Here is a 56,286-nt window from a genome sequence, read left to right as displayed (position 1 = left end):
TGCATCGGCAGACAGGTTGGCAGCGATCTCACGCTCCCACCGGTCGCCATTCGCCAAGAGCTTCTCCTTGGAGAAATAGAGCTCTTCGCGGGTTTCTGTTGCAAACTCAAAGTTCGGGCCTTCCACGATCGCATCGACCGGGCAGGCCTCCTGGCAGAAGCCGCAATAGATGCACTTCACCATGTCGAGGTCGTAGCGAACGGTACGGCGCGTGCCGTCATTCTGGCGCGGGCCTGCTTCGATGGTAATTGCTTGCGCTGGGCATACTGCTTCGCAAAGCTTGCAGGCAATGCAGCGCTCTTCCCCATTGGGATAGCGACGCAAGGCGTGTTCGCCACGGAAGCGCGGGCTCACCTGACCCTTTTCGAAGGGGTAGTTGATGGTCGGCTTGGGCGCGAAAAAATACTTCATGGTCAACCAGAAGGACTTCGCAAATTCACGCATGATCAGCGTGTTGACGAGTTGGGAAGCGCGCATCAGGCGGTTCCTCCGTGCCAGCCCCAGCCCGTAAGCTGGAGAACGAATGCTACAATGATGACGCAGATCAGCGAGATAGGCAGGAATACTTTCCAGCCAATGCGCATGAGCTGGTCATAGCGGTACCGGGGGACAATCGCCTTGGCCATGGCGATCATGAAGAACATCATGCTCAGCTTGAGGAAGAACCAGATGAAGCCCGGTATCCAGGTAAAGGGCGGCAGATCGATAGGCGCTGTCCACCCACCCAGGAACAGGATGGTTGCCATCGCGCACATCAGGAGGATCGAGATATACTCGCCCAGCATGAACAGCATGTACGGGGTCGAGGAATATTCGGTCATGAACCCGGCAACCAGCTCGGATTCGCCTTCCACCAGATCAAAGGGCGGCCGGTTTGTTTCGGCAAGCGACGAAATATAAAACACCACGAACATGGGGAAAAGCGGCAGCCAGAACCAGTTCAGGAATGTCAGCTGCGGAAGACCGATCATATGGGCCAGGCCCATCTCGTACTGCGCACGAATGATGTCGTTGAGGTTCAGCGAACCCACGCACAGCAGGACCGTGATGATCACAAGGCCAATGGAGACCTCGTAGGACACCATCTGCGCGGCTGAACGGAGCGAACCCAGGAACGGGTACTTCGAGTTCGAAGCCCAGCCACCGATGATCACGCCATAAACGCCAAGCGAGGAAAGCCCTAGGATGTAAAGAATACCGACATTGATGTCGGCCATGGCCCAGCCATCATTGACCGGCACCACAGCCCAGCCGCCGAGCGCAAGGGTTGCCGTAATCAACGGTGCCAGGATGAACAACACCTTGTCCGAACCAGCCGGAATAACAGCTTCCTTGAGGGCGAACTTGAGCAGGTCCGCAAAGCTCTGCAGCAGCCCGAATGGGCCCACCACGTTGGGGCCGCGCCGGATTTGCACGGCAGCCCAGATCTTTCGGTCGGCCAGGAGGATGAACGCCGTAAAGATCAGCAGCGCCACAAGCAACAGCAACGCCTTGTAGATGAACCCAACCTGCACGCCCAATCCAAGGATTGGAATGCCCAGCAGGTAATCAAGCGCGGAGTTGATAGAATCCATAGTGCTTTCCTACTCCGCTGCCTGCCTGAGGCCCGCCGCGGTCGCCGCGCACTCGCCCATGACCGCAGAGGCGCGTGCGATTGGATTGGTGAGATAGAAGTCGGAGATCGGCGAGGCGAACTGCCTGCTGACAGCCTTCACCTTGCCCTTCGCGAGCTTGGTAATATCGTCAATCGTGCCAAAAGCAATGCCATCGATGCGCGCCAGGTGTGGATGTTCTGCATAAATCGCTGCGCGCAATTGGCTCAGCGAGTTGAACGGCAGCGGCACGCCGACCACAGCGGACAAGGCACGGATAATGGCCCAGTCTTCCTTAGCGTCGCCTGGCGGGAAAATGGCCCGCGTGGTCACCTGAACCCGACCTTCCGTGTTGACGTAGGTCGCGCTCTTTTCGGTATATGTCGCGGCCGGCAGGATAATGTCGGCGCGATGGGCGCCATTATCGCCATGCGTGCCAATATAAACAACCAGCGTACTGCTCAGCTGCGACAGATCATACTCGTCAGCGCCCAGCAGAAACAAAACGTCCACAGCGCCCGAAAGCATGCCAGCGGTGTCTGCGCCTGTCTCCGCCGGGATGAAGCCGACGTCCAGTGCGCCAACGCGAGCAGCAGCATTGTGCAGCACGGCAAAGCCGTTCCAGCCTTCGGCGAGTTCGGCATTGCTGGTCGCGAGCTTGGCAGCAGCAGCCAGCACGTCAGCCGACGCAGCGCCTTCACCAACGATCACCAAGGGCTTCTTGGCGCGGGCCCAAAGCTCGGCAAAGCTGCCCTTGCCGGCAACAAGATCGGAAAGGCTATCCGTGCCATTGCCCAGGTGCTGCACGGCATATGTCAGGTCCGCGTTTTCGCCAATCAGGCCGATCGGCAGGCCAGTGGCGCGCCACACCTTGCGAATGCGGGCATTGACCAACGACGCTTCGATGCGCGGATTGGTGCCGATTAGCAAAATAGCGTCGGCTTCTTCGATGCCAGCGATCGTTGGATTGAACAGGTACGAAGCGCGGCCGTTCGCAGCCGAAAGCACGGAACCCTCCGGACGCGAGTCCACATTGCCCGAGCCGATTGAAGCCAGGAACTTGTTAAGCGCGAACATCTCTTCGACGCCCGCTAGATCACCTGCAATAGCACCAACACGGTTCCCCGCCTTGGCAATGGCCCGGGCGACCGCCACAAAGGCGTCATCCCAGGTTGTCGCACTCAGCTTTCCGTTGCGGCGAACATAGGGGCGATCAAGACGCTGGTTCTTGAGGCCATCCCATACAAAGCGGGTCTTGTCCGAGATCCACTCTTCGTTGATGGCCTCGTTGATGCGGGGCAGGATGCGCATGACTTCACGCCCACGGCTATCCACCCGAATGGCAGACCCAACCGCATCCATGACGTCGATGGATTCAGTCTTGGTCAGCTCCCAAGGACGGGCAGCAAAGGCGTAAGGCTTGCTGGTCAGAGCACCAACGGGGCAGAGATCGATCACATTGCCCTGCAGCTCGCTGCTCAGCGCCTTTTCCAGATAGGTGGTGATCTCGGCATCCTCGCCGCGACCCAGAAGACCCATCTCGGCAACGCCAGCCACTTCGGTCGTAAAGCGGACGCAACGCGTGCAATGGATGCAGCGGTTCATCGAGGTCTTGACCAATGGGCCAATATACTTGTCCTCGACGGCGCGCTTGTTTTCGGCAAAGCGGTTCTTGTCCACGCCATAAGCCATGGCCTGGTCCTGCAAATCGCATTCGCCGCCCTGATCGCAGATCGGGCAATCAAGCGGATGGTTGATCAGCAGGAATTCCATCACGCCTTCGCGGGCCTTTTTGACCATGGGCGTGTTGGTGAACATTTCGGGCGGCTCGCCATTAGGGCCGGGCCGCAGATCCTTCACCGACATAGCGCAAGAGGCCTGTGGCTTGGGTGGACCGCCTTTGACTTCAACCAGGCACATGCGGCAATTGCCGGCCACAGAGAGGCGCTCATGGTAGCAGAAGCGCGGAATCTCGGCGCCTGCAGCTTCGGCTGCCTGCATCAGAGTGTAGTAGTCCGGAACTTCGACGAGCTGGCCGTCAACCTTGATATTTGCCATCAGCCCTACTCCGCCGCAATCGACGGAACGGCGCCGTCGGATGTGGACGAATATGTATATTGATCGATCCGCGCCTCGATCACGTGGCGGAAATTGCGGATCAGGCCCTGGATGGGCCAGGCGGCAGCGTCACCGAGCGCACAGATCGTGTGCCCTTCGACCTGCTTGGTCACTTCAAAAAGCATGTCGATCTCGCGCTTCTGCGCACGGCCTTCGACCATGCGTTCCATGACGCGCATCATCCAGCCGGTGCCTTCACGGCACGGCGTGCACTGGCCGCAGCTCTCATGTTTGTAGAAAGCCGACAGACGCCAGATCGCCTTGATGATGTCGGTCGACTTGTCCATGACAATGATCGCCGCAGTACCCATGGAAGAACCCACCTCACGCAGCCCATCGAAATCGACGATTGCGTTCTGGATTTTCTCACCCGGAACACAGGGCACAGAGGCGCCACCTGGAATCACGGCCAGCAGATTGTCCCAGCCGCCGCGAACACCACCACAGTGCTTCTCAATGATGTCCTTGAAGCTTTCGCCCATGGCCTCTTCGAACGTGGCGGGATTGTTCACATGGCCCGACACGCACATCAGCTTGGTGCCGGTATTGTTTGCGCGACCAATGGAAGCGAACCAAGCACCCGAGCGGCGCAGGATTTCCGGCACGACGGCGATCGACTCGACGTTGTTCACGGTGGTCGGGTTGCCATAAACGCCCATGCCCGCCGGAAACGGCGGCTTGAGCCGGGGTTGGCCCTTCTTGCCTTCCAGCGATTCCATGAGAGCGGTTTCTTCACCGCACACATAGGCGCCAGCGCCATGATGGACGATGATGTCCAGGTCCCAGCCGTGGATGTTGTCCTTGCCGATCAGCTTGGCTTCATAAGCCTCCTTGACGGCATGCTCGAGGTGCTGGCGTTCACGGATGAACTCGCCCCGCACATAGATAAACGCAAGATGCGCATCCATGGCGCGAGCGGCCAGAAGGCAGCCCTCCACCAGATGATGCGGATCATGCCGCAGGATCTCACGGTCCTTGCACGTACCGGGTTCGGACTCGTCGGCATTGACCAGCAGGTAATGCGGACGACCGTCGCTCACCTTGGGCATAAAGGTCCATTTAAGCGCAGTCGGGAACCCTGCCCCGCCACGGCCCCGCAGGCCTGAAGCCTTGACTTCGTTGGTGATCCAGTCACGGCCCGAGTCAATGAACTCCCTGGTGCCAGCCCAGGCGCCGCGTTGCCGCGCGCCGGCCAGCGTCCAGTCATGACGGCCATAAAGATTGGTGAAAATGCGGTCTTTATCAGCGAGCACTTCTCACACTCCTAACGCGACTTCTTGCCGAAGACGCGGATGTATTCTGCCTCGCCACCACGAGCGAGCACTTCAGCCTGAGCCAGCCAGTTATCACGAGCGACCCGACCCTTGAGATTCAGGGCGTCTTCGACTTTTGCGACGTCCTCGCTTGTCAGAGCCGCCATTTGGCTCCACCGCGTGATGCCGATCTCATTCAGTCGACGCTCGAGTGCAGGGCCGATGCCAGTGATCAGCTTGAGATTGTCAGCTGGCCCCTCTGGAGCCGCAAACACGCTCTGCTCTCCCCCCCTCTCAGCAACCGGATTGACTTCGTTGGGATCGGCCGTTGCAACACCGGACTTGTCTGAAGACTGCGTACCCGCAGGCGCAGCGCCTTCAGCAGCTGGCTTGTCGGTTTCCTTGCCGACAGCGTCACCGCCGTCGAGCTTGCCTGCGGGGGACTCAGAACCCGTTGCACCTTCGCGCATCGCATTGTTGGGAGTGCCGTCAGCCTTCTCGTCAACGCGAGCACTTTCGCGCTCCTGCTCAGCCTTGGCCTGCGAGACCTTTGCCTCAGGCGGAGTGCCCTTGATGGCGGGAGCCGCTTCGGGCGTCATGTCCTTGGGCTTAGCAGCGCTGGTGGCGGGCTGCGGCGGATTGCCTGCAGGAGCAGCAGGAGCGGCTGCTGCTGGAGCAGCTGGAGCTTCCGGCGGCGCTGGCGGCACGAACTTCTCACGATGAGCGCTAGGCGTTTCCAGCAGGGTGGTCGGACCAGATGCCGCTGCGGAAGCGATACGCTCGATCTGCGGACCAGGCTTGACGCTGGCACCGTTCCCAGCCTGGAACGCGTCCAAAATTTCCTCGAAGCGCCTAGGCGTCAGGTCCTCATAGGTGTCGTGGAAGATCGCGACCATGGGTGCGTTAACGCAGGCACCCAGACACTCGACCTCTTCCCAGCTCATGGTCCCGTCGGCATTGAGATGATGGGCATCGTGATGGATCTTCGACTTGCAGACGTTGATCAGGTCCTCAGCGCCACGCAGCATGCACGGCGTCGTACCGCAGACCTGAATATGAGCACGGGTACCCACAGGCTGCAGCTGGAACTGCGTATAGAACGTGGCCACTTCCAGGACGCGGATATAGGCCATGCCCAGCATGTCGGCGATCGTCTCGATCGTGGCACGGCTGATCCAGCCGTCCTGATCCTGCGCGCGCATCAGCAGCGGAATCACAGCAGATTGCTGACGGCCGGCCGGATACAGCCCAATCGTCCACTCTGCCCACTTGGCATTGTCAGCATTAAAAGCGAAACTTGCCGGCTGGACCGACTCATCCGCAAGGCGACGCGCAACCATTAGCGATCAACCTCTCCGAAAACGATATCAAGCGAACCCAGGATGGCCGCAACGTCGGCCAGCATGTGCCCGCGGCACAGGAAGTCCATTGCCGACAGATGAGCGAACCCAGGCGGGCGAATTTTGCAGCGATAGGGACGGTTCGTCCCGTCGCTGACCAGATAGACCCCGAACTCGCCCTTGGGCGCCTCAACAGCCACATAGACTTCGCCAGCGGGCACCTTGAAGCCCTCGGTGTAGAGCTTGAAATGGTGGATCAGCGCCTCCATGGAGCGCTTCATCTCACCCCGCTTGGGCGGCACAACCTTGCCATCCAGCGCCGAAATAGGACCTTTGCCTTCCGGTGCATTCAGCTTTTCAATGCACTGCCGCATGATACGGGTGGACTGCCGCATCTCTTCCATGCGGACGAGGTAGCGATCATAGCAATCGCCATTCTTGCCGATCGGAATATCGAAATCCATCTCGGCGTAACAGTCATAGGGCTGGCTCTTGCGAAGATCCCAGGCTGCGCCGGAACTGCGGACGAGCACGCCGGAAAAGCCCATGTTCCAGGCATCCTCGAGCTTCACCACGCCGATATCGACGTTGCGCTGCTTGAAGATCGGGTTCTCGGTAAGCAGGCTATAGATGTCCTCAAGCGCCTTGGGGAAAGTCGAGCAGAAAGACTCGATGTCATCGATCAAGGCTTGCGGCAGGTCCTGGTGCACGCCACCAGGCCGGAAATAGGCGGCATGCATGCGCGAGCCCGATGCACGCTCATAAAAAATCATGAGCTGTTCGCGCTGTTCAAAGCCCCAGAGCGGCGGCGTAAGGGCGCCGATATCCATGGCCTGCGTGGTCACGTTCATCAGGTGCGCGAGCAAGCGGCTGATTTCGGAGAACAAGACACGGATAAGCTGCGCACGGCGCGGTACTTCAATGCCAAGCAGCTTCTCGATCGCCAATGCCCAGGCATGTTCCTGGTTCATCGGCGCCACATAGTCCAGCCGGTCGAAATATGGCAGGGCCTGCAGATAGGTCTTGGCTTCGATCAGCTTCTCGGTGCCGCGATGCAGCAGCCCGATATGCGGATCCACGCGCTCGACGAGCTCACCGTCCAGCTCCAGGATCAACCGCAGCACGCCGTGCGCAGACGGATGAACGGGACCGAAATTGATGGTGAAGTTGCGGACGTCGGTTTCAGCTACACTCATGACTTGGCCTTCTCGTCACCAGGCAGCACATAATCGGTGCCTTCCCATGGCGACAAATAATCAAACGAGCGCCATTCCTGCGCCAGCTTCACAGGCTCATAAACCACTCGCTTGCGCTCTTCGTCGTAGCGAACTTCCACAAAGCCGGTGAGTGGGAAGTCCTTGCGAAGCGGATGCCCGTCAAATCCATAGTCGGTGAGGATGCGGCGCAAATCTGGATGGCCGGAAAACAGAATCCCATAAAGATCGTAAGCTTCGCGCTCGAACCAATTGGCCCCGGCAAAAACCTCGGTGATGGAGGGAACAGGCGTTTCCTCATCCACAGACAGCTTCACGCGAATACGATGATTCAGGTGTGGGCTCAGGAAGTGATAAACCACCTCGAAACGCTCTTCACGCTCCGGGAAGTCGACCCCGCAAACGTCAAGGAACGCAATAAACCGGCACTGCGGATCATCGCGAAGGAAGGTCACCACGGGCACGATCGAGTCGCGCTGTACGGTGATCGTCAACTGGCCGAAAGCGATCTCGGCGCTGATGATAGCCTCACCCAACGCAGCGCTGATGTGCTCGCTCAAAGTCGCCAGCGGATCAAGCTGGATTACGTCATCCATTCTAGCCAATCCTAGCGTTCAATCGTGCCGGTACGGCGGATCTTCTTTTGCAGCAACAGAATGCCATAAAGAAGCGCCTCGGCTGTCGGAGGGCAGCCCGGAACATAAATGTCCACCGGCAGGATGCGATCACAACCACGCACCACCGAGTAGGAATAATGGTAGTAACCGCCGCCATTGGCGCAGCTGCCCATGGAGATGACATAGCGCGGCTCGGGCATCTGGTCGTAGACCTTGCGCAGAGCCGGCGCCATCTTGTTGGTCAGCGTACCCGCGACGATCAGCACGTCCGACTGGCGCGGGGAAGCGCGCGGCGCCGTCCCAAAGCGCTCGACGTCGTAGCGCGGCATGGACATCTGCATCATCTCAACGGCGCAGCAGGCAAGACCCGTCTGCATCCACATCAACGATCCGGTGCGGGCCCAGGTGATAAGCTGCTCGGCCGTGGAAAGCAGGAAACCCTTGTCTGCAAGCTCATCCGTCACTTCCGTGAAGAACGGATCATCGGCGCCAGCAGGCTTGTTGGTGCGCGGATCAATCAGGCCGCTTGGACGCGGTGCGACCAGCGTGCTGTTTTGTTCACTCAATCCCATTCGAGTGCCCCTTTCCGCCATTCATAGATAAAGCCAACAGTCAAAATGCCGAGGAAGATCATCATCGACCAGAAGCCGAACCAACCTACATCCCGGAACGCAACAGCCCAGGGGAAGAGGAACGCCACTTCAAGGTCGAAGATGATGAACAGAATCGACACCAGATAGAATCGGACGTCGAACTTCATTCGCGCATCATCGAACGCTTCAAAGCCAGCTTCAAAGGCAGACACCTTCTCAGGGTCTGGCCGCTTCACGGCAATAAGGAATGGGGCAACCAGAAGTGCCAGTCCGATAACGGCGGCAAGGCCGATAAATAGGACAATTGGCAGATAGTCGCTGAGCAAATCAGTCATGCGGCAGCCTGTGTTCTATGCCGGTCGGGCGACCGGACCGCGAGAGCAGCGCGAGCAATTGGGGCAAGCGAGCCAACGCGTAAAGTGATGGCTTGGGCTTAGACCTTTGCCTATCGCGTTTCAAGGGAAAGAAAACATGACCCGGAAGATCATGAATGCTGCAAACTGCGGCTGCCGAGCTTTGCTCAGCAGCGGGGGATTTGTGGCACAGAAAACCTTGAAAGCGACCGGTGAGGAAAGCGCCCGGGAGCGTGTAGCCCATATATAGAACGGCGGCTTAGTTTGCCTAGATCGCTCCGGCCACATCCAAATCACAGCTTCGTTGCCAGACATGCTCCTGCGAGGCGCGCCCTAAGCCGGCCTAAAAACCAAAACGGCGAACTGGAGGACCAGTTCGCCGAATTGGGTTTGCAAGTTAGGAGAGTAAGACGGCGAACCGCCCTACCCTTTGCAAAATTTAGAAGTGGTAGAACACACCAACGGTGGCCTGAGCGCCTTCAAAGAAGTCGTCGCCATCGTCAAAGGTGCCGAGACCGAGGATTTCGGCACGAACCGACACGGCGTCGGTAGCAGCGAATTCAACACCACCGCCGAGGGCGTAGATGCTGGCATCATCGTCGTCGTTGAACTGCACGCCAGCACCGGCAGCAGCGTAAACGAGGACCGAGTCGGTCACGACGGCACCAAGACGAGCGAGAGCCAGGAACTGGCCAGCGTCATCAAAGTCGTCGTTTTCGAACAGGTAGTTGCCCTGGATTTCTGCACCGAGCAGGATCGGGTCAGCAACCATGAAGTTCACGCCAACGGCACCGCCGAGCAGGAACTGCGCGTCGACGTCGTCGCCGAACTGGCCACCGAGGTTCACACCGGCATAGAGACCATCCCAGGAGAAACCAGCAGATTCGTAGATCGGCTGTGGGGTGGTCGGGATGATCAGGTCAGCAGCCTGAGCACCACCAACGAGCAGCGCGGCAGCAGCCACACCGAGAGAAAGCGAACGTACAAACATATCTTGCACTCCCATAGAGTTAACCGTAGTCGAAAGCCTAGATGCATCAACCCAACGCGGCTGACAAGGCTGTGGTGCCCTAAATTGGGCGATGCGGCTAACGCGGGGTGAGTAGTGTTGCATCCTTGCCGCGCATTTGGCTCATTTTGATACAAATGCGATGATCGATCACCACGTTTGTGTCTTGATCGCGGCCGCAAATCGGTAGTGCTGAGTCCATTTGCGGGCGAGCCGATCGAATCGTACAGCGCCGACAAGGCGGCGGATTCGCCGCGTTAATACATTGGTAACAAAGCGGAAATCTAGAAGTGGAAGTTCGCGCCGAAGGTGATCTGGTTGGATTCATTGCCCCCTTCAAGCGGAAATCCATGAAGGTATTCCGCCTCAAGCGAAATCTGCTCCGTTACCGCGAACTCAAGGCCACCGCCCACCAGGATCTCGCTCTCGTCCGGCACTCCCAGGTCGATCCCGTAGCCGCTGGCAGCATAGACCAGGACATTGTCATCCACGACCAAACCGGCTCGGGCAAGAATCTGTCCATGGCTCGTGCTGCCGATATCCGACTCGGCTGCTGGCAACCCAAGCACCGCCACTTCAGCGCCAACAAGCATGAAGTCGAACTGAGCGTTCACGCCGGCCTGAAGCCCGATGCCGGCTTGCGAGCCACTGACACTGCCGCTCCGAACGCCGCCGAACACGCCCGCATAAAAGCCACTCCAATCAAAGCTGTGCTCCTCATGAACGGGCACTTCCATGATCCCGCTTGTGGGCACACGGATCAGATCGGCAGCATGAACCCCGCCTGGTGCCAGAACCAGGGCTAACCCGATCAAACCACATGTCAGCGACTGTTTCATGCGCATCTTTCGAAGCCTGCTAGCTTAAGAACGGCGCCTGCCATAGGCCAGTTCCACCGGTAGACCCCAGATGATCGCACTGGAGCGTCAGCTGCAGCTAGAGTTGCCCGACCAAGACCGGCTCAGCGCGGAAATGATCCGGAAAGATTTTCTTGAGGGCTTCGATCTTGGGCAGGTCATGCAAAAAGATATAAGGCCAGGTCGGATTCCGCGTGAGGAAGTCCTGGTGGTACTGCTCGGCAGGATAAAACGCCTCAAAGGGTTCAATCGTCGTGACGATCGGCCCTTCATACAGCCCTGTGGCGTCCAGCTGGTCGATATAAGCCTGGGCAAACTCGGCCTGCTCGTCGTTTATCGCGAAAATGGTTGAGCGGTATTGCGTCCCATGATCCGGACCCTGGTAGTTCAACTGGGTCGGATTGTGGGCCACTGAGAAGTAGATCTGCATCAGCTCGCCATAGCTGACCACCGATGGATCATAGGTCACCTCGACCGTTTCGGCATGGCCCGATGTCCCGGTGCTGGAAAGCTCATAAGTGGCCGTTTCCGCCGAGCCCCCCGAGTACCCGGAAACAGCCATGGTTACGCCCTTGACGCGCTGGAACACGCCCTGCACGCCCCAAAAGCAGCCGCCAGCAAATACGGCCTTTGCACTTGGCCCAGTCTCCACCATCGTAACCGCTGGGGCCGGGATTACCACGGGAGCCTCTTGCGCGGCGCTGGACCGGCTGAACAGCGCAAGTGCCATCGCCGGCAGCAAGAGAAACGATGCGACAACCGGCCGCCAGGAAAATGAGCGAACGTGGACGTCTGCGCGTGACTGAGGCATGGTGCGAACCCTTGTTGAACCGACAGACCGGCGGTTCACTCTATATGATCCTTCCCCGCGGCCGGATCAGCATGCTCACGGCGAAATGACCGCGCTCAGGTGAGCACGACGTGCTGGGTCAATTCCTCGATAGTGGTCTCGGCCTTGGCAACATCGAAAACTTTGGTGCCATGGCTCATGATCACGAAACGGTCACACACCTGATAGGCATGATAAAGATTGTGCGTCACCAGCACACTCGACACACCTTCATCCTTGAGCTTGAGCACCTGCTGCAGCAGCGCCTCGGTTTCACGCACGGAGAGGGCTGATGTTGGCTCATCCAGCAACAACACACGACGCTTGAAAAACACTGCCCGGGCAATCGCCACCGCCTGCTTCTGTCCGCCCGAAAGATCGCCCACCAGCTTGTCCGGAGAATCGATGCCCGAAATGTGGACCGCACTTTCCAGCACCTGCATGGCGATCTCGCGCATGCGCTTGAGATCCAGAAAGCCGAAGCGGTCGGTGAGTTCACGGCCCAGGAATATGTTGCGCGAGATGGAGAGGCAATCCACCAGTGCCGTGTTCTGATAGATCGTCTCGATTCCAGCCTCGGCCGAGTCACGCCGGCAAGTGAAGTCGCAGCGCTTGCCATCCACAGAGATATAGCCTGAACTCGGCCGGTGTATGCCCGAGAGCATGTTGACGGTCGTGGATTTGCCCGCGCCATTGTCGCCAAGCAGGCCCACCACTTCGCTATGGCCGATTTCGAAGCTAAGGTCCGTCAGCGCTTTGAGCGGCCCGAACGTTTTGTTGATGTTGTGCAGCGCAAGCAGGCTCATATCGAGGCTCCCCGGCGGTCGAGGCCATGGTTAAAAATCGATGCAAGAACGATCAGCGTCGCAATGAACATGTCGAGGTAAAACCCTGGCGCACGCATCAGCAGCAGCACATCGGTGATGGTGAAGATCAGCATCACGCCCAAAAACACGCCTAGGATGGAACCGCGTCCGCCGCGTAGGGAAAGGCCGCCGATGACGCAGGCCGCAATGGCCTGCAGCTCCAGCCCAGCGCCCTGCCCCGGCTGCACGCTGCCGACTCGGGTGGTCGCCAGGATGCCAGCGAAGGCGGCCATGAAGCCGGCAATTGCAAAGGCTGCTAGCTTGATCCGGTTGGTGTTGACGCCGATGGCCGTTGCTGCCGAGCGATTGCCGCCCGTGGCGAACACATGGTTGCCAAAGCGATGCCTGTGCAACAAAGCCCAGAACACCAGGCAGAGCAGAATGAACCAAACGAAAGCAGCGTTGATCCCGAGAATCGTTCCGGAGAACATCTCGTTGAAGACTGGGTTGGGATCGAACCGGACCTGCACCGCGCCGTTGAACAACAGCACGGCTCCGCGCCAGAACAACAGGCCACCAAGCGTAACGATGAAGCTGGGCAGGTTGAAGCGTAGCGTCAGCGCTCCATTGAGCAGCCCAATAGCAGCGCCAATCATGAGCCCGATGGGCGCCGCGATGAATGCATCAATGCCATTGCCGACCAGTACGGCCATGACGACGGCCGTGAAGGTGTAGACCGACCCGATGGAAAGGTCGAACTCTCCGGCAATCATCAGGAGACCAGCCCCAAGCGCCAGGCATCCCAGCACAGGAACCGAGCGCATCATGATGCCCATGTTCTGGGGCGACAAATAGCGGAAGTCATCGGGAAACAGTAGGCCTGCGATAATGCAGGCGAGCTGCACGACAACAAAAACAAGAAGGATTGCGCCGGCCGGCATGGAAAGCAGCCCATGCACCAATTGGGCAGCCGAGCGCCTTGGCGCACCACTACGGTGATCCACTATGGCGGTCATGGTCAGATCCACTATTGGAGAAACAATGCCCCGACCTTGCGGCCAGGGCGGCTGTTGCTAGCGATAGGTGCCGATAAAAGGCTTCACCGCGCTGATGCGTGCCTGGTCGAGGAACGCACCCTGCCCTGTGTCCACATCCGTGGGTGTGAGCCCGTAGCGTGCGGCCATCGCGATCTGCGCGATGGGATAATAGCCCTGCAGATAGGGTTGCTGGTCCATGGTAGCGAACATCTTGCCGGTTTCCACCGCGTCGACAATCTCCACTGCAAGGTCAAAGCCGCCAAACGGAACGTCGACACCTGCGTCCGCGATCGCCCCCGCACCGACGGTTGACGTTACAGAACCTGTTCCAAAAACTGCCTTGATGTCTGGATTGGCGATCAGTGCTTGCGCCATGATGTTCTGCGCCTCAGCCGGGTCGAGCCCCGCACGCACCGTTTCTACCTTGATGCCGGCTTCGCTCATCGCCTTCTCGATGCCACCACCACGCGCTACGGCAAAGCTCGCCTCTGGGATTTCCCGGGGATTGAAGACGGTATCGCCTTCCTTGAGGCCGAACTGCTCGATCATCCGTTGGCCCAATTCGTAACCAGAAGCGAACTCATCCATACCGACATAGGAGTGGCGGCAATTGCCTTCGGCGCCTTCCAGATCATCATTGTTGAAGCCGACAACAGTGATCCCTGCTTCAACGGCGGCGCAGATGCTGTCGTCGAACGCATCGGAGCTCGAGATGGACACCGCTATCCCATCCACGCCTGTCGCCACCGCGCTCTCAATCAGATCGTTCTGCCGAACCGGATCATTGTTGGCGTATTGCACATCCAGATCGACATTGAAGGCCGCAGCCGCATCTTGTGCGCCTTTGACCACCGGATTGAAGAACTGCACGCTTGGATCAAGATAGATAATCATGGTCGCAGAGACCTTTTCCTGATCCTGCGCCATGACGGCCCCTGCCGAGACGAACAATGCGCAGCTCGCAAGCAAAGCCGCTTTCGAAATGTACCTATGCATGTAAACTCCTCCCTTTAATTAAAGCGGGCCTCCTCAGGTCCCGCTTTGAAATGTGCTTCCAACCAAAGATCGCCCCGCCGATCTCTGGTCCAGCTCCAGCCCTCCTCAGTGCTGGAACCAGGGCTCCCCCCGGCCAAGGGTCATGTGCAGACCTTTGAACTGGGAATATTCGTCAAAGCCATAGCGGCCCAGCTCACGGCCCGTGCCACTCTTTTTGTAGCCACCGATCGGCATTTCAGGCGTGCCGTCGATCACCGAATTGATCCAGCATCTGCCCGCACGCAGCTTGCGCGTGGTTTGGATGGCGGTCTCGAGGTCCCTGGACCAGACACTGGCCGACAGGCCGAAAGCCGTGCCATTGGCCAGAGCGACCGCCTCCTCGCGCGTATCGAACCCTATCGTGGCGAGCACCGGACCGAAGATTTCCTCCTGCGCAATCCGCATGTCGGGCCGGACCTTGTCGAACACTGTTGGCGCAAAGAAATTGCCCGAGCTTGCCGCCACCATGTCGCCGCCAAGCAGCAGTTCGGCACCTTCCTGCACGCCTGCCGACACATAGCTCGCAACCTTCTCGATATGCGGCCGCGACACCATGGCGCCGAAACGGGTTTGCTGTGCCAGCGGATCACCGAACGGCAGACGGCGGGAGAGCTCAAGCAGGCGCTCCAGCAATGCTGGGCGAATGGAATTCTCAACGATCAGGCGGCTACCTGAAATGCAGCATTGGCCGGCGTTATGATACACTCCGTAAGCAATGCCATCGGCTGCAGCTTCAAGATCGGCATCGGCAAAAACGATCTGGGGACCCTTGCCGCCCAGCTCCAGGCCAACGCGCTTGACGCCACCAGCGGCAATGCTCGCGAGCTGCGTGCCTACGCGGACAGAGCCGGTAAAGGCCAACACGTCGACGCGCGGGTCTTCCGCCAGGGGCTGGCCAGCCTCCGGTCCATAACCGGTTACCACGTTGAAGACACCAGCCGGCAGGCCTGCTTCCAGCGCAAGCTCAGCCAGCCTGATCGTCGTGCCGGACGTAAATTCACTGGGTTTCACAACAACAGTGCAGCCTGCACCTAGCGCCCACGGCACGCGTTCGGACACGATAATGAAGGGGAAGTTCCAGGGCGTGATGATGCCCACCACGCCCGCGGGCTCGCGCAGCACGATCCCCAGCCGATTGGCGCCAATTGCATTATGGGTATCGCCTTCCAAGCCCCGGCACTGGCCGGCGGCATAGGTCCACAAGTCGGCGCAATAGCCGATCTCGCCACGGGCCTGGTGCAGCGGCTTGCCCGTTTCCAGGCATTCAACAAGCGCCAGCTCCTCAACATGCTCCAGGATCTTGGCCGCCACGGCATGAAGAATGGTGGAGCGCTCGGCGCCACTCATCTGCGGCCAGCGGCCATCATCAAACGCGCGCCGTGCGGCGCCGATGGCCAGCGCCGCATCTGCCGTGCTGCCGGCGGGCCACTCGCCGACAATGCTGCCGCGATGCCCCGGGCTTTCCCGCTCGATCAGCTTGCCGGACAATGCATCTGCTGATTTCCCGTCAATAACCATCCGGTATGCGCGTTTACTCGCAAGCCGCGCATCACTAAGGTTCGGGGCAATGAAATTGTTCTGAAAGCTCGCGTGAATGCCCATCGTGTCGGCGGATTAGATCCACCCTCCCCTTAGTAGTGGACCCGTTTAAACGCGTCCGGTATGGAATTGTATGGTACCGTATGGATGGTGCCGATGCCTGTCAATGGCGAAGGCGAGATGTAGTATGACTTTGGACATGCAGGCGACGGACACTGCTGAAAGCGCTGCGGCTTCGATCGAGAAGGATCTGCGACGCGCGATCATCGATCTTGAACTTCTGCCCGGCTCGCGCCTATCCGAACAGGAGATTGCCACCCGCTTGGGGGTATCGCGCCAGCCTGTACGCGAAGCCCTGATCAGGCTGGCCAATTCCCGGCTGATCGAAATTCGCCCGCATCGCGGCACGGTAGTCGCCCGCATCTCGGCAAAGGAAATGACCGAGGCGTTGTTCGTGCGCCAATCTGTCGAGATTGCCGTTGTTGCCCGGGCCGCCCAGTCGTTTGATGCATGGCAGCGCAAGCGCATAGCGAGCCTGCTGGTGAAGCAGGAAGAAGCCGCTTCCCGGCTCGACCATCCCGGCTTTCGTGAGCACGATGAAGCCTTTCACATCGCCATCGCAACTGGCGCTGGCGTTGGCATCGCCTGGATTGCGATTGCCGACATGAAAACGCACATGGACCGTGTCTGCAACATGACACTGCAGAGCGAAGCCGATATGCAGCGTCGTGTTCGCGAGCACAAGGCGATCATGGAGGCGATCGACGCCCATGATGTGGAGGGCGCCAAGCAAGCCATGGCCCACCATCTGGGCAGCATCCTGGATGACCTCCCCGACCTTGAGTCGCAGCACTCCAGCCTCTTTATCTAGACCACGGACGGAGCCTTCCTCATGACGAATACTGCGCGCTACCCGAGCCTTCATGGCGTTCCGGTGGTGATCTCGGGTGGGGCCTCAGGCATTGGCGAATCGCTGGTGCGCCGGTTCGCGGAACAAGGCGCCAAGGTCGGCTTCGTCGACATTCAGGCCGAGCGCGGCGATGCTCTGGCTCAGGAACTGGGTTCGCTTGGCCACACTGTGCAATTTGCCCCCTGCGACATCACAAACATCGAAGCTTATCAAGCCGCCATAAACGAGTTTGCGACGTACCATGGCGACGCCCTGGTGCTGGTCAACAATGCAGCACACGACCAGCGCCATGAATGGAGCGAGGTTACTCCGGCCTATTGGGACGATCGCATGGCGGTCAATCTCAAGCACTCTTTCTTTGCCACCCAGGCGGTCGCCCCGGGCATGATCAAGGCCAAGCGCGGTTCGATCATCAACACTGGCTCCATTAGCTGGATGATCATGTCGCCCAGCATACCCGTCTATGAGACCGCCAAGGCCGCCGCCCATGGCCTCACGCGTGCCATGGCCCGCGAGTTGGGCAAGCACGGCATCCGGGTGAATACGCTTGTGCCGGGCTGGATCATGACCGAACGCCAGCTGACCCATTGGGTGGACAGCAAGGCCGAAGTCTTGATCGATGAGCAGCAGGCTCTCGCCGGCCGCGTCTATCCCGACGATGTTGCGCGCATGGCGCTGTTCCTGGCGGCCGATGACAGCGCCATGATCTCGGCGCAGCAATTCCTCGTCGATGGCGGCTGGGCCAACACCTAGCCGTCGGCCACGCCCATGAAGATCGCGACCTTCAACGTCAACGGCATCAACGGCCGCCTGCCTATCCTCCTGCGCTGGCTCGAAGAAGCCAAGCCTGACGCTGTGTGCCTGCAGGAGCTGAAGGCGCCCGATGAACGCTTTCCCACCGCGGCGATTGAGGACGCTGGCTATGGCGCGATCTGGCACGGGCAGAAAAGCTGGAACGGCGTTGCCATTCTCGCCCGCGGAACAGTGCCGGTTGAAACCCGGCGCGGCTTGCCCGGCGATCCTGCCGATCAGCAAAGCCGCTACCTTGAAGCGGCGGTCAACGGCATCCTGATCGGCTGCCTCTATCTGCCCAACGGGAACCCGGCCCCGGGTCCCAAATTCGACTACAAGCTTCAATGGTTCGAGCGGCTTCAGGCCCATGCAAAAGGCCTTCTGGCCAGCGGCCTGCCAATAGTTCTTGCCGGTGACTACAACGTCATGCCTACGGATCTTGACGTCTACAAGCCCGAGCGCTGGGTTAAAGACGCCCTGTTTCGCCCCGAAGTAAGGCAAGCCTTTGGGCAACTGGTCGCCCAAGGCTGGACCGATGCCCTGCGCCACATGCATCCGGACGAGCGCGTCTATACTTTCTGGGACTATTTCCGGAACGCCTTCGGCCGCGACGCCGGCCTGCGCATCGATCACCTGCTCCTCTCCCCCGACCTCGCCAAGCGCATGGTCGAGGCTGGAGTTGATCGGCATGTCAGGGGCTGGGACAAGGCAAGCGATCATGCACCAACCTGGATCAAGCTCGGCTAGCGCAGTAGGTTCATAGCTCTAGCTCACCCTCCTCGCGCCTTCACTTCGCCAGCCCCCCGCACGGTGTTTCAGCCGGAACCTGGGCGCCGCCTGCGGATTGAATGGCTGACCACGGAGGATCCCATGCCAGCCAAATCCAAAGCGCAGCAGAAGGCGGCCGGCGCTGCCCTTTCCGCCAAGGAAGGCGACACAAAGGTCAGCGATCTGCAGGGTGCATCCAAGTCGATGTACAAATCCATGAGTGAAAAGCAGTTGCACGACCTCGCCGCCACCAAGCGCAAGGGAAGCCTGAACACGCATCCAAATCCTAGCCGCAGACAGCACCTGACAGGCTTATATCCAAGGAGAACCGCAATGGGCGAACAGCGCTCCGATAGCATCCAGAGCTCGAACGACAACCAGATCGAAAGGGATATCGCGTCCCACCCGGCTCCGATGAGACGAAAAGAAGATCAAAGCTCCGAAACGCGTTCCGATTTGCCCGGCGATGCAGTCACGCCCGGCCTGAACGAGGCCACGGACGACCCGAACTGAGCTTCCCGGCTCTGCCGCCATTGATCAAGTCAAGACAACAACAACAAGGAGCGCACCTCCATGCCCCGTCGCACCATCTATAGCCGAACCGAGAATGGCGGCGTGCAGCTCGCGTCCGGCACGGATCGCTGGCACCTGCACGGAGACCATATGGACCTCGCACCCCACCAGAATGCCGGCCAATTATTCCGCTTCCAGGCCGATCTGATGCCCTTTGTGGATGATCTGTCCCGCGGCGCGCTGGTCGTCATCGACATGCAAAACGACTTCTGCACCCCTGGCGGATGGACCGACCGCTCGGGTCTAGATTATCAGCGCTGCCGCAAGGCAATCCCCGAGTGCAGCGTGCCGTCAAGGCAGCACGCAAGCATGGCATGTGGGTCATCTGGGTTTACTGGCACAATCGCCCAGACCTGCGAAACCTCGGCCCGCCTACTCTCTATTCCTTCAAGCACAAGCCAGACCAGACAGGCATTGGCCAGGACCTCGAGAACGGGCCCGTTCTGACAAAAGGCTCCTGGGGCGCAGAGATGGTGGATGAACTCAAGCCCTTGATGGACGAGGAAGATATCCATGTCGAGAAGGTCCGCATGAGCGGCTTCTACGGCACCCATCTCGATCAAGTGCTGCGCACGCAAGGGGTAAGCACCTTGTTCCTTGCCGGCGTAAACATAGACCAATGCGTCACCACCACTATGGAAGACGCTTATTTCCGCGACTACAACGCCGTCCTTCTCGAAGATGCATGCGCCACGTCAAGCCCAGACTATTGCCAGCAAGCTGTCGTATTCAACGCCAAGAACTGCTGGGGCTTTGTCACGGACACGGAATCATTCGCCAATCCCGTGCCGGTCGAGCGCGAGACCAAACGCACCTAGCTCCCCCGCCAACCGGTTTTAGACAATCCGCGGCTAAACAGGCCAGCGTCGAACACGCCCAAACCATGCCACCGGCAGGTTGACATGTAAAACGCCCGCTTTACACTCCTGCGCATGGACAAGCGCGATAGCATCATTGAAGCCGCCAGCAAAATCTTTGAAGCAAACGGGTTCAGAGGCACTGGGGTCGATGCTGTACTGGCACCATCGGGCGTGTCGACGCGCACGCTCTACAAGCATTTCAGCTCGCGTGGCGAACTGGTCCAAGCCGTCCTCGAGAAACGGCACCGCCAGTTCATGCAGCGACTTGAAGATACCGAGCCTGACGACCCTGTCGGCGATATCTTTGACCAGCTGGAACAATGGCTGGACGAGCATGGCGCGCGCGGCTGCATGCTGCTTCGGGCCCGCAGCGAATATGCCGGCGCCAGCCCCGAAATCGTGGCGCTCGTTCGCCGGCAGAAACAGGAGTTCGAGCGCGAGATTGCCCGGCGCATAGCACTCAGTCTCGGGCAAGAGAACCCGTCCCTGACCATGCAGGTTTGGCTCCTCTTTGAAGGCGCCACGGCCGCCGCCAGCGTTTCTGAGAACGCTGTCGTCAGGCAGGCCAAGCAGGCTGCAAAAGCCCTCCTGGCCATGGCAAGGGGGCAAGCCAAATGAATGGCAAGCTCAACCTTGTTGCCGCCGGCTTTGCCCTCACCGCCCTTACCTATGGTTTGGCACGCTTTGCCTATGGGCTGATGCTGTCCGATATCCGCGCCGACCTCGCCATAAGCGCTGCGAGTGCCGGATGGATCGGCGGCAGCGCCTTTGCCGCTTATTGCCTTGGTATTACGGCAACATTGCTCGCCGGCACCAGGTTCAGCCCCCGCCTCCTTACGGTTTTTGCTGGCACCGTTGCCACGGGCGGACTGGCCCTCGCAGCCACGGCAAACTCGGCCTTGAGCCTTGGAGCCGCAATGGCTTTGGCGGGCCTAAGCACTGGGCTGACATCCCCGCCATTGGCAACAGCCGTGGCCCGCTCCCTTGGTGACGCAGCAGCCGCTCGGGCCAATGGCGCAATCAATTCCGGCACGGCCGCAGGCATCATCTTCTCCGGAGCCGCAATCCTCCTTTTCCCTGCAGACTGGCGGGGCCTCTACATCCTCTTCGCTGGCATCGGTGCCATTATTTCCGTGTGGCTCCATTTCGCCATGCCTGCAGGCTCAAGCAACGATGATGGTCCTCGTCTTTCGCCAAGGCATCTAAGCCGCCCCGGCACCGCCGCCCTATGCATCAGCGCCCTTTTGGCAGGAGCCGCCAGCACGGCAAAATGGACCTTTGGCGCAAATATCCTGCGCGAGGAGCTGCAGTTCAGTGACCTTCAGATCGCCATAGCTTGGATGACCTTGGGAGCCGGCGGCATCGCCGGCGCAGCAACGGGAGCGCTCACCGTTCGCTTTGGCACCGCGCGCATTCACCGCCTCGCCATTGGCGGCATGGCGCTCTCGCTGATCGCCCTGGCCTTGGCAAGCCACGCAGCCCCGATCGGCTTTGGGGTCATGGCCATGTTTGGCCTGGCCTATATCGTCTCAAGCGGCGTGCTTCTCCTATGGGGCATAGAGCTCTACCCTGACCAACCTGCTCTTGGCCTGGGACTGCCATTTTTGCTGCTCGCCCTGGGGCAAACAGCAGGCGCTCCGCTCTTTGGCACCCTATGGGATATTGCAGGCATCACCCCAACGCTGGCCAGCTTCGCCGCAATCATGTGCACGGCCTTGATCTGGGCGCCCGACACCCCTGCCCGACATCACCCTCCCTGCCCTTCAGCCGATCCGGACCCTGCCTCGACCCTCTAAAGGGCCTGCGCTCACGCACGCAATGAGCGGGGCTTTGAGCCCTGTAAACCACCGCGTCATCGGGAGAATTTCCCGCGCCGAATGATCTCGCAAGCGCCTGCCTTGCCTCTACAAAGTCAAAAAATTGCCACGAAGGGTTGAACTGCAGGGCTTCGTGCAATAGGTTGCCCCTATTCGAGATATCGCTGTGCGGACTGGAAGCGCGTTTGCTGCAAGCAATTGCGCATGACCTATTTGCACCGGAAGAAGAACTTAAAACTTACTGACAAGCGCGCAGGTAATTCAGCGCGCTTTGTCTTTTGGATTACATGATAGCCAAGTTAAAGATACAAAACCTCACCAAGATTTTTGGCAATGCGCCTGAAGCAGCCAGGGCTCGCTTAGAGGCGGGCGAAAGCAAGGCCGCTATCTTTGAAGCCACCGGCAGCACGTTTGGCGTTAACAATGTCAGCTTCGAAGTCCCCGAGGGGCAGATCTTCGTCGTGATGGGCCTGTCCGGCTCGGGCAAATCCACGCTCGTGCGCATGCTCAACGGTCTCATCCGCCCCACCGCCGGGCAGATCCTGATCGATGGCGACGATATCGCATCCTGTTCGTCCCAAACCTTGCGCGCCGTGCGCCGCAACAAGATCGCGATGGTCTTCCAGCACTTTGCGCTATTTCCCCATATGAGTGTAGCCGACAACGTAGCCTATGGCCTCAAGATCAAGGGCGTGGGCGCTGCCGAACGCCGCAAGAGCGCACAAGCCGCGCTCGACCAAGTGGGCCTGGGGGCCTACGCCGATAGCGCTCCAGGCGAGCTCTCCGGCGGCATGCAACAGCGTGTCGGTCTTGCCCGCGGTCTCGCGACCAATCCTGAAGTGCTGCTGATGGACGAGCCCTTTGGCGCGCTCGACCCCTTGATCCGCCGCGAAGTGCAGGACGAATTGCTGCGCCTGCAAAAGGCTCTCCGCAAGACGATCGTCTTCATCACTCATGATCTCAACGAAGCCCTGCTTCTGGGCGATCAGATTGCCATCATGAAAGATGGCGAGCTCGTACAGGTGGGCACGGCGCAGGAAATCGTGGATCATCCCGCAGACGATTATGTCAGCGCCTTTGTGGCTGATATCGACCGGGGCAAGGTGTTCACCGCCGAGTCGGTGGCCGAGGAGCCGGTATTCCTCCAACTAGGCACCGACACGGCCGAAAGCGCCGTCCAGAACATGGAAGATGCTCATCGCAACGCCCTATACGTGATGGACGGCGAGGACATCGCCGGCGTCGTGACCTACCAGGATGCTGCCGCCGCCGTCCGGACTGACGGCCTGACGCTCGCCGATGTGGTCAATTCCGACTTCCAGACAGTGGATGCAGGCGCCGCCCTGCACGAGCTCTATGCCCTGGCCAGCAATGGCCTGCCCATTGCTGTCACCGACGATAACAACCGCCTGCTCGGCGTGGTCGAGCCAGAGGCGGTGCTGGCGCAGCTTTCCGGTGACGCCACAGCTGTGGACGCCGACGCAGCCGCAAAGCCCTGAGGAATCTCATGCCAAGTCCTTCCGACTTCTTTTCGCTGCCATTTTCCGACTGGGTGAATGCCCTGGTCCGCGAATGGCTGGTGCCAAACTTCCGACCGCTGTTCCGCGCCCTTCAGGTGCCGGTGACGATGGTTCTGGATTGGCTGGACACCTTCTTCAATGCCGTCCCCATGCTGGCCTTCACCGCCGTGCTGGCCTTCATCGCCTGGCGCCTTGTCGGGCGCGGCATGGCGGTTTTCACCATTGTAGCCCTCCTGTTCATTGACCTGATCGGGCTATGGCCTGAAACCATGACCACGCTGTCCATGATCATCACTTCGGTTTTGTTCTGCGTCGTCTTGGGCATTCCGCTCGGTATTGCAGCAGCCCGCAGCAATCGTCTGCTGGCAATAGTGCGCCCCGTGCTCGACATCATGCAGACCATCCCTTCGTTTGTTTACCTTGTGCCGATCGTCATGCTGTTCGGCGTCGGCATGGCTCCGGGCATCATCGCAACCATCATCTTCGCGCTGCCGCCTATTGTCCGCCTGACCAATCTGGGCATCCGAAATGTGCGCGCCGATCTCATCGAGGCCGCCGAAGCCTTCGGCTCGACGTCCTGGCAAATGCTGGTCAACGTTCAACTGCCCCTGGCCATGCGCACGATCATGGCTGGCCTCAATCAGACGCTGATGCTCGCCCTGTCCATGGTGGTCATCACCTCCATGATCGGCGCAGGCGGGCTAGGCCTCACCGTTTACACAGGCCTGGGCCGGCTTGACGTCGGCGGCGCGACCGCTGGCGGGCTGGGGATCGTGCTGCTCGCCATTATCCTCGACCGCATCACTCAGGCGCTGGGCGAGTCCAAGGGCTTCCGCACGGTCTCGCTCCGCCAGACGATTTTTTCCCTATTCCGCCGGGGGGCACCTGTGCCCTCCGGGGAAACGCAGAAGGCTGCTTGAGCCTTCAGGGGCGCCGCTCTAGCGCCACATCGAGCGGACGTTGGCGCGTCCGCATCTGTCTTCCAACGCCAAAAAAGGGAGCTGATCGAATGTTCAGACTCACCCAGACGCTTAATGCTGTCGCAATTTCTACTCTTCTTCTTGCTGCTCCAGCTCTCGCCCAGAACAATCCGGGCGAAGGCAAGACGATCAACATGGCGCAGGCCACCTGGGACACCGGCTGGTTCCACGCCGAGATCTACAAGCAATTGTTCGAGGAACTGGGCTATGATGTCCAGGGCCCGACCACGCTGGACAACCCACCCTTCTACCAGGCTGTAGCGCAGGGTGACGTTGATCTCTGGGTCAATGGCTGGTTCCCGCTGCACAACACCTATCGTCCCGCTTTCAAAGGACAGGCCGAGATCGTTGGCGCAGTTGCCAAGGCTGGCGCGCTCGAGGGTTACCTCGTGGACAAGGCGTCGGTTGAAAAGTTCGGCATCAAGTCCCTGGAAGATTTCAAGCGCCCCGAAGTGCAGGAAGCCTTTGACCGCAATGGCGATGGCAAGGCCGACCTCGTTGCCTGCCCGCCAGGCTGGGGCTGCGAAATCAACATCGAGCATCACATGGATGCCTATGGACTGCGCGACCACATCAATCCGATCAAGGCAGCTTATTCGGCTTCCATGGCCGACGCTGTCGCAGCTCAGCAGGCGGGTGAGCCAATCCTTTTCTACACCTGGACACCCAACTGGACCGTCAATGAACTGGTTCCCGGCGAGGATGTCATGTGGATCGAGGTTCCCGAAGTGAACCTGCCCGAGGAACTGGCCGATCTCGCCGATGCTGCGGTGATCGAGGGCGTCGAAGGCTGCGTTGCCGATCCGTGCACGCTGGGCTTCCCCGCCAACGATATCGTGCCGGTTGCCAACAGCAGCTTCCTCGAGGACAATCCGGCCGCTGCAAAGCTTCTGGAACTCGCCTCCATCCCACTGCCCGCAATCTTTGAGCAGAATGCCGCAATGAACAACGGCGCTGGCAGCACCGATGATATCCGTGAGCAGGCTTCCGAATGGATCGTAAACAATCGCGACCTCGTTGACTCCTGGATCGAAGAGGCGCGCTCCGCCGCTTCATAAGGCCAGACCATTCAACAACCGGACCGGCTTACGAGCCGGTCCGATCTCCTGGCTTCGGCAGGAAAACGCCGCCCCCCCGAGGCGGCAACAGCGTCAGAGGGCAGCATGCTGCAATCCATTCGCCCCATCATACCGGTGCTCGCCAGCGTCGCCATTCTGATGCTGGGCAATGGCGCGCTCAGCACCCTGATCGGCCTGCGGATGACCAATACCGGCGCCAGCTCGATTGCCGTTGGCGCGGTAACGGCGGCATTCTTTGGCGGCCTCACCTTTGGATCCTTGCAGTGCTTCCGCTTCATCAAGCAAGCCGGACACATCCGCGCCTTCGCCGCCTTCGCCTCGCTCTACTCCGCCGCTTCCCTCGGCCATGCGATTTCGCCCGACATGGTAGTGTGGTCGATGTTGCGCTTTGCCGAAGGCGTGTGTCTTGCCGGCATCTACATGTGCATCGAAAGCTGGCTCAATGATCAGGCCAGCAATGAAACCCGCGGGCAGATCGTCTCGTCCTACATGGTCACGCTTTATGCCGCCATGGCTCTGGGCCAGCAGCTGTTGAACCTCAACGCAACCGGCAGTCCGCTGCTGTTCATGGTTGTTTCAATCCTGCTATCGCTATCGCTTGTACCGGTGTGCCTGACCCGGATCACCGCCCCCTCGCTGCCCGATGTAAGCTCATTCAGCCTCCGCGCGCTTTATCGCGCCTCTCCCCTGGGGCTGGTCGGCGTTCTCCTGAGCGGCGGCGTGATCGGCGCGATCTACGGCCTCGCACCCGTCTATGCCGCCTCCTCAGGCTTCGGCATGACGGGCACCGCAACCTTTATGACGTTGCTGATCACCGGCGGCGTCCTGCTGCAATTTCCGCTCGGGCGTTTGTCGGATATTTTTGACCGCCGAACCATCATCATTGCCGTTTCGGCAAGTCTTGCCTTGTTGAGCCTGCTTATGTTCGCGGCCCAGTACGGCACCTGGTTGTTTCTGCTTACCACCCTGCTCTTTGGCGGCATTTCGTTCAGCATCTATCCCCTGTGCCTTGCCCACACCAATGACCATGTCGCCAAGGCCGATCTCGTCGCCGCCAGCGGCGGCTTGATCCTGCTCAATTCCATAGGCTCGATCCTGGGCCCTTTGATCGCTTCGGCCGCCATGGCCGCCATGGGCCCCAGAGGCCTCTTCGCTTTCTCCTTCGCCACCGGGCTTGCAGCAACCGCCTTCGGCATCTGGCGCACCCGCGCCCGCCCGGCTCCCAGCGCCGAAGACCAGGCCCTCTTCCGCGCCCTGCCCCAGACCACCCCCGTCCTCGCGCCCCTCCATGCAGAAGCTGATGATCAGGGCGCGCCAAACGCGACCGGCTAGAAAATTCCGTGAGCGCCGCACCTCATTGCGCTTGCCGGCCGGAACGTCCCACCGCATTCAACATTACCAATACATCTGCTCGGCAATTGCACGGAGACCACAATGCTTTGGACGATCGCGATCATTCTGCTCATCCTCTGGGCCATAGGACTGGCGTTCAAAGTGGCCGGTGCAGTGATCCACCTCCTGCTGGTGCTTGCCCTGATCGTGGTCCTCTACAAGTTCTTCATGGGCCGAAAAGCGCGCTGACGCCATCGTCAACTAAATCGACTTCAGCCCCACCCGCTCTTCCAGCTTGGCGGCGGTTTCCTTCCGCTCGCTATACCGGCTGGTGAGATAGCCAGACACGCCACGGTTGATCAGGGTGAATTTCACCAATTCTTCCATGACGTCGACAACCCGATCATAAAGCTGGACGGCTTCATGCGCCCAGCCTCGTCGAACTCCTGGCAGGCCTTTGCGACACTGGACTGGTTGTGGATGGTGACCATCCGCATCCAGCGGCCCAGAATGCGCATCTGGTTGACGGCATTAAACGACTGTGATCCGCCGGACACTTGCATGAGCGCCAGCGTGCGGCCCTGCGTCGGCCGGATCGCTCCCCCCGGCAGCGGTATCCAGTCGATCTGCGCCTTCATCACCGCGGACATGGACCCATGCCGCTCCGGGCTCGTCCATACCTGCCCCTCCGACCAGAGCATGGCTTCGCGTAGCTCCTGCACCTTGGGATGCGTATCGGGAGCGTCGTTCGGCAATGGCAGGCCGTTGGCGTGAAAGACGCGGACCTCCGCACCAAACGCTTCCAGCAGGCGCTGGCCCTCAAGCGTGAGAAAGCGACTGTAGGAACGCTCCCGCAACGCGCCATAGAGCATTAAGATGCGCGGTTTGTGGTGCGGGATAGGCGCGGCCAGTTGCCCAAAGTCAGGAACCTGGAAGGCTGCAGGCATGACATTGGGCAGATCAGACAATACGCTTCCCTTCCGCGTCGATAATGACCTCGCCATCCTCCTTGGTGAAGGGGCCGATAGCCGGATTCTCCAGGATGTCGAGCACAAGCTCCGACGGGCGGCATAGGCGAGTGCCTTTTGGCGTCACGACGAAAGGGCGGTTGAGCAAGATAGGGTGCGCCGCAATCGCATCAAGCAGTTCGTCGTCGCTCTTGGCCATGTCATCAAGCCCGAGCTCCTGAAAGGGGGTATCCTTCTGCCGCAGCGCTTCGCGCACGCTCAGCCCGGCCTGGGTGATCAGTCTGGTCAGCGTCGCGCGGTCAGGCGGGGTCTTGAGATACTCGACCACATGAGGCTCGACCCCACTTTGCCGGATCATTGCCAAGGTATTGCGGGAGGTTCCGCACTCTGCATTGTGATAGATTGTGACACTCATCGTGCGGCCCTTGTTGCGGTATTGTGCCGGACGGCGGCACCCGTCTCGTACCAGCCCTTGGTGCGATTCACGATCCAGACCACTGACAGCATCACCGGCACTTCAACGAGCACGCCGACCACCGTTGCCAGCGCAGCTCCGGAATTGAACCCGAAGAGGCTAATGGCAGCTGCCACAGCCAGTTCAAAGAAGTTGGAGGCACCGATCAGAGCAGAAGGCCCCGCCACGCAATGCTGCTCCCCCGACACCCGGTTCAGCAGATAAGCCAGCCCCGAATTGAAATAGACCTGGATCAGGATCGGGATCGCGAGCAGCAGAATAACAGTAGGCTGGGCAGTAATCTGTTCGCCCTGGAACCCAAACAGCATCACCAATGTGAGCAGCAGGGAGCCAATCGAAATCGGCTGCAATACGCCGAGCGCGCGGTTCATCATGTCGATGCCGCCATTGGCCAGCAGCCAGCGACGAAAAAGCTGCGCCGCGATCACCGGCACGACAATGTAGAGCCCCACCGACAGCAGCAGCGTGTCCCAAGGCACGGTAATGGCGGAAAGGCCAAGCAGCAGGCCAACAACAGGCGCAAAAGCAATCACCATAATCGCGTCGTTGAGAGCCACCTGCGACAGGGTGAAGTGCGGCTCGCCCTTGGTAAGGTTTGACCACACAAACACCATGGCCGTGCAGGGAGCTGCCGCAAGGATAATGAGCCCTGCGATATAGCTGTCGATCTGTGTTTCAGGAAGCAGTGGCCGAAACAGCCAGCCGATGAACAGCCAACCCAAGAGCGCCATGGAAAACGGCTTTATGGCCCAGTTGATAAACAGGGTGACCCCAATGCCGCGCCAATAGGCGCCCACCTGTCGTAGCGACATGAAGTCGATCCGCACCAGCATCGGAATGATCATCAGCCAGATCAGCGCTGCCATAGGCAGGTTGACCTTGGCATATTCCAGGGCACCGATGCCTTGGAATAGACCGGGCAAGAAGTAGCCAGCAGCAATACCAACCACAATGCAGATGGCGACCCACAAGGTTAAATATCGTTCAAAAATGGACATCAGGCAGTTGCTTCCGGTGCAGGTGCGCAGCATGAGGAAAATGCGGCCACGAGAGGCTGGCAAAGCTCCGGCCGCCCGCCGCAGCAGTCCTGCACCAGGAAGCTGGTGATCTCCTCTACGCGATGCACCACCGCCCTGTAGATGATGGACCGACTGCGTCGCTCAGCCTCAATCAGCCCTGCTCGCGCCAGAACAGCTAGATGGGAGGACATGGTGTTCTGAGGAACATCTAGCCGCCGTGCTATTTCCCCAGCCGCGAGCCCCTCTGGCTCATGCTTCATCAGCAGCCGAAACGTATCCAGCCTCGTCGATTGCGACAGAGCTGCAAAAACTTCGATGGCAACTGTTGATTTCATATATCGAGGTTTATCGCTATATCAGTCGAGCATCAAGTGCTGACTCCCTGCGTCGAATACTCGACATGAAGGATGTTACTGCACGCGACTGGCGCCCTCCGCTCTGAAACGGGAGCCGGTTCTTCTACAAGCCATCATCATGGCTCCCAATGTTGCGGAGATCACGGCCAAGATCCTCGAGGTTGGTGTTCAAACCATCCGCATCAAGCTCGAATAACGGTCCGGGTTCTGAACCAGCGTCGTGGACGCACCGCGCGCGGCGGAACCTAGTACGACATCGGGAGTTGGACTTCGTCGCGCCTATACAACGTCCCTAGGGGCAAGCACGGGCTGCGCCCCAGTCCGGATCAGGAGAACGATCATGACTGAATTCACTGTCGGATATTTCATCGGCAGCCTGTCATCGACATCGATCAACCGCAAACTGGCACGAGCGCTGGTGAAGCTAGCGCCCGAAGCGCTCCACCTAAGCGAGATCCCGATCCGCGACCTGCCGCTCTACAGCCAGGACTATGACGCTGATTACCCCCCGCCGGCGCGTGCCCTAAAGCAGGCGATTGCCAATGTGGACGCTGTGCTCTTTGTTACCCCCGAATACAATCGCTCCATTCCTGGCGGGCTCAAGAACGCCATCGACTGGGCCAGCCGGCCGTGGGGAGAGAACTCGTTCACGCGCAAGCCATCCGCTGTTATCGGCGCGTCCATCGGCGCCATCGGCACTGCAGTGGCGCAGCAGAGCCTGCGCAGCGTGCTGAGCTTCTGCAATTCCCCGCAGATGAATGCCCCCGAGGCCTATATCCATTTCACCCCGGACCTCGTGGACGAGGAAGGACGGGTCAGCAAGCCCGATACGGAAGCCTTCCTGCGCGACTACATGATCTCGTTCCACCAGTTCATCTCGCGGGTCTACACTGCCATCCCGCGCGAAACCCGTTAGACCCGCAAGGAAAAGACCCATGACGTTCAAAGACAAGGTGGCGCTGGTCACAGGCGCAGGTTCGGGCATCGGCGAGGCTATCGCCCGGGATCTCGCATCGGCCGGTGCACGCGTGGTACTGGCCGACATCAGCCGTGAGGGCGCCGAACGCGTCGCCCGCGCGATTAGCGAGAGTGGCGGCACTGCGGCGACGATCGTCGCGAACAGCGCCTCGGCAGACGACAACAAGGCCGCAGTGGACTTCGCTCTCAGCACCTATGGCAAGCTCAACTATGCCGTAAACAATGCCGGCATTGGCGGGGCATCGGCACCCACCGGCGATCTTGATATCGAGGACTGGAACCGGGTCATCGACATCAACCTCAACGGCGTCCTTTATGGCATGCGCTATCAGATCCCGGCGATGCTCAGCGCCGGCGCGTCCGAAAGCGCCATCGTCAACATGGCCTCCATTCATGGCGCGGTCGCGGCCATCGGCAACAGCGCCTATACCGCTGCCAAGCATGGGGTGGTGGGCCTGACCAAGAACGCCGCTGCCGAATATGGCCCGCAAGGGCTGCGCATCAACTGCGTGGGCCCCGCCTATATCGACACGCCCCTGCTGGCCAATCTGCCCGAGGAGTTCCGCACCCAATTGGTCACGCGGCATCCTTTAGGACGTCTCGGCCGCGCCGATGAAGTCGCCAAGGTCGTGCGCTTTCTTCTTTCGGAGGACGCCTCCTTCGTCACCGGCGGCTACTACCTCGTCGACGGCGGCTACACCGCCATCTAAGCTCCTCAAGGCAAGCGGATCGCCCAGCAATATTTCGGTGTTTCCAAAAAAGATCGACCGGAGGGCCTCCATGGCATCCGGTCGATTTGCTGGGCTTTGGTGCCCGTCACAGCCCGTGCGATGAATATCAGTGTTCGGGCGCCCATAAAGCCGGCGATCAGCTGGGCGATCGAACGCCTGTATTGCTCAGGAATTGGCCGTGCCAATCAGTCGTGAGCGGATCGCGTTGGAAATATTGTCAAAGACAAAGACGACAAGCAGGATCAGCAGCACCATATAGGCCACCTTGTCCCAGTCCGAATTGGTGCCCATGGATTCAAGCAGCTTGAGCCCGATCCCTCCTGCCCCCACGGCGCCGATGATGGTGGCCGAGCGGATATTGCTTTCCCAGAAATAGAGCGACTGCGATACGAAAACCGGCAGCACCTGGGGCACGACGCCGAAGCGGTTGACGGCAGCCGCGCTGGCGCCAACCGATTTGATGCCCTCGCGCTGCTTGTCATCCACGTTTTCGAGCGCTTCGGCATAAACCTTCCCCAGCGCGCCAGTGTCGGTAAAAAAGATCGCCGCAATGCCGGGGATAGGACCGGGCCCGAAGCCGCGGGTAAAGAACAGCGCCCAGATCAGCATGTCCACCGAGCGTATGAAGTCGAAGAAGCGCTTCATGAACCAATTGGCCGCGCGCTTCTGGGTAATATTGCGCGCAGCGATAAAGGCCAACGGAAAGGCCACCAGCGTCGCCAGCAATGTTCCAATAAACGCCATCACCAGCGTCTGCACCAGCTTGGCAAGAATGTCGCCATGCTGCCAGGCCCGGTTACCGAGCCACTCCTTGAGCACCAGTTCGGCATTCGACATTTCGGGAACCACGCGCTCGCCCGAAAAGATCAGGCCCAGGGTCGAGAAAAGATCATGGCCCCACAGCGGCGACTTGGGATCATAAAGGAAATTGGCCCAGCCCAGGAAGCGGCGCTGGATAGAGACCTGGTTGGCGCGGATTTCCGCCTGCCCGGCAAAGCCATAATCGACCAAGACCTTCTGGCGATCCTGCTCAATGGCTGGGGGTACATCCGCCGGGGCAAAGACGCCGTCTTCGGTGATGGTCACGGGATAGGCCACGCCACCCACATAAACATCAACGCGCGTGGTCGAGATGTCGAGCCGATCGGAATCCCTCCCGAAAGTGGCAGTCATGGTGCCGTCTTCATGCGGGGTGAGCCAGTCGATTGTCGCCCCTTCCGCATACTGCCCTCGGCTCGACCATTGCGGAACTACAGCGTCGTCTGTGAAGCGCAGCCGCGGCTGGGCCCGCCAGGAGTACCAGTCCTGCACATAGATCGCCGCACGATCCCACTTGCCGTTCTGCACCGCAGGACCAACGCCAAAGAAGAACCAGCAGAATACCAGGTACAGCAGCGTCAGCCCAATGCCGAACGGCAGGCCAAACCGCCTGGCAAAAATGTGCCGGAACACGTCAGGAAACTTCTTTTCCAGCCGAATGCGCTCGGCAGCACTGATCGCCGACATCTAGACGCTCCCCCTCGCAAGCTCAAAACCCTGGTTGCCCACCAGCCGGCGGCGCAGCCAGCCCGAGAACTGGTCGATGACAATGATGGTAACGAGCAGCATGATGATGATGGCGTAGGTCTGCGCGGCGTAGTCGCGCCCGATCGAGAGGCGAAACACCTCCCCGATGCCACCGCCTCCCACGGCCCCGATAATGGTGGACGCCCGCACATTCACCTCCAGCCGCAGCAGCGTGTAGCTGACGAAATTCGGCAGGACCTGGGGCACAATGGCGTAGCGTACGCGCTCCAGCCATGTAGCCCCCACTGACTTCAGCCCCTCATCAGGCTTCATGTCGGCGTTTTCCACCACTTCGAAAAACAGCTTGCCCAGCGCCCCCACCGTATGGAGCGACACAGCCACGATTGCGGCAATAGGGCCTATGGAAAGAACGGCGGTCAAAAGGCCCGCAATGACGATCTCTGGAAAGGCACGCAGCACTTCCATGGTGCGGCGCATGAACCAGCGCACGGCACCTGCCCCCACAAGATTGGTAGCTGCGAAAAAGCACAGGCAGAACGCCAACCCAGCCCCGATGAAGGTCGAGACGACCGCGATATTGACCGTAATGATCAGCTGGTAAACGAAGCTGGGGATATAGAGGCTGTCGGTCAGATAGACCCCACCGGCGGTATAGTCATATTTGGCCGAGCCATCGAAATAAGGTGACTCCAGCCCGAACATGGCGCGAAAGATCTCCAGCGGATCACGCGGCACGAAGTTCTTGATGAAGTCGAACATATAAGGAAGCCGATCAAAGAACTTCCCCGAATTGGCTGCATTGGCGTAGCCCATCGCCATCACCAGCGCGGCGAGCACTCCAAGGCTGATCAGGATGGAATAAACCCGGCGCGTCACCACCTGGCTGCGATAATGGCGCAGCAGAGTTTGGCTGGCGGGCGTCAACCCATCAGGGCTGGAAGCGATGTCGGCCATGTCGACGATCTCCAAAGTTCCACGATCCCATCCCGGCGCAGGCCAGAATGAGATCGTGCTTGTTGGTCGTTCAGAACTAGCCGCCGATAACCGAGCGCCGCGCGTCGATAATGGTCTGGTACATTTCCTCGCTGCCCTCGACGAAATTGGTGTAGCCGCCAGCCGTGAAGGCATCGAAGCATTCGAAATCGGCTTCCGGCAGGCCCATGAAGAATTGCGTGATCTTGCTCTTCATTTCGGCCGGCAGCTTGTTGGAAACCATGAGCGGACCGTTGGGGATGATGGGCGATTGCCAGACTTCCACAAGGTCATCCATGTCGAGCAGGCCCTTGTCGACCATGATGCGCAGATTGCCCGAGGTATAACCTTCCGACCACTCGCCCTGGCCCGAGCCGAAAGTGGTGCCGACGTCCCATGTCCCATCCAGCACACCCAGAACCAGATTCTCGTGGCCGCCGCCAAAGCCGGTTTCCTCATAGAATTCAGCGATCGGCTTACCCAGATCGACCGGCAGCGCAACGTTGGGGATAAGGAAGCCCGAGGTGGAATCCGGATCGGCAAAGCCAAGCTTCTTGCCTTCCGTGGACGCCAGATCGGTGATGCCGGAATCGGCCCGGGCAACCATGATCGTGTGATAGCCAGTCGAGCCATCTTCCTGCTGGGTGGTCAAAACCGGATCGACAGCTTCCGGGTCCTGCAGGTAAATGGCCGCATAGGACGACGCTCCCATGATGGCGATGTCGATCGTGCCGCCAAGCAGGCCCTGGATGATGCCGTTATAGTCGGGCGATGGGAAGAACTGCACTTCCGAAACGCCCGTGGCAGCCTTGAGCGGCTCGGCAACGCATTCCGAACGACGCAGCTGGTCGGCTTCGTTTTCCCCGCCATCAAGGCCAATGCGCAACACGGAAACTTCCTGTGCGAAGACAGCAGTAGACATGGAAAGGGCAACGGAGGCCAAAAGCACTTTGCGGATTGCGGACATAATACTTCCTTTGGTGACGCTGGTGTTGGCGGCCGGAGAAACCGGCAGCGGAACGGATTTATGACAGCAAGCTGACGCTGAGGGACGCGGCGTTGAGCGGCGCTAAAGGCGCGATCGCAGTCGACGTCATGGCTTCCGAAAAAGCCTCCTTGAGCCCATCGGCACCGTAGATGGTGCGAGCCACGTCGGTGGAAAGCTGTGCGGGCGTGCCGTCGAACACGATCCTGCCCGCCGCCATGCCGATAACGCGCTCGCAATAGGCGCGCGCCGTATCAAGCGTATGCAAATTGGTGATCACCGTTATGCCTTCGGCATTGATATCGCGCAGGCTGTCCATCACGATCTGCGCATTGCGCGGATCAAGGCTGGCGATTGGCTCATCGGCGAGGATCACCCTGGGCCCCTGCATCAGCGCCCGCGCAATGGCCACGCGCTGCTGCTGCCCGCCCGAAAGCGTCTGCGCCCATTGCAGCGCCGTTTGCGCAATGTCGAGCCGTTCCAGCGCCTTGAGCGCTGCCAACTGCTCCTCGGCGGAAAACAGCTGCAGCAGGTTCAGCACGGGATGACGGCCATTGAGCCGGCCCAGCATCACATTGGTGATGACATCGAGCCGCGGCACCAGATTGAACTGCTGGAAGATCATGGCGCAATCGCGTTGCCAATTGCGCAAGGCCTGGCCGCGCAGCTCGGAGGTGCGCACGCCATCATATTCGATATAGCCCGAGGAAACATCGTTGAGCCGGTTGATCATGCGCAGCAAGGTCGACTTGCCGGCGCCGGAGCGGCCAATAATACCCACCATCTGCCCTTGCGGGATTTCAAGGCTCACGCCATCCACGGCGAGCTTGTCGCCAAACCGTCGCGATACATTGGAAATCTTCAGCATCAGCCTGCCCCGCTCTTCAGCTGCGGCAGTGCTATGGTGGGGACGTGAAGCTGGAATAACACTTGGGTGACGGTTCCATGACCATCCACCCTTGCCATTTCGTTCGTTGTCGCGACATGCCCCAAAGGCTAGGGGCCCGCTTGGGGCCCCTCCTCACCACAAGGGTGACAGCTGCCAGCCAGGCCTTTCGCCCGGCAAAGCGCTGACTTGCCCTTATGCAGCAACCGTCGGCGCAAAAGCGGTGACATCGATGATCCTGTCGGCCACCTGCTCGCGCGCTTCCTCGTCGTGGAAAATGCCCAGCAACGCCACCCCCGCGGCTTTCTTTTCGGCAATCATGGCAACCACCACTGCCCGATTGGTAGCGTCAAGCGAAGCCGTGGGCTCGTCGAGCAACAGGACGGGATGATCGGTTATGAAGCCCCGCGCAATATTCACCCGCTGCTGCTCCCCGCCCGAAAACGTCGCTGGCGGCAGCGCCCACAACCGCTCCGGCAGATTGAGCCTTTTCAGCAACCTCATCGCACGCCCCTGCGCCTCGCCCTTGTCGATGCCGCGAATAACCAGCGGCTCCGCCACAACATCAAGCGCCGACACGCGCGGCACCGTGCGCAGGAACTGGCTGACATAGCCGATAATGTCGCGCCGCAGCGTCAGCACAGTGCGCGGATCGGCCGCCACCAGATCAATGCTCTGGCCATGATGCTGGAGCAAGATGGCACCCCCATCCACACCATAGTTCCCATAGACCATCTTGAGGATCGAGCTTTTGCCCACCCCTGACGGTCCGCCCAGCACCACGCATTCGCCCGGCTCCACCTCGAACCGGACATTGCTGACCACCGGCAACACCACGCCATAGCGCAGATGCATGGTGAAATTCTTGGAAAGATCGCGAACAAAAAGAGCAGCCATAAAAAGACTCCAAAGCTTCAGTCGACACCCTCCCCCTTGCGGGGAGGGATCACGGGAGGGGGTGGATTAGCCCCAGTAACGGGGCATGCTGCAGCGCCCCCTCACACCTGCAAAATGGAAGACACAAGCAGCTGCGTGTAAGGCTCGCGCGGGTCGTCCAGCACGCGGTCGGTCAACCCCGCCTCGATCACCCGCCCATCCTTCATAACCATCATGCGGTGGCTCAAAAGCCGGGCCACAGCCAGATCATGCGTGACCACAATCGCCGCCAGTCCAAGTTCACCCACCAAGCCACGCAGCAGGTCGAGCAATCGCGCCTGCACCGACACATCGAGCCCCCCAGTCGGCTCGTCCATGAACACCAGCCGCGGCCCCGTCACGAGGTTACGCGCAATCTGCAGCCGCTGGCGCATGCCGCCCGAAAAGGATCGCGGCTGATCGTCGATCCGGTCTGCTGCGATTTCCACCCGCCCCAGCCAATCCAGCGCCGTCTCGCGGATGTGGCCATAGTGCCGGTCACCCACCGCCATCAGCCGCTCCCCGACATTAGCGCCAGCCGAAACATTCATGCGCAGCCCATCAGCCGGGTTCTGATGAACAAAGCCCCAGTCCGTCCGCACCAGGAACCGCCGCTCGGCCTCGCTCAACTCATAGATATTGCGCCATTGCTCGTCGCGCATGCGGTAGAGCGTACGTCCCGATGAAGGCTCCAGCGTCGCTGAGAGCGAATTCAGCAAAGTCGTCTTGCCCGACCCACTCTCGCCCACAATGGCCAGCACTTCACCGGGCCAGAGCTCAAAGGAGACGTCGGCGCAACCCAGGCGAGTGCCGTAATATTTGGTGAGGCCTTCCACCCTCAAGAGAGGTTCGATCATTTTCCAATCTCCCCGCCAAACTCCCGCATCTCCAAAGCCCTCATGGTGAGCCTGTCGAACCACGAGGGCGAGCGAGTGGAGGCCTGAGTGCCACGACCTCGTGGTTCGACAAGCCTACTGAAAAAGCGCATCACTCCGCCGCCTCCCGTCCCGTTCCAAGCGAACCCACATGCCCGGCTTGCCGCCGCTCCTCGCAATTATCCGTGTCCGAACAAACAAACATATGCCCGCCCCGGTCATCCAGAATGACCTCATCGAGATACACCTCTGTCGCCCCGCATAGCGCGCAAGGCTCGGCGAAGTGCTGGATCTCGAACGGATGGTCCTCGAAATCCAGGCTCACCACTTCCGTATAGGGCGGCACGGCATAGATCCGGTGCTCGCGCCCGGCGCCAAACAGCTGAAGGGCCGGGCTCATATGCATCTTCGGGTTGTCGAACTTCGGCGTGGGGCTCGGGTCCATCACGTACCGCCCCTCCACCTTCACGGGATAGGCATAGGTCGTCGCAATCCGCCCGTGCCGCGCGATATCCTCGTAGAGCTTGACATGCATCAGCCCGTATTCCTCGAGCGCATGCATTTTCCGCGTCTCGGTTTCGCGCGGTTCCAGAAACCGCAAGGGCTCGGGTATCGGCACCTGATAGACCAGCACCTGGCCCTCGGTCAGCGGCTTCTCCGGAATGCGGTGCCGCGTCTGGATAATACTGGCCTCAGCCGTGTGCGTCGTCGTTTGCACCTGCGCGACCTTGGCAAAGAACGCCCGGATCGACACGGCATTGGTTGTGTCATCGGCCCCCTGGTCGATAACCTTGAGAACATCGTCCGGCCCGATGATGGACGCCGTCACCTGCACCCCACCCGTGCCCCAACCATAGGGCATGGGCATCTCCCGCGAGGAAAAAGGCACCTGATACCCCGGAATGGCAATGGCCTTGAGAATGGCCCGCCGGATCATCCGCTTGGTCTGCTCATCGAGGTAGGCAAAATTGTATTGCGGCAGAGCGGTCATGACGCTTGATCCTCCAATGCCGTTGGTCGCACAGGCTTTCCCCACCCCCGATCGTCACCCTCGGGCTTGACCCGAGGGCTCTGCACTTGCGGAACGTTCGTTAGGTTAAGATCCGTCGGCTCAAGCCCGAGGGTGAAACCTTCTGAGCAAGCCATCACTCCAGCGCCTCCTTTGCTTCATGCTCCGCCCGCATCCGCCGGATCAGATCCAGCTCCGCCTGGAAGTCCACATAATGGGGTAGCTTGAGATGCTCCACGAACCCCGTCGCCTGCACATTGTCCGAGTGCGAAATGACGAACTCCTCGTCCTGCGCCGGCGCCACGATGTCTTCCCCAAGCTCACGCGCTCGTAGCGCCCGGTCCACCAGCGACATGGCCATGGCCTTGCGCTCCGCTTGCCCGAACACCAGTCCATAGCCGCGGGTAAACTGCGGTGGCACCTTGGCCGAGCCCTTGAACTGGTTGACCATTTGGCATTCGGTGACGCGAATACGCCCCAAACTCACGGCGAAGCCGAGCTCGGGCACGTCAAACTCAACCTCCACCTCACCGATGCGGATTTCACCGACAAAGGGATGGCTGCGGCCATAGCCACGCTGCGTGGAATAGCCCAGCGCCAGCAAAAACCCCTCATCGCCCCGCGCAAGCGCCTGCAGCCGCAAATCACGATCGAGCGGAAAATCCAGCGGCTCGCGGGTCAAATCACCCACTTCACCCTCCGGGTCGGTGTCGCCATCGGGCTCCATCAAGCCCTGCTGGCCCAGCATGTCGGTGACGCGCGGTGCCCGCTCGGGTTCAGCCGCACGGATAACGGGTTGCGGCACCTCATCCCCCACGATGTTTGGATCAAGCAGGCGGTGGGTATAATCGAAAGTCGGCCCCAGCATCTGCCCACCGGGCAAATCCTTGAAGGTCGCCGAAATGCGCCGCTCGATCAGCATGGCGCCGGTATCCACGGGCCTGGAATAGCCGAACCGCGGCAAGGTCGTGCGATAGGCGCGCACCAGAAAAATCGCCTCGATGAGGTCGCCCCGCGCCTGCAACAGCGCCAGCGCCGCCAGCTCCTTGTCATAGAGCGAGCCCTCGCCCATGGCGCGATCAACCGCCAGGCCAAGCTGCTCCACGATCTGGTCGAGCCGCAAGGCCGGAACATTTCGGTCCCCTCTGCGCCGATCGGCCAGAAGCGCATGGGCATTGCTGATGGCGGCTTCCCCGCCCTTGACTGCTACATACATCTCACTGTCCCTCCGCAATGCGCGTTGTGCGCGGCAAGCCCATGACATGCCCATCGGCCACCAGCAGCAAATCAACCCCGCGCGGAAACAGCGCGCGATTGATTTCCCACTGTCCGACGAAATCCCCCGGCAGCCCCGATGGGCTAATATGGACCTCGTCCTTCATGCCGGGCCCCCGCAAGCTCAGCGCTGGCCCGCCACTGAGCGACGGCACAGCCAGCACGATGGTGGTCGAACGATCGGGATAGTCCTGCGTACCGGGATTGAACTGATCCAAAGGCGGCATCGCTTCGGCCGAATGGACAAAGGCAAAGGCCGCCCTGCCCGGCTCCGCCACCATCGGCGCCCCCGTATGAAAGCTCGCGAACTGCACATTTGCCGGTTCACTTCGGAGCACCTCATCGAGCCAAATGCTGGTGTCGTGATCGCTCAACGTTAGCAGTGTGCTAACCAATTCGGGTATCATGCTAGTGCCAATTGCCCGGGGAACGGGCAGTTTTCGCATGGTTCCCGGATTAGCCAAGGCATCCATGAGCGCGCGAAAAACGCTCTGGGATTGCATCACCGGATCAGCAAAAGCGCCGTCGATAACCCCTTCCATCTCAGTTATCCCCGCGCACCATGGTGAAGAAATCGACCCGGGTTGCAGCGGTCTCCTCTAGCCGCTTTCCATCGACTGCGGCTGCAAGTCGGCGCAGGGGCTCAATAATTCCGGCTTCAACCGAAGCGGCATCCCGCTGCCACAGCGCGTCGATCACGGCGATGACCTCTGCCTTGGCGAGATCGCGACCCAAACAATACCCGTGCCCCGCTTCCCCGGTTACAATGCGGACACTGGTGCGGCTCACCGTCGCCTCGCCCAAATTGAACGGCACCCCGCCGCCACCTGCGCGGCCACGCACCATTACGAGGCCGACCTCCGGGCCGCGCACTTTGGAATGCTCGGGCTTGTCGGCCCAGCCGTCCCAAAGTTCTGCCAGCGCCCTCGCCGGCGCCCCGGCGAGCACATCGAGCGCAGCTTTTCTGCCACCGTTATCAAAGGAAGTTTGCGTCTGCATGCTTGCCTCTACTTGTCTATTTCACTAGACAACTATTGTTCTGACTCCAGTGCTACGCTTCCCATGTGAAAATGCAATGACAGTATTCAAAGACGTTTCCGGCGGCGTAGCGCTTTGGCGGCAGATCGCCGACTCCATCCGCCTTGACATTGTAGGCGGCAAGCTCGCAACGGGCGATCGATTACCGACCGAAGCCCTTCTTGCGCAACGCTTTTCCGCCAATCGGCATACGGTCCGACGCGCTCTCGCCGTGCTGACTGAGGAAGGCGTCGTTGCTGCCGAACAGGGTCGCGGCACCTTTGTGCGCAGTGCCAGGCGCCTGAGCTATCCTATTGGCAAACGGACGCGATTTTCGGAAGGCCTTGCCGGCCAGGCGAGTGTCATCACTGCCCAACTATTGTCGAGCACAATCGAAAACGCCAGCGCGGCTGCAGCCACCGCTCTCGACCTCAAACCGGGTGCAAAGCTCATCCGAATGGAAACGCTGTCGCTCGCCGATGGCCGCCCGCTCTCGCGCGCCACGACCAGGCTCTCCTATCGTGCCTTCCCCAATTTCGCCGCGCGCTTCGTCGAGCGCGGCTCATACACGCTTACCTTTGCCAGCTACGGCATTGCGGATTATTCCCGCGCCTCGACTCGCATTTCGGCCCGTCACGCCGATGTGGAAGAAACCAAGCTCCTCGCCCTTACGCCAGGCGCCATTCTGCTGGTGTCCGAGGCTGTGGACGTCGACGGGCAAGGCAAGCCAATATCCTATGGGCTGAGCCGCTTCCCCGCCGAGCGAATGGAACTGGTTGTTTAGGCTCAAACCAAGGCTGCAACGTCCTGCAGCAATTGGACAAATCGATCACCGGCCACTTCCAGCTGGCCCGAATTGTCGATCTCAACGGTGCCCGCCGGCAGCGATATACCGATGCTGCGATCGAGCCGACTGCGTATGGCCTCGACGCTTTCACGGCCCCGACCAGCCAAGCGCTGCGCTATGACATCACGTTCAGCGACAACCGAGACAACCACCGCCTTGGGGTAGCGCGCCACCAGCGCAGGAACGACGCCACGAGACACATTGGCGACCACCACCCGACCCGCCCTAAGGTCATTTTCCAGGCCGACAGGCAGCCCATAGCGCAAGCCGTGTGCGTCCCAACTCAAGGCGAAGTGGCCCGCCGCCTCGGCCTCTTCGAAAGCCTGCGCATCAAGACTATCGTGGTCCTCGCTCCAGTCATCAGCTTGCCTTGTGACCACCCGGCGCACAAAAGCAATCCCGCTCGAGCCCTCCAGCCGTGCCCGTGCAAAATCGATCAGGCTGTCCTTGCCAACCCCGCTCGGCCCCACCACGGCAACGAAACACCCGTTCATATAACGCGGCGACCCTGCCGCCATACGGTTTGAACAATAGGGATGCCGTCTTCTACCCGCAGGTGCACAAAGTCCGCCCGCTTGCCGATCGCGATCTCGCCCCGGTCGGTGAAACCGCCCGCATCAGCGGGTCGCTTGGTCACCAGTTGAATAGCCTTGGGCAAACTTATCCCCTCTACACTGTCCACGAGCGAGAATGCGGACTGCAGCATGGAGAACGGGATATAGTCCGATGAGAGGATATCGAGCAGATCAGCTTCAGCCAGGGCACGAGCCGATACATTGCCCGAATGCGAACCGCCCCGCACCACATTGGGTCCGCCCATCAGGATCGACATGCCCGCCTGGCGCGATGCCTTGGCCGCCTCTAGAGTCGTGGGAAATTCGGCAACATGGATGCCCAGCACCGCGGCTTCTTCCACATGATCGCGCGTCGCATCGTCATGGCTGGCAAGAACAATCCCCCTGTCCCGGCAGATCTCGGCTATGGCGCGACGATTCTTGCCGGCAAATTGCTGCGACTGGCGGTTCCGGCGCTCCGTAAACACGTCCAGCTCGCTGTCGCTCATCTTGGTCTTGCCCTGATAGTACACTTTGTACGCCTCAAGGCTCGCAAACTGCCGCTGGCCCGGCGCATGATCCATCAGCGACGCCAGCCGCACCTGCGGATCGTCCTTGATCGCGAGAAAGCTGGGAAGGCAATCGGGCGCCGACACTTCGCAGCGCAGATGAATATGATGCTCCGCCCGCAAGCGCCCGGCCTTGTTGCCAGCCCCAATGGCGACCGCTAGGGTGAGCATATCGTCGGCACCAATATCGGTCTGTTCATCAAGCCCGATTCGGATGGCGTCGAGCACGGTGGTAATGCCGGACGCCGCAATTTGAGCATCATGCGCCTGCACGGCGGCAAGAGGGTTCCAACGCACCTTGGGCCGCGGCGCATAATGCGTCTCAAGGTGGTCGGTATGCAATTCAACCAAGCCGGGGATCAGCAAATCCCCATCCAGATCCACACCTGTGCGGCTGGCCGCCCCTATGTCCGTGACGACACCACCATCCACCCGCACCGACCCTTCAAGGACTTCATCGGCGAGGACAATCCTGGCATTGGTAAGGACGAGTTCCCCACGGGCGACTGTGTTCATGATGCGTAGCGATCCCGCAGTTGAGAGGGCCTCGCGGTAGCCCAATTACATGACAGTTTGGCGACTTTGATCTTGCTGGCAAGTATGGGATCGCAAGAATCCGTAGCGTTCAACCCGGCTCCAGCCTCATGGCAGTTCCCCACAGCGCCGATCGCTTAAGCCCAACAACTACCTTCCCGCGCAGTACAATCCAGAGGACCAGCTTGCAGCCTTCGCGACGACCGAATTTGGCCATGAGGCATTATCACCTTGCTTACTTTCTGACCCGCTTAGGGTTGAACCGACTACCAGCAACCGCATTCCTATCGAGATAGGTCGAGGACTAGGGTAGCCTGATGTCGATGAGATCACTTGCAACCGCCGCCGGGATTTCGGTCAGCCTCACGGTTCTTCCAATCAACGCGGCGGAACTGAGTATCACTCTCTCTGGTACGGCCTTCGAGGGCAGCCCCGCCTTTGAGGTCGGGCTGGGCGGCACCGTCGTCGGCAGCGGGACCCTAGATAATCCAGTGCCAGCGCAGCAGACATTTTCATTCGAGATTGCCGATGATCTGTTGACCGACGCTGGCGATCTGACGGTGCGGCTTACGAACGACTATTTTACGGGCGAAGGACAAGACCGCAGCCTGTCAATTCTGGAGGCCACAGTCGGCGCGACCAACCTTGCACCGACCGATTTCGTCTTGGTTCAGAACGGCGCGCCGATCGATCGCGACAACTCAGCCGAAGTATCGATCTGGTCTGGCGATGAAACAGCTGTAGCCAATCCACCTTCCGGCGGCTGGAGCGCGGATACTCTCGTTGCCGAAAAAGCTGCTGCGGCCCGCGAGTGTACAGCCTTTGCCGAAATTGTCGGTTTCCCGAGTGGCAGCAGTTCCCCGAATTCTCCAGCGCAAGAAGGATTGAGGCCACTCATCGAGGCTGCCGCCGCCGGGAACTGCTCGGCAACGATCACGGGCTATGCGGACCTTTCCGGGTCCGAACTCCTAAATCTCCGGCTAACTGCCGCCCGCGCTGCCGACGTTCTCGACAAGCTGATCGTAGGTGGTGCACGCTTTCCGGCCACCAGCATCGTACCTACCTCGGGTACGGATCAGTTTGGCGGCGACGCAGCGGCCAATCGGCGAGTCTCCGTTCAACTTTGGAGTACTGAGCCGCAACCTGTTGCGCCGCCGATTGCAGCGCCAGAAAACAGCATCGACGAACTGGCCAGGCAGTCACGGGAGGCGGACTTGGCGCATCTGCTAGTGCTAGGTTGGCGCAACAATGGGGAGCTATATGTGCGCTCCAGCAACACCGATCCTAAAGAGGTGTTGTGGCTGCTCGAACAAACTAAGGCACGCCTGATTGCAGGCGACGCCGTTCTAGGGGCGGAGCAGTAGCTGGGCTCATGACGCAACGTAACTATCGTTCACGCTTCGAAGCTCAAGTGCCGTGGACGCCCTTGCGTTACTCGGCCCTGCATGAGGCTCTCTGGCAGTTCCTCAACACGGCGTGCCTCGCGTTTGGAGCCTGGTACATCATCTGGCGCTGGATGTGGTCGATCAATGTGGAAGCCCTCTGGTTTTCCATTCCGCTCATTGTTGCGGAAACCGGTGCCTATTTGGGACTGGTACTGTTTACCCTCAACGTTTGGTCGGCCCGCTCTCCTGAGCGACCTCTACCGCCGGAGACGACGCGAGACTGCACCAGCGACGCCGACATACCTGAACGACCGCTCACGGTAGATGTGTTCTTTGCCACTTACAGCGAAGATCCCGAACTCGTCCGTGATGGGCTCCGCGCCGCCAAGGCGTTGACATATGCCCATCCCATTGAGGTGAGCGTGCATGTACTCGACGATGGCAAGCGGTCGGAGATGGCTGAAGTGGCGGCGCAGGAGGGCGTCAACTACATCACCCGCAGCGACAACCTTGGCTTCAAGGCAGGCAATTTGCGCAATGCCATGACGGTCACGTCCGGCGATTTCATTCTCATCTGCGACGCCGACATGATCCCTTTTTCGACCTTCCTGGAAGAAACGCTTGGTTACTTTCGGGACGAGAAAGTCGCTTGGGTGCAAACGCCGCAATGGTTCTACAACGTGCCGCCGGGGGCTCCCTTACCTGCCGTGCTGGAGCGACGCCTTGGCGGTGCCGGCCGCGCAATAGGACGCGCGCTTGAGCGCCTGATTGGACCGGTGCAGGTGGGTGAAGATCCGTTTGCCAACGATCCTCAATTGTTCTTCGATGTCATCTTGAGACGGCGCAATTGGGCAAATGCAAGCTTCTGCTGCGGTGCCGGCTCAATACACCGCCGCGAAGCCGTCATGGAAGCGGCACTACGACAATGGTCTGACGCCATCGAGGCCGAGGCAGGGAGAAATGAGGCAGCAGCGCGGCGCCTCACCGGGGAAGCGGCGATCGCCGAATCCGTCCAAAGCGCTATGCGCTGGCAGGGCGCTCTCGATCTCGAGTTCCAGCCTTATAAGTTCCACGTATCGGAAGACATCTACACCTCCATAGCGCTGCATGCGGACCGGGAAAGGAAGTGGAAATCCGTACTTCATCCGGTGGTGCAGGCACGCATGCTATCGCCAAATGACCTTCTGAGCTGGACAGTGCAGCGCTTCAAATACGCAGGGGGCACGCTCGACATCTTCGTCAACGATAACCCGCTGGTGAAACCCGGGCTCACAATGGCGCAGAAGCTCATGTACGCGGCCACCTTCTACTCTTACCTCTCGCCCATCTGGAACGTCATATTTCTTCTGGCGCCGATCATCTTTCTGTTTACCGGCACTGCGCCGCTCGCCGGTTACTCGCTGGATTTCTTCGTCCATATCGTGCCCTTCCTCCTGCTTAATGAAGTCAGCAAGCTGGTGGCCACCTGGGGCAATTCAAACAGCAAGGGTCGGGCGTGGTACCTGGCCACATTCCCTCTAGGATTGCAGGCGCTCTGGACTGTGCTGCGCCGCAAGAAAATTTCGTTCCCAGTCACGCCAAAGGACAGGCAGGTGGGCACATACGGCAAGCTCGTGCGCTGGCAGATCGCGATTGCGGTCCTGACTATCGCTGGACTTGTTTGGGGATGGATGGCGTTTATGCAGGGTCAGAGCGGCTACGGACTTGGTGCGATGCTGGCCAATACCGTCTGGGGGCTGACAAATGCAATTTCCATGCTCCCCATCATTCGCGCCGCCTACTGGCAACCGGATCCCGAGTTCGAAGGCGATATCGTTGCCGGAAAGATGCGCCCGGACCAGCAAAGAACCGAAGAGGCTTTTTCATCATGAGCTTTCGCGATGGGCTGCTACAAGCGCGCGGGCAGATCGTGTTCATTGCTGCACTGGTATGTTCTACGGCTGCGATCGTGTATCTCGAATCTCTCGACACCACCGAGCGTCTCCGTGCCCAGGTCGTTGCCTCCGTAATGGCAACCGGTAGCGCAAGTCCGTCGTTGACGCCGCAGCTTCGGCCGGTCATCGAAGCTGCTGTCGAGGACAGCAGCCGTGCCTTCGAAGCCGATCCAGCCACGCTCGCAACTCAAGCCACAGCTCTGGATGCAGCCGTGCTGGGCTTGATTCATGGCATCGGCACACGTGCTCGGCACGAGGAAATAGTCGAGCGTATACTTGACCAACTCGAGGCCACCGACACGGAAAATGCCTTGGCAATAGCTCCGTCACTTGGCTTGGCGGCAGCCGCTATGCCAGATCTTCAATCCCGGATATCGGCCTTGCTAGTGCGCCAGTAGCTTAGTCAAACGCAGCTGGTTGATGCCGGCGTCCGATGAATAGCTGACCTCGTCCATCGTCATCTGAATAAGGGCCATACCCATGCCGCTTTCCGGAAGGTCTTCGGTCTGTCCGCTCTCGATCCGGGACCAAGGATCTCGCGCTTCTAGGGCGGTCTGCGGCATGGCTGGTGCCTGATCAAGAATGTCGATGACCACGCGATCAATGGACAAAACGGCGCGGATCTCAACTGACGATCCCTTACGGCCTGCATAGCCATGCTTGATGACGTTGTTTATCGCCTCCGCCACGCCCAACTCGACTTCATCGAGTGCCTCAGGGCCCAGGCCGTTCGAGCATAGCGCTCGTACGGCTTTGGCGACTAGGCCCACGCTTTCCAAGTCGCTGTCGATCTTGAGGCAGAGGGAAGGTCTCATCTTGTGCCTTAGGTCTGCATGGCCTCAACGGCTGCCTGCGGCGAGTCGTAAAGTTTAAAGATGCGATCCATTCGCGTCAGGCTGAACAGGCGACGGACTGTCGAGTTTGCGCCTGCAATGGCCAGATTGCCGGAAGGTCCCAAGCGCTTGAGAACTGAGACGATGACCCCTAGGCCCGAGCTGTCGATAAACTCGACTAGCGTGAGGTCGAGCACTAGCCGGTTTGCCTTCTCGTCGATTATTTGACCAACATCGTCCTTGAAGGCGGGAGCTTTGCTGGCGTCCAGACGGCGCTCCTCGACTCTTATGATGAGGACCTCGTCAATGGTTTCAGTGGATAGCATGATTACTCCGCGTCTTTGTTCGTTCAACGATGAGGACACTAACATCATCGGTCAGTTCCCGACTGCCACGCCATGCATCTAGCGAGGCCTGCAGTGCGACCAGCAATTCTGGCGTGGCACTGGCGACATGCGCGCTGACAAGGTCGAATAGCTGGCTCTCGGAGTAGAAGTCCCCAGACGGACTTTCGGTTTCGACCACACCATCCGAATAAATCAGGAGCCGATCGCCGGCGCGGAAAGGAAACTCTATGCTCTCATAACAGGCTTGCGGCAGCATGCCGACCGGAAAGCCGCTACTGCCGATTTGCTCCACATTACCCTCTGAGCGTATCAGGAGGGGACTAGGATGGCCTGCCTGAACGATACGCCCGACAGGGGCGGCTGGATCTATTTCCCCCAGCACAGTAGTAAAATAGGGCAGGTTCTCCGGCCATTCACGATTGATCCGCGCAACGATGTCTTCAATCTGAGTTTCGCGCGCACGCGTCAGCATGGCCTGCGATAGGGTATGTTGGCCAGCGACCGAGACCAACGCCGCGGCGGCGCCGTGGCCCGCAACATCGATCTGGAAGAAGCCAACTCCGCCATCCGGATGCTCAACAACGTTGTAGGTGTCTCCTGCGATGTGGCTTGAGGGGCTGTAAAGGCCGTGGTGGCTGACACCCCTCACTATGGCGGGGGTGGGCAGCATGGCCATCTGGATGGTCGCGGCTGCCTCGAGATCATTGCGCAACTGGTCGTAGGTTCGTTGCAGATTCTGATGCACCTCGGCCAATTCCCGCTGCGTACGTTGTCGCTTGATCGCATTCGCCTTAAACGTACGAAGCGCGTTGGTCATGACGCCAACTTCGTCGAGACGCCCAGCCCTCGGCGCTGGCGTTGAAAGGTCGTTATCGGCCAGGCGCTCCATCGCATGGCTGATACGCGCAATGGGATTGATGACGCGCCGTCTCACCACGAGCAGGATGAGCACAGCTGCAAGAGCACCGAAGACGGTCACCAAAGTAACAATCGCGCCTGATCGTTGTGCCTGCGAAACAATAAGATCGAGCCGTTCGCGCGAACTCTTGAGCACCGTATTTTGTAAATTGCCCAAGGCATCGAGGCTGTGCTCGGATGTGCGCGTCCAAGCAGCAATCATTGTCGAGGTGGTTATATTCGGCGCTGCGTTCACGAGGCCTAGCAGCACCGGATCATAGGTCTGGAAGTAAATTCTCCGGGCGCTGGCGACAGCTGCCCTTACCTCTTCGCTCAGCGAAAGATCCACCTCATTGCCGATCATCTGCCAGGCAAGGTTCATGCGACCGACCATGCGTTCGATCGTGACCACCTGCTCATCCCGAGCCTCTCCCCTGCTCGTCAGGAGAGCAACTCCGATAGCTTCGTTGAACGCTACCGCGCCATGCAGTATGTCTACAAACGCTCGAATGTTGGCCTCGGCTGCCAGGATCGGATCAGTCGGGCGATTGTCGTTGAGCAAGTCCAGCCTCCATGCCTGCAGGTCATCCATCAGCGCGGTCACACCAGCCAGCCAGTCACTCGCCGCTGCTCGGCGCACCTGCTCATCCTTGTTGCGAGCTGCCTCGTCGACTTGATTGCGCAACGCAATTAGGCGTTCCTCAGCAGACACTAGGCCAGACATGCTTTCGGCAGCCCTCGGCAACAGAGCCTTGCCCCCCTGAAGTTCGAAGATTGCCCTGGCAAGGGCCTGGTCCGCGTGAGTCCGGAGCGCCGCTGCCGGCTCACCAAAATTCTCCGAAGAAGCAGAAGCGGCCAACTGAATGAATGTGTCAGTCCGCTCTCTGGCTAAGGCGGTGCTGGCGACAAGCAATTGTTCGCGCACGGCATTGGACGTCTGCAGACGCTGCGCTATTTCAAGCTTGGAAAGCTCTCCCCGCAACAGCACAATGGCTACAAGGATCAGTGCCAGGCCTAGGCCCGCTGTCAGCACTAAGATGATGTCACGAATCTTCAAGAATGCAGCTCACGTCATGTGTCTTACAATGCACGGAAAAACACTTGGTTGAGGCCCTTGACCAAACCAGCAACGCGGACCTTGCTCTTCCGTCCATTCCCCTCGGCTACGCCATCAGGATGGCTGACCTTCGGGTAAAGGAGCGACGAGCCGCCGTCATTCGTGACTGCAGCACCGTAACGCCCGAGTATGAGTGCAAATGGGACGCGCTTTGCCGCACCGACGGATCCCTTGATTTCGACGCCATGGATGAAGTCGTTGCCTTTGCAGAAGCTCATAGGATGGGTCTGCATGGTCACACCCTTTGTTGGCACCGGTCGATCCCGCGCAGATTCCTGGACGTCGATCCAGAACGATTCCGCGCCGCCGCGACAGCCTACCTGAGCAACGTCGTTCGCAGGTACCAGGGTGCAATGCTATCTTGGCATGTCGTTAACGAGCCCTTGCAGATTACCGATGGCTACGACGATGGACTGCGCGTTAGCCCCTACCTTTCTGCTCTGGGTGCCGACTACATCCATAAAATGTTTCGGCTGGTCCGCACGCTCGATCCACAAGCCCTGCTGGTCCTCAACGAAATGGGGTTGGAGTACGACTCTCCCGCTGCTGAACAGAAGCGCCAGCTAATGCTAGCTTTGCTTCAGAGATTGATGTCAGAAGACGTCCCGATCGACTGCCTGGGGCTGCAATCTCACCTCAACGCCCGGGACTTCCTGTCTGGAAACCACCGCAACTTTGCTAGATGGCTGCAGGAGATAAAGAGCCTCGGGCTGAGTATAGAAGTCACAGAGTTGGACGTCGATGACCGTGACCTCGAGGGCGATGTTGAAGCTAGAGATGAAACGGTGGCACGGGTGTACCTCGAGTATGTCGAGATGGTAAAAACCAATGCTCGATTGTCAGGAGTTACCCTTTGGGGCGTTTCGGACGAGGGCAGTTGGCTCAACACCAGCGGATCTAGGCTTGCTGCTCGCCCTCTTGCTTTGGACGCGTATCTCATGCGCAAGCCAGCGTGGTTTGTTCTGCAGGCCAGTAGCCGGCAAGTCTAACGCTGCGAGTTTCTCGAGAGACCCTGTAAATGGGACTTGGTAAGCAGATGCCGCGCGCAAACCGTTATGGGCTCATTCGGTTAGCAAGCCGCCAATCTGGATTTAGATCACAATTTTACAAGTGCAGGCACGCCATTGGCAAATCCGGAACCCTTCGGATTACCCTTTTACCGTCTGGAATGCAGGTCCCGTTTGCTTCAAGACCGCGTCGGAGGTGTCAGGACCGACGCGGTGTCGTTTTCGGCGGAAGCGGTGTCGTTTTCGGCGGAAACGGAAAGAAACGCCAGGTGCGCCTCGTAGCGTTCCAGCACATCATCAATGAGTTGTTGTCTGGTCAACCCCATCAGATCACTGCCACCTGAGCCGGTCTGCGTGAACACCTCGAGCCTGTAATAGATATCAGTTTGCCCGGTCATTCGGCCGCTGAATACGGGTATGGGTTTCTCGAGGAGCGCTATGCGGTACTGAAAGGCCCGAGCTCCTTCGATTTCTGCAGACAACACGGGTTCTTCCCAGCCGCCACGTCGCCAAGAACGGGTCGAACAAAGGCATTAAGGAATTGCTCGGCCTGGCGGAGGGTCATGGCCTTTGGTGAGGTCACTGCGTGATACCGGAACATCTGTGCTTTGTCGCTCATCGGGGTGCCCGCTGCCGCCGAAGTTCTTGCGCTCAAAAGGCGCCTTCGGCTTTGCCGAGCCCTTATTACCCTCTTGGATGTCGCCCAAAACGCCATCTGGGTGATCATCGTCTGGGTTTACCGGCATTCGACGCTTGCTAGGACCTTTATCGACGCTATTCAACAGAGCTGGAGAAAGCCCGGGCCGATCTGGCTCAATGAGGAGAGGCGCAGGCTTCTCAGTACAGCCACATAGGGCGGCGGCTTCTGCAGGCAGCAGTGACGGTCTCTGTCGAAACCATGCCATTGTGCCTGCGCACATCTCAATAGCCCCCGGTTCGATCCAGATTGCTAGCGCATCATGCTCCCTGTTGCGACCCGACGTTCGTGCCAGGAAAACGCCTCCTCCAGAAGATGCGGTGTGTGCCCACCGCGAAGGCACGCTCGGTCGAAATAATCTCGAAGTTGTTCGCGATAGTCTGGGTGCACACAGTTCTCGATAATTGCCTGAGCGCGTTCCCGGGGGGCGAGCTCCCGAAGATCTGCGAGTCCGCACTCAGTAACCACAACATCAACATCGTGCTCGGTGTGATCCACGTGGGTTACCATCGGCACAATGGACGAGATAGCTCCGCCTTTCGCTAGGGCTTTGGTTACAAAGATCGAAAGGTAAGCGTTACGGGCAAAGTCGCCAGATCCGCCAATGCCGTTCATCATGTGTGTGCCATTCACGTGCGTAGAATTGACATTGCCATAGATGTCGATTTCCAAGGCGGTGTTCACGGCAATGATGCCCAGCCTCCTGACGACTTCAGGATGATTGCTTAGCTCCTGCGGTCGCAGCACCACCCTGTCCTTGTATTCCGCAAGTCGGGGGAACACCCTTGCGGCACAAGCTGGACTGAGGGTGATGGAAGATCCGGAGGCAAACATCAGCTTGCCAGCATCAAACAGGTCAAAAGTCGAGTCCTGCAGGACTTCCGAATACATCTTCAAGTGATGGAATGGCCCGTCGGCCAAGCCGGCAAGAACAGCATTGGCGATTGACCCTATGCCCGCTTGTAACGGCTGCAAAGTAAGATCCAGTCGCCCCTGCTTAACTTCGCCTTGTAGAAACTGGATCAGCCGTTCGGCAATCGCGTCAGTGCCCGCGTCCGAGCGCTCGATGTTGGAAGCGCTGTCCTCAGTTTGCGTGATGACAACGGCTACAATCTTATCCGGATCAATAGGTACGTAGGGGAAGCCAATTCTGCTTTCGCAAGCCACTATAGGAATGGGAGACCTGGTGGGTCTTTTTGAGGGGAAATAGATGTCGTGGATGCCCTCGAGTGCCAGTGGCTGCGACATATTGATTTCAACTATCACCTTTTTGGCCAGAACCGCAAAGCTCGCTGAATTTCCTACCGAAGTGGTCGGTACCAACCCACCAAACTCCGTAATGGCGGCAGCTTCAACTATGGCGTAGTCCAGCGGCCCTAGCTGCCCCGAGCGAATGTGCTCTACTGTCTCGCTGAGGTGCTGATCGATAAACATCACTTCGCCGCGGTTGATAGCAGCGCGAAGTGTAGGGTCTGCTTGGAATGGCATCCGTCGCGCCAGAATACCCGCCTCGGTAAGTATACGGTCGACATCATGTCCCAACGAGGCGCCGGTGATTAGAGTAACGCGGAACGGGTCCTTTGCCGCTCGCTCTGCCATGGCCAAAGGCACCGCCTTCGCATCACCTGCTCGGGTGAAGCCGCTCATCCCAACAATCATTCCATCATTGAGGAGATCGGCAGCTTGCCTCGGAGACATGATCCGATCGAACAGTTCGGGCCGACGTATTCTTTCCGAAAGTTCATCGTTGTTGAGCATAGCGCACCTTTGTTATCGTTCCTCCTCTAGTAAACCAGAGGTTTCGGTCCGGCATTGATGTGAATCAAACACTCTCAAATGTCAGAGCGGATTGGGAGATGGTGCGACTGCACTATAGGTTCTCATCCAGCCGGTAACATTGGCCCACAACGCCCAGCTCAGAGACGTCAAACCAATGCCTACGACCGTGCAGAGACAGGGTCATCGGCAGGGCCACCTTTCTACAAGGGAGGGCAGCGAAAGCCCTTCGACGCCCCTCCCTTGAGCGACCCTCATCGTGAACTTACGCGGCTAAGGTCTGTTGCAGTAGGACAAGAGTCGAGTCCCCTGGGTAGGTCTCAGATTTGAACCCGAACTCTTCTTCGATCTGTATCGCCGATTTATTGGCTCGGTTTTCAAGTGATTGAAGACGCTGAATGCCCCTGGCTTCGGCATATTGAGTTAAGTGGCGCAGCATCTCCCAACCAATCCCGCGGTTCTTGAACTCACCGCTCACCGAAATAGCGACCTCCCCCACAGCAAGGTCTGCGTCGCAGGCCAACATGCCGGTGGCAACGATCTTGCCGCCCTCCCCAAGCGCAACGAAACTCTCGGTTTGATGATGGTCAACATTTGTCATAGCGGCGAGCTGATCATGTCCTAGTTTGACGCTGCTGAGGAATCGGAAGCGTCTGTCTTCCGGTGTCACATGCTCGAAAAACGTTGCAAGTTCGGACTCGTCCTCTGGCCGGGCAGGCCGTACATAGAAGCTGAAGCCACTGTGTGTCGTCCGTTGCCGGCTCCACTGTTCTGCGTCTTCCATTATTGTTTCTCCTCTATCCAAGAAATCAGCATAGCCGAACCAGAGTCATCATAGGCCCAACCCTGCCATGACCGAACCTGTGGGTCCCGCTTCGATACCGCCATCCAGTTATCTGGCCCTTCAGCGGCCGCCCCCAAGATCAACGGTGTTGACCTCCAGAATATTTGGCAGCCCTTTCATTCAACCAACTCAGGCCACCTCGAGTTCAAACTTTCCATGCTGCCTAATGATCCACGATGGTTCGTCATCCAGTACAATGGATGAGCAGGCAAAAATGAGAAAGCCTTTGATCCGGGTGAACAAGCTGGATGAAATTAGTGCCCAATGCGTGAGAACAGGAGGAGCGACGCGAATGCGACGTACTCACTAACTGATGTCAGAAGAGGCTGCTGAATGCTCCAAGCGGCGGCAGAGCACCATGCACCTTCAGCGGCCAAGGCGATGCGCCCGGGAAGGTGCTTTCTCTGCGGACGGAAAATCCAAGGACGCATCAGCTCTCGAGCGGAACTGCTGTTTGGCTGATAAGTTGATTTGCGAGGTGGATTGTGGATAGAATTTGCCAGCAGGGAGGAATTTATGCGCGGTACTTTTTTAGCTGGGGTGGCAATCTCGGCCATGTTCGGGATCACCGTGGTGGCTCAGGACAGCAACAGCGATCCTGCTCCAACAGATGAGCTGCACGAGACTGCTGTCAGCCTGTTTGAGCCTATTCCCTCTATGGTGCCAGCTGTCGCTGGCAATCCGGTTACCCGCGAAAAGTCCGAGCTTGGCAAGATGCTCTGGTTTGACACTCGCTTGTCGGCCAGCGGGGTGCTCAGTTGCAATTCCTGCCATAATCTGGCGATGGGAGGTGACGACAATCTCGAAACCTCGATCGGTCATGGGTGGCAAAGAGGTCCCCGGAATTCGCCAACTGTCTTCAATGCTGTCTTCAACATTGCCCAGTTTTGGGACGGCCGTGCCGAGGATCTGCGAACGCAAGCCACTGGTCCGATTCAGGCCGCGGTCGAAATGGCTGCGACCCCAGAACACGTCTTGTCGGTCCTGAACAGCATACCCGGTTACCAGGAAAGGTTTGCACTTGCGTTTCCAGGTGAGGAGCAGCCCGTCTCCTTCGATAATGTTGCCCGTGCTCTTGAGGCGTTCGAGGCAACTTTGATCACGCCTGCATCTCGGTTCGACCAATATTTGGAGGGTAACCTCAGCATTCTTACTGATCGCGAGAAGCAGGGTTTGCAGCTGTTCATTGATACTGGCTGCTCGTCCTGCCACGCAGGCGTGAATTTAGGTGGTCAAGATTATTTTCCGTTCGGCGTTGTAGAACGTCCTGGTAGCGAGGTACTGCCGCCTGATGACAAGGGACGCTTTGCTGTGACCCAAACTGCCAGCGACGAATATGTCTTCCGGGCAGTGCCGTTGCGCAATGTTGACCTGACGGCACCCTACTTCCACAGTGGAAAGGTCTGGAGCCTGGAACAGGCGGTTGAAATCATGGGGGTAAGCCAACTCGGTGCGGAACTGAGTGAAGAAGAGGCTGGAGCGATTGCCGATTTCTTGAGGACTCTCACAGGCGAACAGCCCCGCGTTGAGCTTCCACTTCTTCCGGTGAGTACCGCGGAAACCCCGCTTCCTGCGCCACAGGTGAAGAACTCGCTTGCACCGAACGACGCCGTGCAGAACCAGACTTCGGTTAGGTAAGCCACCGGGTCGAATGGCAGCTTCATGGCTTCCGGGTGCAAACCGCTCGGGAGCTCTCTTGTCTCAGGCGTAGGAAGAAGTTGATCCGATCCTGGGGGTTTGGCCTACGATGCGCCGCTTGGCGAATTAACACCGTGACTGATCGGCTGCTCCATGCAATCGCCAGGAGCTTTCGAGCTTATGCATATTTGCGCGAGCGCTCTCCTCATGTAGTGAGGGATCAAGCAGGTCACAGTCATGTGCTCGGGGCACCAAAGGAGCCTATTCTGGCATCATAGAAAAAGGTGACCTGCTGGCACGGTGCCAGCAGGTCGATCAGGCTTGGCTTAGTGGCCCGACATGGACGCGTCTGGTGGCTCACCGATAGGACCAAAGATGTCGGGTTGTTCCTCGCCTTCCACGATCAGGTAGCCGGCCAGCCCGCGTTCAGCCCGCGAGAGGGCATGGTCCACAAGAACGTACTGTCCCGGTACTTCGCACTTGAACTCGACGATGG

The 56,286-nt window shown here is 59.4% G+C and carries 57 protein-coding genes and 2 pseudogenes (1 of these 59 only partly in view); 21 read left to right on the top strand and 38 right to left on the bottom strand.

The genetic code is table 11. From position 1 onward, the window contains the following. From nuoI to DDE77_RS09805, 16 genes are all read right to left on the bottom strand, one after another. Positions 1-477, bottom strand: partial view of an NADH-quinone oxidoreductase subunit NuoI gene (nuoI, locus tag DDE77_RS09880; protein ID WP_108397310.1) — the 5' portion only. It extends 12 nt beyond the left edge of the window; only the first 477 of its 489 coding nucleotides appear in the window; the start codon lies at positions 475-477; the stop codon falls past the left edge of the window. Beyond that, positions 477-1,574: an NADH-quinone oxidoreductase subunit NuoH gene (gene nuoH / locus DDE77_RS09875; protein WP_108397309.1), complete on the bottom strand. Its 1,098-nt coding sequence runs from the start codon at positions 1,572-1,574 to the stop codon at positions 477-479. Before nuoH ends, nuoI begins: the two co-directional genes overlap by 1 nt. Before the next feature lie 9 nt (positions 1,575-1,583). After that, the gene (gene nuoG / locus DDE77_RS09870) at positions 1,584-3,650 is read right to left on the bottom strand and encodes an NADH-quinone oxidoreductase subunit NuoG (RefSeq protein ID WP_108397308.1); all 2,067 of its coding nucleotides are present in this window, start codon (positions 3,648-3,650) and stop codon (positions 1,584-1,586) included. Between the two features lie 5 nt (positions 3,651-3,655). Continuing rightward, the gene (gene nuoF / locus DDE77_RS09865; protein WP_108397307.1) at positions 3,656-4,963 is read right to left on the bottom strand and encodes an NADH-quinone oxidoreductase subunit NuoF; all 1,308 of its coding nucleotides are present in this window, start codon (positions 4,961-4,963) and stop codon (positions 3,656-3,658) included. An 11-nt stretch (positions 4,964-4,974) separates the two neighbouring features. Continuing rightward, a complete protein-coding gene (gene nuoE / locus DDE77_RS09860; RefSeq protein WP_108397306.1) occupies positions 4,975-6,303 on the bottom strand; it encodes an NADH-quinone oxidoreductase subunit NuoE in 1,329 nt (442 codons plus the stop codon). Beyond that, entirely contained in the window at positions 6,303-7,499 is a 1,197-nt protein-coding gene (locus DDE77_RS09855; RefSeq protein ID WP_108397305.1) for an NADH-quinone oxidoreductase subunit D, read from the bottom strand. Before DDE77_RS09855 ends, nuoE begins: the two co-directional genes overlap by 1 nt. Further along, positions 7,496-8,113: an NADH-quinone oxidoreductase subunit C gene (locus tag DDE77_RS09850; RefSeq protein ID WP_108397304.1), complete on the bottom strand. Its 618-nt coding sequence runs from the start codon at positions 8,111-8,113 to the stop codon at positions 7,496-7,498. The genes DDE77_RS09855 and DDE77_RS09850 overlap by 4 nt, the downstream gene beginning before the upstream one ends. 11 nt (positions 8,114-8,124) lie before the next feature. Further along, positions 8,125-8,706, bottom strand: a complete 582-nt coding sequence (locus DDE77_RS09845) for a NuoB/complex I 20 kDa subunit family protein (protein WP_108397303.1) — start codon at positions 8,704-8,706, stop codon at positions 8,125-8,127. Beyond that, positions 8,697-9,062 (bottom strand): NADH-quinone oxidoreductase subunit A, encoded by a 366-nt coding sequence (locus DDE77_RS09840; RefSeq protein ID WP_108397302.1) that lies wholly within the window; start codon positions 9,060-9,062, stop codon positions 8,697-8,699. The genes DDE77_RS09845 and DDE77_RS09840 overlap by 10 nt, the downstream gene beginning before the upstream one ends. A 457-nt stretch (positions 9,063-9,519) precedes the next feature. Continuing rightward, on the bottom strand, positions 9,520-10,071 hold the full coding sequence (locus DDE77_RS09835) for an outer membrane protein (protein ID WP_157959758.1): 552 nt from the start codon (positions 10,069-10,071) through the stop codon (positions 9,520-9,522). A gap of 302 nt (positions 10,072-10,373) precedes the next feature. Beyond that, a complete protein-coding gene (locus DDE77_RS09830) occupies positions 10,374-10,928 on the bottom strand; it encodes an outer membrane protein (protein ID WP_157959757.1) in 555 nt (184 codons plus the stop codon). A gap of 97 nt (positions 10,929-11,025) precedes the next feature. Continuing rightward, on the bottom strand, positions 11,026-11,757 hold the full coding sequence (gene msrA / locus DDE77_RS09825) for a peptide-methionine (S)-S-oxide reductase MsrA (RefSeq protein ID WP_108397299.1): 732 nt from the start codon (positions 11,755-11,757) through the stop codon (positions 11,026-11,028). A gap of 95 nt (positions 11,758-11,852) precedes the next feature. Next, complete coding sequence (locus DDE77_RS09820) at positions 11,853-12,581, bottom strand: ATP-binding cassette domain-containing protein (protein ID WP_108397298.1); 729 nt, start codon at positions 12,579-12,581, stop codon at positions 11,853-11,855. Beyond that, the gene (locus DDE77_RS09815; protein ID WP_108397539.1) at positions 12,578-13,597 is read right to left on the bottom strand and encodes an ABC transporter permease; all 1,020 of its coding nucleotides are present in this window, start codon (positions 13,595-13,597) and stop codon (positions 12,578-12,580) included. Before DDE77_RS09815 ends, DDE77_RS09820 begins: the two co-directional genes overlap by 4 nt. A gap of 57 nt (positions 13,598-13,654) precedes the next feature. Beyond that, a complete protein-coding gene (locus tag DDE77_RS09810; protein WP_108397297.1) occupies positions 13,655-14,614 on the bottom strand; it encodes a sugar ABC transporter substrate-binding protein in 960 nt (319 codons plus the stop codon). A gap of 105 nt (positions 14,615-14,719) precedes the next feature. Continuing rightward, positions 14,720-16,255 carry an aldehyde dehydrogenase family protein gene (locus DDE77_RS09805; protein ID WP_245895156.1) on the bottom strand — a complete coding sequence of 512 codons (1,536 nt, stop codon included), beginning with the start codon at positions 16,253-16,255 and terminating at the stop codon, positions 14,720-14,722. A 124-nt stretch (positions 16,256-16,379) separates the two neighbouring features. Here DDE77_RS09805 and DDE77_RS09800 point away from each other — a divergent pair, with 124 nt between their 5' ends. The 13 genes and pseudogenes from DDE77_RS09800 (at position 16,380) to DDE77_RS09745 (ending at position 27,072) form a co-directional block, all read left to right on the top strand. Further along, the gene (locus DDE77_RS09800) at positions 16,380-17,063 is read left to right on the top strand and encodes a GntR family transcriptional regulator (RefSeq protein WP_245895155.1); all 684 of its coding nucleotides are present in this window, start codon (positions 16,380-16,382) and stop codon (positions 17,061-17,063) included. A gap of 21 nt (positions 17,064-17,084) precedes the next feature. Beyond that, positions 17,085-17,855, top strand: coding sequence for an SDR family NAD(P)-dependent oxidoreductase (locus DDE77_RS09795; protein ID WP_108397294.1), 771 nt, complete (start codon positions 17,085-17,087; stop codon positions 17,853-17,855). A 15-nt stretch (positions 17,856-17,870) separates the two neighbouring features. Beyond that, positions 17,871-18,641, top strand: a complete 771-nt coding sequence (gene xth, locus DDE77_RS09790) for an exodeoxyribonuclease III (RefSeq protein WP_108397293.1) — start codon at positions 17,871-17,873, stop codon at positions 18,639-18,641. A 123-nt stretch (positions 18,642-18,764) separates the two neighbouring features. Beyond that, a pseudogene (locus tag DDE77_RS09785) lies at positions 18,765-18,952 on the top strand (DUF3008 family protein). Between the two features lie 43 nt (positions 18,953-18,995). After that, the gene (locus DDE77_RS20215; RefSeq protein ID WP_425430741.1) at positions 18,996-19,175 is read left to right on the top strand and encodes a hypothetical protein; all 180 of its coding nucleotides are present in this window, start codon (positions 18,996-18,998) and stop codon (positions 19,173-19,175) included. Positions 19,176-19,513: 338 nt separating this feature from the next. Further along, a complete protein-coding gene (locus DDE77_RS09780) occupies positions 19,514-20,053 on the top strand; it encodes a cysteine hydrolase family protein (protein ID WP_210204371.1) in 540 nt (179 codons plus the stop codon). Positions 20,054-20,167: 114 nt separating this feature from the next. Then, positions 20,168-20,713, top strand: a complete 546-nt coding sequence (locus DDE77_RS09775) for a TetR/AcrR family transcriptional regulator (protein ID WP_108397292.1) — start codon at positions 20,168-20,170, stop codon at positions 20,711-20,713. Next, positions 20,710-21,891: an MFS transporter gene (locus DDE77_RS09770; protein WP_108397291.1), complete on the top strand. Its 1,182-nt coding sequence runs from the start codon at positions 20,710-20,712 to the stop codon at positions 21,889-21,891. Before DDE77_RS09775 ends, DDE77_RS09770 begins: the two co-directional genes overlap by 4 nt. Before the next feature lie 308 nt (positions 21,892-22,199). After that, on the top strand, positions 22,200-23,411 hold the full coding sequence (locus tag DDE77_RS09765; RefSeq protein WP_108397290.1) for a quaternary amine ABC transporter ATP-binding protein: 1,212 nt from the start codon (positions 22,200-22,202) through the stop codon (positions 23,409-23,411). An 8-nt stretch (positions 23,412-23,419) separates the two neighbouring features. Beyond that, the gene (locus tag DDE77_RS09760) at positions 23,420-24,352 is read left to right on the top strand and encodes an ABC transporter permease (RefSeq protein WP_108397289.1); all 933 of its coding nucleotides are present in this window, start codon (positions 23,420-23,422) and stop codon (positions 24,350-24,352) included. Between the two features lie 89 nt (positions 24,353-24,441). Next, positions 24,442-25,470 carry a glycine betaine/L-proline ABC transporter substrate-binding protein ProX gene (gene proX / locus DDE77_RS09755; RefSeq protein ID WP_108397288.1) on the top strand — a complete coding sequence of 343 codons (1,029 nt, stop codon included), beginning with the start codon at positions 24,442-24,444 and terminating at the stop codon, positions 25,468-25,470. A gap of 105 nt (positions 25,471-25,575) precedes the next feature. Further along, positions 25,576-26,823 (top strand): MFS transporter, encoded by a 1,248-nt coding sequence (locus DDE77_RS09750; RefSeq protein ID WP_108397287.1) that lies wholly within the window; start codon positions 25,576-25,578, stop codon positions 26,821-26,823. Between the two features lie 102 nt (positions 26,824-26,925). Beyond that, the gene (locus DDE77_RS09745) at positions 26,926-27,072 is read left to right on the top strand and encodes a lmo0937 family membrane protein (RefSeq protein ID WP_108397286.1); all 147 of its coding nucleotides are present in this window, start codon (positions 26,926-26,928) and stop codon (positions 27,070-27,072) included. A gap of 12 nt (positions 27,073-27,084) precedes the next feature. Here DDE77_RS09745 and arsH read toward each other — a convergent pair. The 4 genes and pseudogenes from arsH to DDE77_RS09725 all read right to left on the bottom strand — a co-directional run bounded on the left by arsH (position 27,085) and on the right by DDE77_RS09725 (position 29,620). Beyond that, a pseudogene (gene arsH / locus DDE77_RS09740) lies at positions 27,085-27,770 on the bottom strand (arsenical resistance protein ArsH). Between the two features lie 13 nt (positions 27,771-27,783). Continuing rightward, positions 27,784-28,206, bottom strand: a complete 423-nt coding sequence (gene arsC, locus DDE77_RS09735; RefSeq protein WP_108397285.1) for an arsenate reductase (glutaredoxin) — start codon at positions 28,204-28,206, stop codon at positions 27,784-27,786. Continuing rightward, entirely contained in the window at positions 28,203-29,264 is a 1,062-nt protein-coding gene (gene arsB, locus DDE77_RS09730; RefSeq protein WP_108397538.1) for an ACR3 family arsenite efflux transporter, read from the bottom strand. Before arsB ends, arsC begins: the two co-directional genes overlap by 4 nt. Beyond that, positions 29,264-29,620: an ArsR/SmtB family transcription factor gene (locus tag DDE77_RS09725; protein ID WP_108397284.1), complete on the bottom strand. Its 357-nt coding sequence runs from the start codon at positions 29,618-29,620 to the stop codon at positions 29,264-29,266. The genes arsB and DDE77_RS09725 overlap by 1 nt, the downstream gene beginning before the upstream one ends. Before the next feature lie 361 nt (positions 29,621-29,981). Here DDE77_RS09725 and DDE77_RS09720 point away from each other — a divergent pair, with 361 nt between their 5' ends. Next, positions 29,982-30,557, top strand: a complete 576-nt coding sequence (locus tag DDE77_RS09720; RefSeq protein WP_108397283.1) for an NADPH-dependent FMN reductase — start codon at positions 29,982-29,984, stop codon at positions 30,555-30,557. 19 nt (positions 30,558-30,576) lie between these two features. Next, positions 30,577-31,329, top strand: coding sequence for an SDR family NAD(P)-dependent oxidoreductase (locus DDE77_RS09715; protein WP_108397282.1), 753 nt, complete (start codon positions 30,577-30,579; stop codon positions 31,327-31,329). Between the two features lie 186 nt (positions 31,330-31,515). Here the strand turns inward: DDE77_RS09715 and phnE (DDE77_RS09710) are convergent, their stop codons facing one another. The 10 genes from phnE (DDE77_RS09710) to phnG all read right to left on the bottom strand — a co-directional run bounded on the left by phnE (DDE77_RS09710) (position 31,516) and on the right by phnG (position 40,793). After that, on the bottom strand, positions 31,516-32,856 hold the full coding sequence (phnE, locus tag DDE77_RS09710; RefSeq protein WP_108397281.1) for a phosphonate ABC transporter, permease protein PhnE: 1,341 nt from the start codon (positions 32,854-32,856) through the stop codon (positions 31,516-31,518). After that, positions 32,857-33,831 carry a phosphonate ABC transporter, permease protein PhnE gene (phnE, locus tag DDE77_RS09705; protein ID WP_108397537.1) on the bottom strand — a complete coding sequence of 325 codons (975 nt, stop codon included), beginning with the start codon at positions 33,829-33,831 and terminating at the stop codon, positions 32,857-32,859. Between the two features lie 76 nt (positions 33,832-33,907). Continuing rightward, positions 33,908-34,816: a phosphonate ABC transporter substrate-binding protein gene (gene phnD, locus DDE77_RS09700; RefSeq protein WP_108397280.1), complete on the bottom strand. Its 909-nt coding sequence runs from the start codon at positions 34,814-34,816 to the stop codon at positions 33,908-33,910. A 58-nt stretch (positions 34,817-34,874) separates the two neighbouring features. Next, the gene (phnC, locus tag DDE77_RS09695; RefSeq protein ID WP_108397279.1) at positions 34,875-35,702 is read right to left on the bottom strand and encodes a phosphonate ABC transporter ATP-binding protein; all 828 of its coding nucleotides are present in this window, start codon (positions 35,700-35,702) and stop codon (positions 34,875-34,877) included. A gap of 213 nt (positions 35,703-35,915) precedes the next feature. Beyond that, positions 35,916-36,617 (bottom strand): phosphonate C-P lyase system protein PhnL, encoded by a 702-nt coding sequence (phnL, locus tag DDE77_RS09690; protein WP_108397278.1) that lies wholly within the window; start codon positions 36,615-36,617, stop codon positions 35,916-35,918. A gap of 101 nt (positions 36,618-36,718) precedes the next feature. After that, positions 36,719-37,492: a phosphonate C-P lyase system protein PhnK gene (gene phnK, locus DDE77_RS09685; RefSeq protein WP_108397277.1), complete on the bottom strand. Its 774-nt coding sequence runs from the start codon at positions 37,490-37,492 to the stop codon at positions 36,719-36,721. Positions 37,493-37,622: 130 nt separating this feature from the next. Then, positions 37,623-38,501, bottom strand: a complete 879-nt coding sequence (locus tag DDE77_RS09680; protein ID WP_108397276.1) for an alpha-D-ribose 1-methylphosphonate 5-phosphate C-P-lyase PhnJ — start codon at positions 38,499-38,501, stop codon at positions 37,623-37,625. 154 nt (positions 38,502-38,655) lie between these two features. Further along, positions 38,656-39,735 (bottom strand): carbon-phosphorus lyase complex subunit, encoded by a 1,080-nt coding sequence (locus tag DDE77_RS09675; RefSeq protein ID WP_108397275.1) that lies wholly within the window; start codon positions 39,733-39,735, stop codon positions 38,656-38,658. A 1-nt stretch (position 39,736) separates the two neighbouring features. Then, positions 39,737-40,336: a phosphonate C-P lyase system protein PhnH gene (gene phnH / locus DDE77_RS09670; protein WP_108397274.1), complete on the bottom strand. Its 600-nt coding sequence runs from the start codon at positions 40,334-40,336 to the stop codon at positions 39,737-39,739. Between the two features lies 1 nt (position 40,337). Then, a complete protein-coding gene (phnG, locus tag DDE77_RS09665; protein ID WP_108397273.1) occupies positions 40,338-40,793 on the bottom strand; it encodes a phosphonate C-P lyase system protein PhnG in 456 nt (151 codons plus the stop codon). 76 nt (positions 40,794-40,869) lie between these two features. On the opposite strand from phnG, the gene phnF reads away from it, so the two are divergent. Then, a complete protein-coding gene (gene phnF, locus DDE77_RS09660; RefSeq protein WP_108397272.1) occupies positions 40,870-41,595 on the top strand; it encodes a phosphonate metabolism transcriptional regulator PhnF in 726 nt (241 codons plus the stop codon). A gap of 2 nt (positions 41,596-41,597) precedes the next feature. On the opposite strand, the gene phnN is transcribed toward phnF, so the two are convergent. Together phnN and DDE77_RS09650 are read right to left on the bottom strand one after the other, a co-directional pair. Beyond that, positions 41,598-42,152 (bottom strand): phosphonate metabolism protein/1,5-bisphosphokinase (PRPP-forming) PhnN, encoded by a 555-nt coding sequence (phnN, locus tag DDE77_RS09655; protein WP_245895154.1) that lies wholly within the window; start codon positions 42,150-42,152, stop codon positions 41,598-41,600. Next, positions 42,149-43,297: an alpha-D-ribose 1-methylphosphonate 5-triphosphate diphosphatase gene (locus DDE77_RS09650; RefSeq protein WP_108397536.1), complete on the bottom strand. Its 1,149-nt coding sequence runs from the start codon at positions 43,295-43,297 to the stop codon at positions 42,149-42,151. The genes phnN and DDE77_RS09650 overlap by 4 nt, the downstream gene beginning before the upstream one ends. A 335-nt stretch (positions 43,298-43,632) precedes the next feature. Here DDE77_RS09650 and DDE77_RS09645 point away from each other — a divergent pair, with 335 nt between their 5' ends. The 3 genes from DDE77_RS09645 to DDE77_RS09635 are packed head-to-tail and all read left to right on the top strand — an operon-like array spanning position 43,633 to position 47,032. After that, positions 43,633-44,679, top strand: coding sequence for a carbohydrate-binding domain-containing protein (locus tag DDE77_RS09645; protein ID WP_108397270.1), 1,047 nt, complete (start codon positions 43,633-43,635; stop codon positions 44,677-44,679). Between the two features lie 8 nt (positions 44,680-44,687). Then, positions 44,688-46,571, top strand: a complete 1,884-nt coding sequence (locus tag DDE77_RS09640; protein ID WP_108397269.1) for a glycosyltransferase family 2 protein — start codon at positions 44,688-44,690, stop codon at positions 46,569-46,571. Then, the gene (locus DDE77_RS09635; RefSeq protein ID WP_108397268.1) at positions 46,568-47,032 is read left to right on the top strand and encodes a hypothetical protein; all 465 of its coding nucleotides are present in this window, start codon (positions 46,568-46,570) and stop codon (positions 47,030-47,032) included. Before DDE77_RS09640 ends, DDE77_RS09635 begins: the two co-directional genes overlap by 4 nt. On the opposite strand, the gene DDE77_RS09630 is transcribed toward DDE77_RS09635, so the two are convergent. The 3 genes from DDE77_RS09630 to DDE77_RS09620 are packed head-to-tail and all read right to left on the bottom strand — an operon-like array spanning position 47,018 to position 49,768. Beyond that, the gene (locus tag DDE77_RS09630; RefSeq protein ID WP_108397267.1) at positions 47,018-47,449 is read right to left on the bottom strand and encodes an ATP-binding protein; all 432 of its coding nucleotides are present in this window, start codon (positions 47,447-47,449) and stop codon (positions 47,018-47,020) included. The two genes, DDE77_RS09635 and DDE77_RS09630, sit on opposite strands and share 15 nt — an antisense overlap. An 8-nt stretch (positions 47,450-47,457) precedes the next feature. Next, positions 47,458-47,793, bottom strand: a complete 336-nt coding sequence (locus DDE77_RS09625) for an STAS domain-containing protein (RefSeq protein WP_157959756.1) — start codon at positions 47,791-47,793, stop codon at positions 47,458-47,460. Beyond that, a complete protein-coding gene (locus DDE77_RS09620) occupies positions 47,780-49,768 on the bottom strand; it encodes a PP2C family protein-serine/threonine phosphatase (protein ID WP_108397265.1) in 1,989 nt (662 codons plus the stop codon). Before DDE77_RS09620 ends, DDE77_RS09625 begins: the two co-directional genes overlap by 14 nt. A 44-nt stretch (positions 49,769-49,812) precedes the next feature. Between DDE77_RS09620 and DDE77_RS09615 the strand changes: the two genes are divergently transcribed. Next, entirely contained in the window at positions 49,813-50,817 is a 1,005-nt protein-coding gene (locus DDE77_RS09615) for an endo-1,4-beta-xylanase (protein WP_157959755.1), read from the top strand. A gap of 197 nt (positions 50,818-51,014) precedes the next feature. On the opposite strand, the gene DDE77_RS09610 is transcribed toward DDE77_RS09615, so the two are convergent. From DDE77_RS09610 to DDE77_RS09595, 3 genes are all read right to left on the bottom strand, one after another. Next, complete coding sequence (locus DDE77_RS09610) at positions 51,015-51,320, bottom strand: hypothetical protein (protein ID WP_210204370.1); 306 nt, start codon at positions 51,318-51,320, stop codon at positions 51,015-51,017. A gap of 464 nt (positions 51,321-51,784) precedes the next feature. Further along, the gene (scpC, locus tag DDE77_RS09600; protein WP_108397262.1) at positions 51,785-53,290 is read right to left on the bottom strand and encodes a succinyl-CoA:acetate CoA-transferase ScpC; all 1,506 of its coding nucleotides are present in this window, start codon (positions 53,288-53,290) and stop codon (positions 51,785-51,787) included. Between the two features lie 283 nt (positions 53,291-53,573). Further along, the gene (locus DDE77_RS09595) at positions 53,574-54,092 is read right to left on the bottom strand and encodes a GNAT family N-acetyltransferase (RefSeq protein ID WP_108397261.1); all 519 of its coding nucleotides are present in this window, start codon (positions 54,090-54,092) and stop codon (positions 53,574-53,576) included. A 576-nt stretch (positions 54,093-54,668) separates the two neighbouring features. On the opposite strand from DDE77_RS09595, the gene DDE77_RS09590 reads away from it, so the two are divergent. Continuing rightward, positions 54,669-55,790, top strand: a complete 1,122-nt coding sequence (locus DDE77_RS09590) for a cytochrome-c peroxidase (protein ID WP_108397260.1) — start codon at positions 54,669-54,671, stop codon at positions 55,788-55,790. The last annotated feature ends 496 nt before the right edge of the window (positions 55,791-56,286 follow it).

This window comes from Devosia submarina (genome assembly GCF_003056345.1).
Taxonomy (GTDB): domain Bacteria; phylum Pseudomonadota; class Alphaproteobacteria; order Rhizobiales; family Devosiaceae; genus Devosia; species Devosia submarina.
Note: the sequence above shows the minus strand (reverse complement) of the source record. Positions and strands in the feature narration are given on the sequence as shown.

Bases quoted from the DNA above. Each gene is read 5' to 3' on its own strand.
- DDE77_RS09805 (WP_245895156.1), bottom strand. From the start codon at position 16,255: ATGGGCATTCACGCGAGCTTTCAGAACAATTTCATTGCCCCGAACCTT.
- DDE77_RS09830 (WP_157959757.1), bottom strand. From the start codon at position 10,928: ATGAAACAGTCGCTGACATGTGGTTTGATCGGGTTAGCCCTGGTTCTG.
- phnF (WP_108397272.1), top strand. From the start codon at position 40,870: ATGACAGTATTCAAAGACGTTTCCGGCGGCGTAGCGCTTTGGCGGCAG.
- nuoG (WP_108397308.1), bottom strand. From the start codon at position 3,650: ATGGCAAATATCAAGGTTGACGGCCAGCTCGTCGAAGTTCCGGACTAC.
- DDE77_RS09590 (WP_108397260.1), top strand. From the start codon at position 54,669: ATGCGCGGTACTTTTTTAGCTGGGGTGGCAATCTCGGCCATGTTCGGG.
- DDE77_RS09760 (WP_108397289.1), top strand. From the start codon at position 23,420: ATGCCAAGTCCTTCCGACTTCTTTTCGCTGCCATTTTCCGACTGGGTG.
- phnH (WP_108397274.1), bottom strand. From the start codon at position 40,336: ATGGAAGGGGTTATCGACGGCGCTTTTGCTGATCCGGTGATGCAATCC.
- DDE77_RS09635 (WP_108397268.1), top strand. From the start codon at position 46,568: ATGAGCTTTCGCGATGGGCTGCTACAAGCGCGCGGGCAGATCGTGTTC.
- DDE77_RS09800 (WP_245895155.1), top strand. From the start codon at position 16,380: ATGACTTTGGACATGCAGGCGACGGACACTGCTGAAAGCGCTGCGGCT.
- nuoE (WP_108397306.1), bottom strand. From the start codon at position 6,303: ATGGTTGCGCGTCGCCTTGCGGATGAGTCGGTCCAGCCGGCAAGTTTC.
- DDE77_RS09630 (WP_108397267.1), bottom strand. From the start codon at position 47,449: ATGAGACCTTCCCTCTGCCTCAAGATCGACAGCGACTTGGAAAGCGTG.
- DDE77_RS09625 (WP_157959756.1), bottom strand. From the start codon at position 47,793: ATGCTATCCACTGAAACCATTGACGAGGTCCTCATCATAAGAGTCGAG.
- DDE77_RS09835 (WP_157959758.1), bottom strand. From the start codon at position 10,071: ATGTTTGTACGTTCGCTTTCTCTCGGTGTGGCTGCTGCCGCGCTGCTC.
- DDE77_RS09770 (WP_108397291.1), top strand. From the start codon at position 20,710: ATGAATGGCAAGCTCAACCTTGTTGCCGCCGGCTTTGCCCTCACCGCC.
- DDE77_RS20215 (WP_425430741.1), top strand. From the start codon at position 18,996: ATGGGCGAACAGCGCTCCGATAGCATCCAGAGCTCGAACGACAACCAG.
- phnC (WP_108397279.1), bottom strand. From the start codon at position 35,702: ATGCTGAAGATTTCCAATGTATCGCGACGGTTTGGCGACAAGCTCGCC.
- DDE77_RS09645 (WP_108397270.1), top strand. From the start codon at position 43,633: ATGTCGATGAGATCACTTGCAACCGCCGCCGGGATTTCGGTCAGCCTC.
- proX (WP_108397288.1), top strand. From the start codon at position 24,442: ATGTTCAGACTCACCCAGACGCTTAATGCTGTCGCAATTTCTACTCTT.
- DDE77_RS09640 (WP_108397269.1), top strand. From the start codon at position 44,688: ATGACGCAACGTAACTATCGTTCACGCTTCGAAGCTCAAGTGCCGTGG.
- DDE77_RS09820 (WP_108397298.1), bottom strand. From the start codon at position 12,581: ATGAGCCTGCTTGCGCTGCACAACATCAACAAAACGTTCGGGCCGCTC.
- phnE (WP_108397537.1), bottom strand. From the start codon at position 33,831: ATGGCCGACATCGCTTCCAGCCCTGATGGGTTGACGCCCGCCAGCCAA.
- DDE77_RS09795 (WP_108397294.1), top strand. From the start codon at position 17,085: ATGACGAATACTGCGCGCTACCCGAGCCTTCATGGCGTTCCGGTGGTG.
- xth (WP_108397293.1), top strand. From the start codon at position 17,871: ATGAAGATCGCGACCTTCAACGTCAACGGCATCAACGGCCGCCTGCCT.
- DDE77_RS09765 (WP_108397290.1), top strand. From the start codon at position 22,200: ATGATAGCCAAGTTAAAGATACAAAACCTCACCAAGATTTTTGGCAAT.
- DDE77_RS09675 (WP_108397275.1), bottom strand. From the start codon at position 39,735: ATGTATGTAGCAGTCAAGGGCGGGGAAGCCGCCATCAGCAATGCCCAT.
- DDE77_RS09810 (WP_108397297.1), bottom strand. From the start codon at position 14,614: ATGCATAGGTACATTTCGAAAGCGGCTTTGCTTGCGAGCTGCGCATTG.
- phnE (WP_108397281.1), bottom strand. From the start codon at position 32,856: ATGTCGGCGATCAGTGCTGCCGAGCGCATTCGGCTGGAAAAGAAGTTT.
- phnN (WP_245895154.1), bottom strand. From the start codon at position 42,152: ATGAACGGGTGTTTCGTTGCCGTGGTGGGGCCGAGCGGGGTTGGCAAG.
- nuoH (WP_108397309.1), bottom strand. From the start codon at position 1,574: ATGGATTCTATCAACTCCGCGCTTGATTACCTGCTGGGCATTCCAATC.
- DDE77_RS09745 (WP_108397286.1), top strand. From the start codon at position 26,926: ATGCTTTGGACGATCGCGATCATTCTGCTCATCCTCTGGGCCATAGGA.
- DDE77_RS09715 (WP_108397282.1), top strand. From the start codon at position 30,577: ATGACGTTCAAAGACAAGGTGGCGCTGGTCACAGGCGCAGGTTCGGGC.
- phnD (WP_108397280.1), bottom strand. From the start codon at position 34,816: ATGTCCGCAATCCGCAAAGTGCTTTTGGCCTCCGTTGCCCTTTCCATG.
- DDE77_RS09650 (WP_108397536.1), bottom strand. From the start codon at position 43,297: ATGAACACAGTCGCCCGTGGGGAACTCGTCCTTACCAATGCCAGGATT.
- DDE77_RS09845 (WP_108397303.1), bottom strand. From the start codon at position 8,706: ATGGGATTGAGTGAACAAAACAGCACGCTGGTCGCACCGCGTCCAAGC.
- arsB (WP_108397538.1), bottom strand. From the start codon at position 29,264: ATGTCCATTTTTGAACGATATTTAACCTTGTGGGTCGCCATCTGCATT.
- DDE77_RS09815 (WP_108397539.1), bottom strand. From the start codon at position 13,597: ATGACCGCCATAGTGGATCACCGTAGTGGTGCGCCAAGGCGCTCGGCT.
- DDE77_RS09855 (WP_108397305.1), bottom strand. From the start codon at position 7,499: ATGAGTGTAGCTGAAACCGACGTCCGCAACTTCACCATCAATTTCGGT.
- msrA (WP_108397299.1), bottom strand. From the start codon at position 11,757: ATGCCTCAGTCACGCGCAGACGTCCACGTTCGCTCATTTTCCTGGCGG.
- DDE77_RS09725 (WP_108397284.1), bottom strand. From the start codon at position 29,620: ATGAAATCAACAGTTGCCATCGAAGTTTTTGCAGCTCTGTCGCAATCG.
- DDE77_RS09595 (WP_108397261.1), bottom strand. From the start codon at position 54,092: ATGGAAGACGCAGAACAGTGGAGCCGGCAACGGACGACACACAGTGGC.
- DDE77_RS09680 (WP_108397276.1), bottom strand. From the start codon at position 38,501: ATGACCGCTCTGCCGCAATACAATTTTGCCTACCTCGATGAGCAGACC.
- DDE77_RS09750 (WP_108397287.1), top strand. From the start codon at position 25,576: ATGCTGCAATCCATTCGCCCCATCATACCGGTGCTCGCCAGCGTCGCC.
- phnG (WP_108397273.1), bottom strand. From the start codon at position 40,793: ATGCAGACGCAAACTTCCTTTGATAACGGTGGCAGAAAAGCTGCGCTC.
- arsC (WP_108397285.1), bottom strand. From the start codon at position 28,206: ATGAGTGTCACAATCTATCACAATGCAGAGTGCGGAACCTCCCGCAAT.
- phnL (WP_108397278.1), bottom strand. From the start codon at position 36,617: ATGGCTGCTCTTTTTGTTCGCGATCTTTCCAAGAATTTCACCATGCAT.
- DDE77_RS09850 (WP_108397304.1), bottom strand. From the start codon at position 8,113: ATGGATGACGTAATCCAGCTTGATCCGCTGGCGACTTTGAGCGAGCAC.
- DDE77_RS09840 (WP_108397302.1), bottom strand. From the start codon at position 9,062: ATGACTGATTTGCTCAGCGACTATCTGCCAATTGTCCTATTTATCGGC.
- scpC (WP_108397262.1), bottom strand. From the start codon at position 53,290: ATGCTCAACAACGATGAACTTTCGGAAAGAATACGTCGGCCCGAACTG.
- DDE77_RS09775 (WP_108397292.1), top strand. From the start codon at position 20,168: ATGGACAAGCGCGATAGCATCATTGAAGCCGCCAGCAAAATCTTTGAA.
- phnK (WP_108397277.1), bottom strand. From the start codon at position 37,492: ATGATCGAACCTCTCTTGAGGGTGGAAGGCCTCACCAAATATTACGGC.
- DDE77_RS09720 (WP_108397283.1), top strand. From the start codon at position 29,982: ATGACTGAATTCACTGTCGGATATTTCATCGGCAGCCTGTCATCGACA.